Below are 43,462 nucleotides of genomic sequence, written 5' to 3' on the forward strand. Positions count from 1 at the left end.
CACGGTCGATCATCGCTTTGCGCTCAGCAATCCCGCCTTGGTGAGCGCTCCTTCTGAAAACTATGCGCGGCGCTGCGTTCCCCCTGTGGGATAGAAACGCCGACGCTAGATTGCCGACCGGAAGGGAGCGGCCGACACTATTTTTGTGGCACGTGACCCCGTTAAAAGACCTGGTCCAAGGGTTGTTGCGCACTTGAGAGTGGTGACGTCACTCGGCGATCCCGTTTAGGAATCTGACCAATAGCGCAGCCCAGCCCTTCCGCGGCCGTCAGCAGGAGGATTGGAGATGAACCCCAAAAGATCGAAGTTGAGGAACGGTGGTAAGATGCCAATGGTGCACCCGAACGCGGCTGCCATCGACGTTGGAGCGACTATGCACATGGCTGCCGTGAGGCCAGATCGCGCACCGGAGCCAGTCCGCAGCTTCGGTACCTTCACGGCCGATCTGCATCGGCTGGTCGACTGGTTTACTGAATTCGGCGTCGAGACCGTAGTCATGGAATCGTCCAGCGTCTACTGGATTCCGATTTTTGAGCTTCTCGATGCCCGGGGCTTTACCGTGTTTCTTGTCAACGCGCGCGATGCCAAGCACGTGCCGGGGCGCAAGACCGATGTCAGCGATGCGCAATGGCTGCAGCGACCCCATTCATTCGGGCTGCTGCTGCGGGCCAGCTTTCGGCCCAAAGGGCAGATTGCCGAGCTGCGAGCGTACGTGCGTCAGCGCGAGCGCCTGCTGGAGTACGCGGCCTCACACATGCAGCATATGCAGAAGGGCCTTGACGGAGATGATTCTTCAGCTGCACCACGTCGTCACCGACATCACCGGTGCGACCGGCCTGCGTATGATACGCGCGACCCTTGCCGGCGAGCGCGATCCTGAGGCGCTAGCGTGCTTGCCATTACAGCTGCCACTCCAGCGCCGAGACGATCGCGAAGGCACTCACCGGAAGCTACCGCGCCGAGCATCTGTTTGCGCTCGAGCAGGCACTTGCGCTTTACGACGCCTACCACGAGACGGCATCTGCTTGCGACGCCCGGATCGAAGCCGTGTTGAAGGAACTGAGCATCCATCGCGGTCATGGCCGTGGACCGGCGCCGCGGGCCTCGCGGCGTCGGAATCGAACCGATCAGGCGAACGCTCTAGCTTTCGACGTCCGCGAGGCGCTGTTCGCGTTGCTCGGAAAGGACATCACCACGATCGACGGCCTCCGCTCTTACCTCTCGCTGAAGCTCATCGCTGAATGCGGCGACGACCTCTCGCCGTAGCCAAGTGCAAAGCATTTTACCTCCTGGCTCGGATTGCGCCGAGCAACAAGGTCTCCGGCCGCAGAATGCTCTCGTCCCGAACGCGTCGATCCGGCGGCACGGCAGCGGCACTTCAGCGCTTTGCTTCCGTGACCGTGGGTCGTACACACACCTCGCTCGGCGCCTTCTATAGACGGCTCTCAGCGCGCATCGGCAAGGCCAAGGCCGTGACCGCCACGGCCCGCAAGATCGCTGTTCTATTCTACAACGCTGTGCGATACGGAATGGACTATGTCGATCCCGGGGCCTCGTCCTACGAGACGCGTTACCGGACGCGCGTGGTCAACAATTTGCATCGGCGTGCCAAGGCATTCGGCTCTGTTCTCCAGCCCTTGGAGCCGAAAGTAGGTGCTGCCGTTTCTTAGGAATCGTTCTCCCGCGTCAGCTCCCCGATCTTGGCTGCAGCGACTTCACGTCGATGGTGGGCTCGGCGATCCGACTCCCATTGCCCTGGCCGAACACATCGGCAGCTGCGCCTTCCACGATGTGATCTGATTGAGGTGAACGTCGAAGTGCTCTGCCAGTTGCGCCAGCGTGCGGTCACCTTTGACGGCGGCAAGCGCCACCTTCGCCTTGAAAGCCGCAGTGTGGTTCCGCCGCGCTCGTCTGCCCATCGTCTCTCCTGATTCGCGGGTCAATCTTGCCCGCCGTCAGGCAGAAACTCCACTTATCGCGCTGTTCAGATTTGCGGGACCAGCTCAAGGTATCAGATCGACTCGCGGTGGGCGGCCTCGCTTGGCGTCATCTATTTCTCGGATTCGTCCGCCTCGTCCGACGACACCGTGCGGCTGCCTGGCTTCTGGCGGTTTGACGCCGGCCTGTTCGCCAAGATCGACGAGACCTGGAGCGCGCAGCTCAACGTCGAGAACATCTTCAACAAAGGCTACTGGGCAACCGCCGACGGCAACAACAACATCTCGCCGGGACAGGGGCGCAGGATCCGCCTCGCGCTTCTAAAGTGGTTCTTTCGTAAGCGATCCTTCCGTTGGTTCTGGCCGCCTGATCTCGTGCTTCAGCGCGGAAGATTCCCAAACCACCGATCCGTCCTCGGCCACTATGATCGGATCGCTGAATAGGGGATTATTTCCTACCATGCGGGAGACCTGCATCGCGGATTGGTTATTTGGGTGATATTCGCAGCGCAATAACGAAACCTGATAAGCTTCATTCGATCGCTGCAACAGAGGTCCGTCCGAATATACGAGAAATACCGGACCGAACTCTGGTCGCCGTTGCGCGAGGCGAAGAAGCTCTTCGCAAGCGAGCGGTGCACTTGGAACCGTATGCGGCGGGGCGCGACGGAATGACAAGGGGACTGGCTATGAAAATGAGGGCCTTGTTGGCAACGGCGCTGGCAATGGTATCGGGGGCGGCACTGGCGGCGGACTTGCCGGTCAAGGCGGCCAAGGCGCCACCAGCGCCTGCATTCGACCCCTGGGACATCGCGTTCGGCAGCGCGATCATGAACGACTACATCTTCCGCGGCGTCACTCAGTCCAATCACAAGCCTTCGGTCGCGTTACAACGTGACCAAGGATCTGCAGCTTTATGTGGGTCTTTCCGGCGAGAGTATCTCATTCACCAACCGGCCCGCTGCTGAGATTGACATCTACGGTGGCATTCGGCCCACGTTCGGCGCGTTCGCTTTCGACTTTGGCGTTTGGGGTTATTTGTATCCCGGCGGAACCTGTTTTTACGGCGCGGCAGCGGATTTTTCAGGCAAGCCTCTGAGCGCTGAATGCGCAGCCAACGCGGTGCCCAATGGCAACGTCATGAAGAAGGACGTCAGCTTTTTGGAGGTCTACGGCAAGGTCAACTACACCGTTAACGAGAGCTGGCAGTTTGGCCTGAATGAATACTATTCGCCCAGCTTCTTGAACTCCGGCGCCTGGGGCAACTACGCGTCGATTACCGGCAAATATACCGCGCCAAGCACACTGTTCGGCAGCAGCGGCATTGGCATGTACGTATCCGGCGAGTTCGGCAGGCAATGGTTCGGTACGACCGACTCCTTTTACGGCGTGCCCGCTTCCCCATTTGGCATCCACTATGCCGACTACAACACCTGGAACATTGGTGTCGGCTTAACGTACAAGGTCTTCACGCTGGACCTTCGTTATTCCGACACCAACCTCTCGAAGGGCAATTGCAACGCGTTTACCGGCGACTACACCGCCAAGTTTGACGGCAGTTTTACGCTCATCAATCCCACCGGCGTTGGCTCGAACTGGTGCGGTGCCGCCGGTATTGTCAGGCTGTCGGCTGACCTAACGGCAGTCACCAGTCTTAAATAGCGCGACCAAATATCTAAAAGCACGGGCGGCAGACCGAGTCTGCCGCCCTATATTTTGTGGGCATTTCAAGCAAATCTCGGCCGTAGTCGCTCGTAGCCGCGCCTCGTCTAGCTAAATTGGCCGCGCGGCCTGCCAGTTCTGGCGCACCATCGCCGCGATCCGGCTACGCGGATCCGCCGGATAAAGTTGTCCCTTTTTCGCCCAGTGGATTTGGCAACATCTCGTCCCAAGGTTTGCGACGACGGTCTGCGGCATTCTATCTGTTCCGGGCGACGCTACCGGCTTCCACAGCGGCGATTGAGCGGCGCAGTCTCGTGATGAGCTCGGCACTGTTGGGGAGAGATTTTTCCTCGGCATCTAGACTCTTGCGGAAGCCGCGCAGCTTCAGCGCAAGGATCCTATTGCGCTGGTGCTCGATATCCAGTCTCGCCGAGTTGCAGACGATGTCGATCAATCGATCCAACGCGTGTAGGCGCCCAAGCAAATAGTCGTTCTCGCGATAGCCTCGCGAAAAGAATGCGGCGAAATGCCGGAAGCCGATGCCTCTGAGAGCGGTGCTGCCGCTGAATTCCGACAGAGTCGTAGAATCTGCGGGCTGATGCGATCGACCAGAATCTCGTGAAGTTCTCCCGTTTCCCGCCATGGCATCATCGGAAAAGTCAAGACGTCCCAAAACGGAAATCCGAGATAGTCGACCAGAACCTCATGGCGCATCTCCGGCAGCCATTGGCGTGCATCGCAACCGGCCAGCAGCGCGTCGATATCGCCGGTTCGGGAATTCAGATCAATCTCCTCGCTTAAGCGCTCGATCAAATCGTCCACGGCTTTCCCATGCTGCCGTACGAAGTGGAGTGCGTAGGCCTTCAATTTTTCCGGGTCAGCGCCAGCTGGCGCCGAACGAAACAGATCTTCAACAAGGTCTCGGGTCGCGGGCTTGAAGATGGCAATATCGGTGCGGCGGTTCAGATCCTCGAGGCAGTTGTAGAGGTGCCGCTTGAGCTGATCGATCGCCTTCCAGTGATGATCCGTAAAGGGCATTCGATCAGCAAGCTGATAGAGACGGTTAAGGCCCTCGATCAGGAAGTGCAGGCGGCGCTTGCGGTAATCGACGTCGAACTCCAGCAACAGCTTTGCCCACGGTGGCAGGCGCTCGGCCATGGTAGCCGTTTCCCAACTATCCGCTGCGCTATGGTGGGCACTGTAGACGGCCCCCGTCTCCACCGCCCAAACGTCGATGGCTTCCGCGATCACGCGTGCGAATTGAGATTGCGCGGGAACGCCGCGAAGGCCAGCGAACAGGTTGGCGATGAAGGCGCGAAATCCGAGGCCAGCTTCAGGCGAATATAGCCTTCGTAAGCGAAGCCGGCCCCGGTTACGACCTGCGTCTTGATCTGTTCGCGCCATGACCGGATGAGCTCGGATCCGATCGGCTGGTCCGGCCGCGTACCGATAATCCGGTCTACGAGTTGGCTGATGTTCGGTCTCGCATTCCCGATGATCTCGCGCAATGGTCTGATCCGATCGTTGAAATCGGTGATCCAGTTGAGCTCGTCCGCAACCGGGTCGGCGCTCGGCAAGTCGGACAATGCGCCCCTCAGCGTGGAGAAGAAGCCAGAAGATCGCGCCGGACGGATGTCGTGGACCAGGTTGGATCAGGATCAATGTAGACCAGACGCCGGTCCACCGCGCGATAGGCCGGTCGATCTCGGATCGCGGCAATCGCCTGCCGAAACGGCCGGTTGCTGAGCACGCTGCCGTCGATGAAATAGACACCGGTCGGATCGACATTCATGCGGAAGTAAGGCGCGAAATTTTGTGCAAGGAATGCCGCGCGGCGAGGCCAGTCGATCGCATTGCGGGCGACGAAGTCGTCCATTTCCCTGATCTGGGTCGGCGGAAAGGCGCCGGGAAAGGATGATGTGGCGCGAGCGGCGAACGCGAGGGTCGGCGCATTCCCCGGGCCGAAGTCGCTCCGGATTTCTCCGTTTGGTTGCTTGCGGTAGCCAAAGTGCAGAGTATGGCGGTGTTCGCGCTCGTGGATGATGGGCGGGTCGTGAACCTGAATAGACTGCTCGTAGCCGTAATAGTCCGTTACCGGAATGTAGAGGTCGAGGCCGTGACCCGGCGGGAGCAATGACCTGGTCTCATTTTGCCAATCGACCATTCCGGTGACGGCATTATACATGAGCTCGGACACTCGTGAGCCGCTGAAGGGCGGTCTGAACCATCGAGAACGCAGGAAGAGCGATAGGTTGCGCCGCACTTCTCGATCCTTGATGGGCTCCCAGAAGCCTGTTGCTCCCATGAGCCAAATGACGGGCTTGAGGATGAACTTGCTTGCCGCGCTGGCGGGGCATCCGGAGCGAGCAGCGAGTCGAGATCGGCGTGATTGAGCCACAGGTCGCGCAGCGGCCCCATGGGCAGATCGTGGCTCAGTGCACGCGTCAGCATGGCGCCATTGATGCCGCCAGCCGAAGCGCCGGCGATGACATCGACAATGACCCGCAGTTCGAGTATCTGTCCAATATCCTGGAGCAATTCGAAATAGATTTCGTCGCTGTCATATTCCGGATTATCGCGGGAAAACCTGTCAAAACATTTCGCCGCCGATCGCTCAGAGCGGTCCACGATGGAATGGAGGGCGGCCGATGCGCGAACCAGCTTGAGAATCTCCCTGCTGATTCCGTACATGTAGATTGTAAGCGAAACGCCCCCGAAACAGACAAGCGCTATGCGGAGCTCTTTCTCTTTCAAGGTGACCGGTCCTTTCGCGCAAGGTGACTGCGCTGAATTGCGCTCACCAAGACTGCGGCTACATCTTGGCGACGTGCAGCGGAGAGTTGGCAGTATGCATCCTGCAGCCGATCAACTTCAATGGCCTCTCACTCGTGAGAGAGTATGGTGCGAGCTCGGAGGCCTCGCACAATTTGCCCAGCGGGTCGTCGTTCGCGGTGATGTTCACGGCGATGTACCGTTGGGCAGCTGATGGCACCGACACTTCGCGCGAAAGACCTGGAGGCCCAACCCGCAGGACAGGAGGGTGATTCGGATTTCCTCAATTGAACGAAACGGAGAGAAATCCGACTTTTCGACCGTGCCGCTTCCGAGATGCATGAAGGCTAATGGCATTCTGTCTATATTGCTGGTCGAAAGAACGTTTGGGATGGCGAGCTCGTTGCCGGCTTGGGGCAAGGACCGGAGTTCGGAAAGCTCGTCGAATGTCCCAGGTCAGACCGGGAGCGCGCGTTGGCATGCACGGCAAGATGCATCTTGTGCAGCGCGAAGTAATGAGACTGAAACGTCAGCTCCGGCGTTGAGTACGGATCGGCATTCTGCTTCAGCGGTAACCGGATGTTAAATCCAATTGAGAGGACGCCGACTTCCTTCCTGCGCGCCTCGATCAGCCGCCTCCATGATTCCGGACCTCCGCCGGTCGCGATCACATTGTCACGGATCCCGCCATTTGCGGTGAGCGCTCCGCCAGGTTGCGCTGCAAGGTTAGAATCGACGAGCTCGCTCATACCAAAACGCATGCCTTCCCAATCATCATCTCGCACGCGCACAGATCTGAAATCCAAGATTGTGGATCGTATCCCCAAACGCGAGGCGCCTCTTCCGCCTTTGCGTACTCCAGCAACAAGCGAACGCGGCGCATCGAGGCGCCACGAAGAACCTCCTGATTCAAGGCGGGCGGGATATAAGCACTCAAATTCTGCTGGATCGCACCCGATGAGGAGGCGCTATCGGCGGGCCTGAGCTCCCTCACAAACGCTTCTGTAAAATTAATCGCCCTGCTTCAGTCGGACCGAAGCAGGGTCGGGCGGATCTGGATTGATCCCGCTCACTTCTTGTCGGAGGGGCCTTGCCCCATATTTCCATGCTTCTTCATATCGCCGTGGTCTTTCATCATTTTCTGGCCCATTTCCTCCCCCTTGTGACCGTGCTCCATTCCCTTCATCGGCATCGAGTTGTTGCCTGACCGTTGCGATGTGTCCGAACCGGCTCCCGATTGCTGGGGCTGAGCAGGAGGCTGCTGGTTGCTGGGCTGAGATTGGGCCATTGCTCCGCCCGCCGACACGGCGAAAGCCAAGACCACCGTCGCGGAAAGGAGGAGACTCGAAATGCGCTTATTCATGGGAAGCCTCGTCGTTGTGAGTTGGAGGACCGATGCTCGGAAAGTCCGGTTCTAGATCGCTGGCTCGCGGGTTAGATTGGTCCAGCTCAACCACCGATCTAGGATAGGCAGTAGAGTATCTCCATGTCAAAATGGCGACTTTCGCTGGCTGCGGATGGATTCGGGGCCGGCGACCACGCTGTTGCAAGGGAGGGAAAAATGCGCCTGTTCTTGGTGGCGTTCTTCGCATTATCAACTGGCCCAACCCACGCTCATGCACAAGAGAAAACCAAACAGCCTGTGTCGTCTTGTAGCTATATTCTGCGCAACGGGGATTCATATGTCCTGCCCGCAGGTGAAGCTCTTTGCTGGCGGGTGCCAGCGCCTTCTTACAAGGAATACACGCTGCTAACTTGTGAATCGCCGCCGTCGATGCAGGAGATCGCCCGGGTGAAACCAGGCGATCCTCGATGCAAGAAATACGAGGAACGACAATAGATCTCGGCCCGATGACGGCAACGATCTCCACCAGCTCGCGCGTTGGCGAAGGGGCGTTCGGAGGTGAACGTTGTGGACAATACGATCCAGGGCGGCGTCGCCGACAGTAGGCTCTCACCGAACACGCCGGAGTACCCCTATTCTTGAGCGGGTCGTCTCTCACGTCACGACCATTGACCCGCATCATTTTCTGTGTGGGCACTGGCTTGCAGTGCTGAAGGAGCAGTCGGGGCGCGGTTCCGCCTATGTCATTGTCGCGCTGCCGGACGGGCGGCCGCGGGTGTGGTTCGGCAAAATGACGATCGCGAAGGGATCGCAATCTCATGTCTTCGAGGTCCAGGTTCGGCCCGCCACAGATTGCCATCCGTCAGGGTCCGTGCTGATCAGCGATCTAAGTGGACAGATCGACTACCCGAATAGCGACACCCGCCTGATTAGCGCTTTGGCCATCTATGCCAATGGAGCTTCGTGGGACCTCCCAAATGGCGGCTCAATCAGCTACGACGCCGCGCGCATCTCGCTAACGCACCGACCGCATATGGGAGCTGGTCATCATCGATCTCGCTGTTTTCATCCCCGATTGCCTGCGGGATTTTTCAAGCGGCATCCATCCCTCGCGGGATCGCTGCTCGTTCGGTGCCTTCTGCGCGTTTCTGGTTGCGCGTTGGCAGGAGATGTGAGGGCTTCCCGCTGATCCACTTCCTTTCGGGGCTGGCTGCAGTCACTGCCTCCGGGCCGCTCCCCATCGATGCCCGGAGAGTCGTACATCTGTATCGATACCGGCTTGGCCGCATCTTCGAAGACGACAGAGTCGTGAAATCTCGATCAAACCGAGCTTGCTTGCCCATGAGGGAACCTTGACCGGGCGGTCGGCTCTAAACAGAGATCGCCGAAGCAAGGAATAAGCAGCGGGACGAGGCCCGCCAGAATGCCCAGCCCGAAGAGCGAAAAAGCCACGTTGATCCAGAGATGGTGGGCACCTGCCGGAATATGCTCTCCTAGCGCAAGCGTGACGAGCCCAACGGCAATTCCAGCCAGACAGATTACTATGCCCGCTCGATCCATAGGGCGGCTCCGCAAACGTCCATAGTGCAACGGACGGCCTCGCGCCTGGAAGGTCATCAAAAGCACACTAAAGCCAAGCCGAACGAATCGCCTTGATCTGGCGCAAGAGCAAGCATCCGCATTCAGCCTTAAATATCGAGACCTGCTCACAGGAGAAGTCCATTTTCATGAGCGTGCCGAATAGCATTCGCTTGCCTCGTCGAGGCCATGTATTATCTGCAAAGGCGCTTCTAGCGACTGTCACGCTGGCTAATCTGTCGCTCACAACAGGATCTGTTTGGGCGGCATCGTGCCAAGACGAAATCAGCCGCTACGAAAGCGTATTGGACGATTTGTCGCGACGCAACGCGCTCGCTCATCAGTCTCTTCGTGCTCAAATGCATCGGCAGCCAACCATGAGATCCGTAGCGGAAGCAGACTTGCTGGCGAAACTCGACGAACAGCACGGCCGTGCCGCCTTGGAACGTGCTCGATTGGCTGCGGCCGAAGGCGACAGCGAGCGATGCCTCGCCGCTTTGTCGACCGCGCGACGTCACCCTCACGAGGAGCAACTGATGCGTGAACCTTCGACACAACGTTAATCCTTTTCTACAACGGGAAGCGCCATGACAGACCCATTCGTGCCTTCGTTGAGAGTGCGGAAGCCAAAATGATGGAAGTGCTCGCGACGCGCGTCGACGGCGTGGGTTGATTTGGATCAATATTGCGTTCACGGCATAAGCTTTGATATGTGAAGCGTTTTTCTTTTGTGAATGTTCTACTTACAAGCGTCTAATCGACTAAGTGCTTGAATTTGGATGTGACATTCAGATTTGACATTTTTCGAGCCAAGCAGTCATGCAAGCAGAAGGAAGATCGGATGTTTGACCGTCGCCAGCTTCTCGGAGCCTCTACTTTCATCGCGGCAGTCAGCGCCGTCTCAGGGGCAGTGTTTGCCCAAGGACCAGATCACGGAGCGATGCCAGGAATGGCGGCCGGTAACATGACGCGAGAAGGCTGCATAGAGATATGTCTCAAATCCCATCGTATGTGTCTTGAGACTGCACGGTACTGCACTGAAATGGGGGGAGCTCACGTCGGTGCTGCGCATCTCGCTCTCCTGCTCGATTGCGCGGAGATGTGTCAGACCACCGCGAATTCCTTACTCCGCTTTTCGCCGGAGCACGGCGTCATTTGCGGTGCATGCGCCCAATTGTGTGAGGCCTGCGCGAAGGATTGCGATGCGATCGCCGGTGACGATCGAATGGCGCGCTGTGCAGCGACATGTCGCGAGTGCGCGCAGGATTGCCGCGGGATGGTGAACATGAAGCTATGAATTGGAAGACGTTGCGGAAAGCAGGCCGTGCGCAACCAGGCGATCGACCGCGAGTGGCCCTAGCCATCAGATCGGTACTTCGGACTTTGTACAGCCCGCCATCGTGCAATCCGACGCCTCATTTGTGGCAGACGCTTAGGCGTAAATCGACCAGCCGATGGCGTTGCCGATGCGCCATGACGGGCTCATGCGCGTCATCGTTTGAGCGCGGCGGTCGAAAGTGGTAGAAGAGCTCTCGACGGTTCGAGGGAGCATGCCGGCGGAGTGGTTTGCCTATTCACCGCGGGCGCATGTCGCTTGATCCACGTAACCAGACTCACGAACGATCGGCCATGGATAGCAATGCTGGAGCTGAAGATACAAAGCGTTCGAGAAACGCGCTGCGCGACCCTCTGGTGCGGGCGCTGCTCAGTGAGCTGAGCGCCAAATTGGCGAAGCTTGCCAAGACCGGCTCAGGGTCCAGGATCGATCTGGGGCGGCTTCCCTTGCCAGCCGGTGGGTTGTCTGCCGTCCGCGGTGTTCTCGGGAAAGGGCAAATTGAAGCCACCTTCAAGGGCGTCGGATCATGCGTCTTCACTGAGACGGCGCTGGCGGGGGTATGGTGGGTCCAACAGTACAACACTGCCGACGACCTTGTGGGGGAATTTATCGAAATTGCTTACGTGCCCGAGTTGCTCAAATGCGATCGCGCCGAAGTTGATGCGGCAAGCAAGGATCTTGAGCTCAAGATCGCGGAAGGCGGCGTCTAGCAGATTCGCGGAAGTGGATCTGAGTCCAGCTCCTCGACCAGCCGTTCGCCGCCGAGTTCGGTTTCCAGCAGGACGTAGGGATCGTCTTCGCCGACAACGCCGATTTCAGCTGCGTCTCGTCCCGCATCCAACTGCCGCAATGCGTGGACCGCATCTTGGACCGACGCGGGGTCGACGACTGCGACAATTCTGCCCTCGCAAGCAAGGTAAAGCGGATTATAGCCCAGCATTTCGCAAACGGCTTGAACCTCGTTGCGTATGGGAACGTTACTCTCGAACAGCCGCACGCTCAGCCCCGTATGCCGGACGATTTCGTGGCTCACGCTCGCAAGGCCTCCCCGCGTGGGATCCCGCATGAATCTCAGGCCGGGTCTCGCGAGCAGCGCCCTGGCAAGGGGAAGGACGCTGGTGCAGTCCGATTGCAGGTCGCCGGTGAGGCCGAACTGCCGGCGCGCCAGCAGAATTGCCGTCCCGTGGTCGCCGATTGGCCCGCTGGCGATGATCCGGTCCCCCGGCAAGATACGATCGAGTCCCAGGACGATATCGGGGCGGCGGAAGCCGAGCCCGGTAGTTGCGAGGTAAAGCCCGCCTCCTTCACCTTTCCGAAGGACCTTGGTATCGCCGGTCACCACTCGCACGCAGGCCGCACGAGCTGCCGCGGCTATCGAGGCGACCACGCGATCAAGCCGCTCGATCTCGAAACCCTCCTCGATGAAGCTGTTGAGTGCAATATAGAGCGGCTCGGCCCCCGATACGGCGAGATCGTTCACGGTGCCATGAATAGCCAGGCTGCCGATGTCGCCCCCGGGAAATTCCAGCGGGTCGACCGTGAAGCCGTCCGAGGTCAGGGCAGGCAAGCTCCCGGGCGGCAAGGGGGGCAGGATCGCCGCGTCGGCATTCGGATCGAGCAGATCGTTGGTCAAATGCCGGACGAAGATCTGGTCGATCAGTTCGCGCATCCGCTTGCCGCCATTGCCATGCGCAAGCGAGATGTGCGTGCCGCCGTGAAGCGCGGAATGGCGGGTATCGCTTCGAGTTGTCATTTTAGGGTCCGTCGCGCCGCGAATTCGATGACTTGGCCGAAACTCACGCCGCCATCGTTCATCGGTAGGCGTTCGTGCAGGCGAACGTCGAAGCCGTGCTCTTCGAGGGATGAAACCGCATGCTCCGTCAACAGCCGGTTTTGGAAAACGCCGCCGGTAAGCCCGACGATATTGGTACCGATTGTGCCGCGATGATGCAGAGCCTCCGCGAGCAGAGTGGCAGACAACGCGCCGTGAAAGATCGCAAGACGTTCGCCGATGGACAAGGAGGCGTCCAGCAACATCGGAACGAGGGGAGCCCAATCAACCTGTCTTAGGTCTCCAGACTGGCGCACCGGGAGAGCCACGCTGCAGGTGATCGGATCTGACGCGCTCTCGACCATTGCCGGCGCCTGGCCATCATATGAGCAGGATTCGGTGAGTCCGACCAAGGCGGCGGCGGCATCGAAGAGCCGTCCGACGGCGCTGGATTCGGTCCCCGCACCGGCGTTCCAGGCGCGCTGAAAATTCGCAGCGTCCGGACGACGGCTTTGCCAGGGATGCCCGACCTCCCATGACAAGGCGCATGCACTGCGCCAGGGCTCAAGCGCAACGCGGTCTCCGCCAATCAAGCGAAAGGGTCGAAACGTGCCAATCCTTCGCCAACGCCCCGGCGAGCCAAAGAACGTCTCTCCACCCCACAAGGTCGCATCTGGTCCAAGCCCCAGGCCGTCCCACGCGAAGACCACCATCGCTTCCGTGCACCGGTGCTCCGCCGCCAATGCGGCGGCGTGCGCGGTATGATGTTCAATCGCAAAGTGCGGACTTGCCTGCCGCGATGCCCAGCGCGTTGTCGTGAAGTCCGGGTGCGCGTCATGAACGACGAAGGCGGCGGAGACTCCATAGAGCGATTGAAAGTCGTGGGCGACTTGTTCGAATACCGTCTTCGATCGAAGCGTCCCCATGTCTCCGACGTGTGGTGAGACGATCACCCTGTTGTCGATGCCCAAGGCAACTGTTGTCTTGAGCTGGGCTCCGCATGCCAGCACCGGAGCCTCAAGAGGATAAGGATTTGGACATGCGAGCGGCGCCGAGCCGCGGCCCAACCGGATCGGCCTTGCGCGATCCGCGATGATGCGGACAACGGGGTCATCGGCAGGGCGATGGATCGGCCGGTTATGGTGGAGGAATGCGTCGCAACAGCGCTTGAGGCGCAACTCCGCTTCGTCTTCGCCGGTGATCACCGGCTCGCCGCTGATGTTGCCGCTCGTGGCGACCAGCGGTTTGCCAAAATCTGTCGTGATGAGATGGTGCAGGGGACTGTAGGGCAGCATGAGCCCGATCTCGCGCAGGCCCGGCGCGACGGCCTGCGCGATTGGAGCCTGCGAACGCCTCCGCAGCAACACGATTGGCCGCACCGGATCGCGCAAGGCGGTCTCCTCTGGCGCATCCAGGTATGCAATTTCCCTAGCGAAGAACGTCGGGTCGATTTCCTTCGCTGGGAGCATCACCGCGAGCGGCTTGTCGGGTCTCTGTTTCATGCTGCGCAGCCGGAGCACGGCCGCCTCATCAGTGGCATCGCACATCAAATGGTATCCTCCGATACCTCGAACCGCGACAGTCAACCCCTGCCGGAGCGCCGTGATGCATGCGGAGAGCGCTTGCTCATTGCCGAGAATCTCGCCGCTGGATCCACTGTCGAACCTCAGCTGCGGGCCGCAATTCGGACATGCCAGGGGCTGGGCATGAAAGCGGCGATCATCAGGATCATCATATTCCCGCCGGCAGTCTGGGCAGAGCGCAAATTGCGCCATTGTGGTGTTGATCCGGTCGTAAGGGAGAGCGCGGATGATGGTGTATCGCGGGCCGCATTGCGTGCAGTTGGTGAAGGGATAACGATACCGTCGCTCCGAAGGATCGTTGATCTCGCCCAGACAGTCATCGCAGAGGTAGCAGTCTAGCGGTATGTCGGCCTGCCGCGTCGATCCCGATTCGCTTTCAACTATCGAAAATGCCGTGAGTACTGCAGTCGGTCGCTTTATATCGAACTCGACGATCGGCCGCGAAAACGGCGGCGCATCGGAGACAAGTCCCATCGCGAAGAGATCAAGCTGGTCCGGCCGCCCCGTTGCGAGCACGGATACGTAGCTTGCCTCGTTCTTTACCCAGCCCACGATGCGATGGCTCTCCGCGAGGCGCTTGACGAAGGGGCGGAAGCCGACGCCCTGTACGAGGCCGCCGATCCGAAACTCGCGCGTTTCGATGAGAGGCTCTGTCTGATCCCTGGTCATCTCAGCGGGGATGGTTGGAAAGGTCCAGCCATTCATGCGCCAGGCGGAGGGCAAGATCGGCTGCGAACGGCAATGCACTTGCAACCCTTGCGCTGAGCGACTCGCTCCACTCCATGCTAAGCGGTCGGATGCCGATCAGGGCGCGGTAGGAGGGGAGAAGGTCCCGGATTCGGGCCATGTCGAATAATTCCCTCAACCCGACCTCGTGCGCGGTGCGCTTTGCGCTTCCGAGGAATGCGTCCAAGCTCGCACCCACGAGGCAATCGACCGTTCCGGCCTCGTCCCCGATCATCGCTGCATCGACAACGATCAGCCGGTCGGTGGCCTCGATGGTCGGCAGCAGATTAAAGCTCAAGGTCCCGCCATCCACGAGCCCGACCTTTCCGTCCGCTGCCAAGCCCTGCAAGTGCCGCACCACGTGAACGCCAACTCCATCGTCGCCGAGCAAGGTATTTCCAATTCCCAAGATGGTAACCGCAGGAGCGCAATGGGACCGATCGGGCAGGCTCGAGGACAAGGTCATCGTGATCTGCCGGGCAATTTGCCGCCAGCGTAGGCGTTCTTGCCGGTTCGATAACCCGCCGTCCACCAGACATGGCAGGCGCCCTCATCGGACACCATGCAAGGACCGATCGGCGAATCAGGGGTGCAGGCGGCGCCATACAGCCGGCACTCCGTCGGCAGAACCTTGCCGAGGATGACGCGCGCGCAGTCGCAGCCCGGCGGCATTTCGCCCCGGCGGGGCCGATCGATCGTGTCGTCGAAAGCAAATTTCAAGCTGGCGTCATGGGACGCATATTCAGGCCGGAGACGGAAACCGGACTGCGGAATGATCCCGATCCCCCGCCAGTCGGCGTCGATCACTTCCATGGTTTGCGTGAGACACCGGCGGGCCACGGTATTGCCGCCGAGTTTCACGCTGCTCGCATAGCAATTGTCGAGGAATCGGCGTCCTTCGATGAGCTGGCGCAAGGTAGAGTAGGTCGCAGACAAGAGGGTGTCGGCCGTGAAACCGGCCACGGCAGCGGGCATGTCATGTTCGCGTACCACGAACTCCCATTCCTGATACCCCATGATGGTCGCCACGTGACCCGGTGCGATCAAGGCGTCAAACCCAGGCTGCTCGGACTTGAGGAGCATGGCCACCGCGGGCCAGGTCAGCCGGCCAGAAATCAGCAGATAGAGGTTGGGCGGCAGACCCTGCGCGATCTGCGCCGCCACGGGCGCCAGGGTCGTCTCGAACCCTGCCACAAAGAAAATCACGGTCTTCAGCGGATTTTCGCGCGCGATGGCGACCGCCTCGGTCGGACTGGCCACCGGACGTATGTCCGCGCCGGCAGTCTTCGCCTGCTCGAGCGAGCGCGGCTGCGCCTTGGGAGCATTCACGGGCACCCGCAGCATATCGCCAAAGGCAACCATGATCACGGGCTCCGACAAGGCAAGATCGATGGCCCGAAACACATCTTCCTCGGGACACACGCAGACGGGGCATCCCGGCCCCGGGATCAATTGAACGTTCGGCGGCAGTAAGCTCCTCAAGCCCGCGGTTGCGATCGTTCGCTCATGGCCGCCGCAGACGTTGAGGACGCGGACGGGCCGATCAAGCGGCAGATCCCGGATACGATCGAGCCAGACGCGCGCGGAAGAAGCCAACGGTGTCTCTCCCTATCAAAGTGGATTGTTGCGTCTGGATGGCCGGCTATGTCGGCGCTCGGCCAGGCTCTGCCGAAGCCACGACAGCCATTCATCCATTCCGGCCGAGTTCCGCGCCGAGGTTGTCAGAACTGGTCCGCCGTAACCGGAAGCCTTGAGGGCGGCGGTCGCGCGATCGGGCCGAAAATCGTCCAGAAATGGAAGGAGGTCCGTCTTGGTCAGAACGACAAGATCGCTGTTGCGGAACATGACCGGATATTTGGCCGGCTTGTCGTCGCCTTCGGTCGTCGAGAGCAAGACGACATTAAGTTGTTGCCCCAGGTCGAACGAGGCCGGACACACCAAATTGCCGACGTTCTCGATGAACAGCACGTCGATGTCGCCGAGCTCGAGCTCGTGCAGCGCATCATGCACCATGGCGGCATCGAGGTGACACGCGCTTCCCGTGGTGATCTGAACAGCAGGCACGCCCTTGGCGCGGATGCGCGCGGCGTCGTTCTCCGTTTCGAGGTCGCCCTCGATGACGGCGAGCCTGAGTTCGGACCCTAGTCTCTCGATGGTCGCCTCCAAAAGCGCGGTCTTGCCGGCCCCGGGAGATGACATCAGGTTGATGGCGAGAATGCCAAGTTCGTCGAAATGCTCGCGATTGTGGTGCGCCGCACGGTCGTTGGCAGCCAGAAGCCGGCTGATCACCCGGGCCTCGTCCACGGGGCGGTGCCCTTGCGCTGCGCTGGCAACTTCCTTGCCCTGCGAATGTCTGACGATGTGACCGCCGTCATGAGCGGCACAGCCGCAATCTCTGCACATCGCGATTCCGCTCCTTCATCCTACGTTCTGGTGCACACGCCGCTTCCTCGAGAAGACTCTCCGAATCCACCCCATCGAATTCCACGCTCAACAGCGTGAGTTCGTCACCGCGCGTTACGCGAACGCGAAATGAGCCGCAGGATGCGCAGAGCAGGCGATTGGGGAGCGTAACGCTTGACCCACCGCAGTCCGCACAGCGAACGCTGACGTCGCTTTGCTCGAAATCCAGGCAGGCCATCTCGGCCCGGGTCCCAGCCTTGGCGACCTCGAAGGCGCGGCTCAGTAATCCAGGCTCGACGCCTGAAAGTGGCCCAACGCCAACCACGATGCGCCGCACGTACGCGGTCTGAACGGTATCGGCAAGACGCTCCACCTCGGAAAGCAGCGACCAGCAAATCGACAGCTCATGCATCGATCGCTCCGCTCTGAGCGCCAAAGGCGGCGTCGAAGAGAGCCCATGTGGACTCCGCTTCGGCCGCTTCGATGATCTGAATGGCATAGCCGAGGTGAACCAGGACGTGATCGCCCACGGTCACGCTGCGATCCTGCAACAAAAACAGGTTGACCTCGCGCGACACGCCCTTGACGGAGCAGCGGGCCACGTATCCGTCGACGGTGTCGACACGCATTGGAATGGCGAGGCACATGCGAACGCCCTCTACGATTGACCCACGTTCAGAACCGGTGCAAGACCTTCGATGAGCGCGCGTCTCTGCTTTTCATCCAGTTTTGCGTTGAGACGGGCAAGCGCAGTGCCCAACGCGCGCAGCGCTGCAACATGTTTCGACGATTGCAGCTCATGCCTCTTGAGCAAAGCCACCGGGTCCGTGGAAGCCGGTTCAGCCGGGGAGGGACGGCGAACGACCTGCGCGGTCGCGTCGAGCAGCTCCAACCAGGCTGGCTCTTGGGACGGCTCTATGCCGACCGTGTCATGCAAGGCGGCCATCTTCTGCGACAACTCTTCGCTGGAAATCGGTCCCTGGCTTGCGAAATCGGCCGGCGGCGCCATCTCCTTCCCTGAGGGAGCAGCATCGGCTTGCTTGGCTGGCTGTGACGCAGCGGCTGCTTGGTCACCTCCAGGCGGTGTGCCCATCGGGGTCGTCGCACGCTCGGCGTTGTCGGCCGTCGTAGCCTTGGGTCCCGAAGGCATGGTTTCGCCGGGCGCGCGGGCGACCACCGCGTCGTCGACCGCACCCGGGCAGAAAAAGCTGAAATTGCCGGTGTCGCGGCCGCGTATGAACTGCGTCCAGTTCGGCTCAACCCGGTGTTCGGGAGAAGTATCGAACGTGCCGAGGTGATGGCACATGGCGCAATGAGGCTGATGGGCGCGAACGCGCAGCCGGCCGCGATCGATGCAATAAGTGTCGATAAGATCGCCAAAGCCGGAGCCGGGTCGAGCGAGAACAGGAGAGCCCAGCAGCAGCGCCGCAAAGCAGGCGAGCGGGACAACGCCGGCATATCGGCTCGGCGCCTTGCGTTCGGAATCGGATCGCATGTCTTCAGCCTCTCGTCTGGCCTCGCGCCGTTTCGCCCCACCCATCATAACACCTTCACGCGAACGAGCTCGTCGCCATCGGGATCGATGACATGGACCGCGCAAGCCAGGCACGGATCGAAGCTGTGAATGGTACGCAATATTTCCAGCGGGCGCGTGGGGTCCTTCAATTTGTGTCCGCGCAGTGCCGCTTCGTACGGACCCTCCCGGCCCGCTGCGTCGCGCGGCCCCGCGTTCCAGGTGCTTGGAACCACCGCCTGATAGTTGCCTATCCGTCCGTCTTCGATGGTAAGCCAGTGGGCCAGAGCTCCGCGCGGGGCCTCCATCATGCCGACGCCGCGGCTTTTCTTGGGCCATGTGGCAGGATCGAACAGGACGTCGTCGAAGGTGCGGAGATCGCCGCTTGCGATGTTCGCCATCAAGGCGTCGTGCATGCCGGCCATCGAATCCGCGATCAATTTGGTCTCGAGGGTGCGCGCCGCGATGCGCCCCAATGTCGAGAAAAGCGCCGGGATCGGCAGACCCAGTCGGCCAAGCGCGTGGTCGACCAAGCCTCGTGCGCGAAGATCCCCACTGGCGTAAAGGACCAGAACCCGGGCCAACGGTCCAACTTCGACCGGAAGCCCTTTCCAGCGCGGGGACTTGATCCAGGAATATGATTTGTCGACGTCGAGCTGCTCGTAGGGCGGCGCCGGTCCGGTATAATCCAGGGAAGTCTCTCCGTCATAGGGGTGCAGGCCCGCCTGTTTGCCGGTGGAGTATTGATACCAGGAATGGGCGACGAACTCCTGGATCTCGGTCGGATCCTCAAAATCGACCGGCTGAACGCTCGACAAATCCCGGTTGGTGATCACGCCTGCCGGAAATAGCAAGGTTGTCCGTTCGGCCGCGCCGATCCCTTGCGGAAACTCGCCGTACGACAGGAAGTTGCCGACCCCTTCACCGCGGGTTGCCCAGTCCTTGTAGAATCCGGCGATCGCCAGCGTGTCGGGCAAATAGACCTGGTCGACGAAGGTCCTCATCTTTTTGATCACCTCCCCGACCAGCCGTAGGTTCTCCGCGTTCACGGCCGTGGCAGTCGCCGTCTCAGAAATTGCGCAGGGAACGCCGCCGACCACGAAGTTCGGGTGCGGGTTCTTTCCGCCAAAAATGGCATGGATCTTGACCACATCGCGCTGCCAGGCCAGCGCCTCCAGATAGTGCGCCACCGCCAAGAGGTTGACCTCCGGCGGCAGTTTGTATTCGGGATGGCCCCAGTAGCCGTTTGCGAAAATTCCGAGCTGGCCTCCTTCCACAAAGCCTTTCAGCTTTCGCTGGACGCTGCCGAAATAGTCGGGGGAATTGTTGGGCCACGGGCTCAAACTGGTCTGCAGCTTTGCGGTCGCGGCTGGATCCGCCTTGAGCGCGGAAACGACGTCGACCCAGTCGAGCGCATGCAGGTGATAAAAGTGCATGACATGGTCGTGCACATATTGCGCAGCAATCATCAGATTGCGGATGTGCTGGGCATTTTGCGGAATCACGTGGCCAAGCGCATACTCCACCGCCCGGACGGAGGCGATGCTGTGCACGACGGTGCAAACGCCACAAAATCGCTGCGTAAACGCCCACGCATCGCGCGGGTCACGCCCTTTCAGAATGATTTCGATGCCGCGCACCATCGTGCCTGAGCTCGACGCGCGCGTAATCACGCCTTGAGCGTCGGTTTCCGCCTCGATCCTCAGATGTCCTTCGATGCGGGTGACCGGATCGACAACCACCCGGCGCGGTTGCGAGCCCGTTGTCGCGGCTCGAGGCTCGGAAGTGGATTTCCTGCCTGTCTTCCGATCAGAAGGGTTTGCCATAAAACCCTCCCTCGCGGTCCCAGAACTTCGGCTGCGCACAGCCCAGGCAACCGTGCCCCGAGTACATGGGGAAGCTCGTCCTCTGGTTCCATTTCACAGTGGTGCAGGCGTTAAAGGTGGTCGGTCCCTTGCAGCCGAGGTCCTTGAGACAGTAGCCCTTGCGCGCGCCCTCATCGTCGAAGCTCTTTGCAAACAGGCCCTGGTTGAAGAACGGCAACCGGGGACAATCGTCGTGCACGGTTCGGCCAAAGAACGGCACCGGGCGTCGCAACTCATCGAGGGGTGGCGGTTTGCCAAAGGTCAGAAAGTGCACGACCACGCCGGTCATGACCTCGGGCACGGGCGGGCATCCGGGAACGTTGATTAGCGGAGCCATCACTTCGGTCTTTTCGATCAGGTCGCGCAGCGCATCGAACGCTCCTCCCGCGCCGGTCGGGTTGGGCGCCGCCGCCGGGATTCCCCCGTAAGTGGCACACGTGCCGACCGCGATGATGAGTGCCGCCCCCCGCGCGGCAGTTCGCACGAGCTCGCGCCCGCTCTTCCCGCCTGTCGTCGAATAGCGTCCCACCTCATCGAGCGGGATTCCTCCGTCCACGATCAGGACGTACTTGCCGCGTGCGCGTTCGATCGCATTATCACGGGCCTGCTCCGCCGCGAGACCCGCGGCCGCCTGCAACACATGATGGTAGTCAAGGGAAAACTGATCGAAGATCAGGCTCTCGAGGGTCGGCTCAAACGAGCGCAGGATGGACTCGCTGCAACCGGTGCATTCCTGTATCGAGAGCCAAATGACGCTCGGCCGAGGCTTGCTCGAAAGGGCCTGCGCGATCGCTGGCGTTGCGCTGGGCGGCAACGCCAGGATGGATGCCGTATAGGCACACCAGTTCAAGAAATCGCGCCGTGACAGGCCCTGGCGGCGGAGGTGATCCAAGACCGAGGGACGATCGTCCGAAATTTCCATCTTGCACCCTCCCCGGCGCGAAAAGCTACATCAGCCCTACCTCTGTCGCAAGTGAAGCAATCTGAAAGCGCGAACTGACCGCCCTAGCAAGCACAAGCCATCGACCTAGGTTCGCACGTACATACCTATGAAAGACGCCAAAGATCGCCATTCATTACAGCTTTCTTCGGTCGCAAATATCAAACTCTTCAAGCTCATGGTGATGAACTGCAAGCGTCCGTCGCGGCCTTGATGGGTGTGCCGTCGAGCAGGTGATGGTAGCGCGACGCTTCGCACGACAGGCCCGGAACGCCCAGTCCGCACAACAGCAGGCGGCTCCAGATATCCTCGGCATGTTCGGCAAAGCGAAACAGCGAGCAATCGGATCGATCCACTGTACCGCTTGCGATCAGCGCATCGAAATTGACGGTCGCTCGTCAGTAGTTTTCGTCAAAGAGCACGATGGGTTATCGGCGGCGACTTGCCGGTCTGGCGCAGTGTCAGGACTTCGAACAATTCGTCGAACGTTCCAAAGCCCCCCGGAAAGGCGATCAAGGCGTTCGCGCGCATCGCAAGATGCATCTTCCGCAAGGCGAAGTAATGAAACTGGAACGTCAACTCCGGCGTGCTGTAGCGATTGGGGATTTGCTCCCTGCGAAACGTGATGTTGAAGCCAATGGAGGGAGCGCCAGCTTCATGCGCGCCGCGATTGGGAAGCAGGGGCGAGGAGCTGGCGTTTGACTATCCGCGGCAGGAGTTTGAGCCGGTTCTGTAAGTGTCTGACCAACCAAACGCTTTATCTAATGTCCGTGAGGCCAGAGGTTCTAGCCGCGGCCGCGCCGTGGTCGGCGGCCATGATGAAGTGCCTGCATCCGATGCGCACGAGCCGTATTTCTGGTCGGACAAGTTTCCGCTGTGGATGTAGCCGATCGCCAAAGGCCGAGCAGGTGCGTAGGTGTCGCGTGTTCGTGTCCGAAGACGGTTTGCCGCGGAAAGTAGAGGAGACGTTCGGGGCCGATCTGACGATAACGAAAGAGATCTGCGGACGCTGGCGCCGCATGAGCCGCGAGTCCGCCATCCTAATTGAAGAAGCTGAGTTTTCTGTCCAGCAAAAGGTGAGTGACCGGGGCCGAAACTGGCGCCTGTGAGCCACGAAGCCCTCTTCGGTCGCTCGCCTAAATATCGGCAAGCCCACGAACCGGTTTTCGGGCCGCCCTGGTAAGGTGCAAGTCTTGGCAACATATTGGGCTCGGAGCTTTTGTTGTCTGCGCTGCTGCGGGTACTGAGGCGATCAGCACCCGAAGCACAACAGCGCCAAAAAAAGCCCTCGGATCATGCCTCTCCAGCTCCAGCCGATGCCGAGGGAAACTCCCCGGAGCTTAAAGGCGGCCCGGAGTTGATTTGAATCATCCGGTTCTGCAATCGAGCGGTCATACTTGATTTTCCGACCAATGCCATTGCATGATCGTCGGATTGATCGGCTGCAGATGGGAGTCTGGTGGCGGACCATCTCGCCGAAAAAGGGGAGGCCGCATGCAAGTTTTGTTCGGGAGTCGGGGGGCGCGCATTGTTTTGGCCACGTTGAGCCTGATGTTCCTTGACCAAACAGGTGCCAACGCCGGCACTTACGATCTCGTGCTAGAAAGGCACGCCATGAACATTACAGGCCGCGACAATGTCGCGTTGCTGATCAATGGTCAGCTTCCCGGTCCCGTTCTTCGCTTCAAGGAAGGGGAGAACGTCGTCGTAAATGTCACAAACCGCCTAGATGAAAATGCCTCGATCCACTGGCATGGGCTGATTGTTCCACCCGAAATGGACGGCGTGCCCGGCATTTCCCCTGGCTATGGCGACGGCATACCGCCGGGGCAAACCTTCACTTACCGCTTCCAGCTCAGACAGTCGGGAACCTATTGGTATCACAGCCACTCGTCCGGCGAACAGGAGCAACTCGGCATCTATGGCCCGATGATCGTCGAACCTCGCGGGCAGGATCCGTTTCGGTACGACCGCGATTACATCATCATGCTCTCCGACTGGAGTGATGACGCCAGGAGCATCATCAAGAACCTGAAGGCCGAGAGCGGCTGGTACAATTTTAACCGGCGGACTCTGGTCGGCTTGTTGCAGGACTTGAACAAGGCGCCCTCCGACGAGGCGCGCCGCGCGATCATCAATGACCGCGTCGCCTGGTCGTTGATGCGAATGGATCCGACCGATATTTCGGACGTCTCGGCCTATACATTCCTGGCGAACGGCCGGACGCCGGAGCAGAATTTTACCGCATTGTTCAAACCCGGCGAGCGCATCCGCCTGCGCTTCATCAACGGCTCGGCCATGACGTATTTCGACGTGCGCATTCCGGGATTGAAGATGACCGTCGTCCAGGCCGACGGCAACAACGTTCAGCCCGTGGTCGTCGACGAATTTCGGTTCGGCAATGCCGAAACCTACGACGTGATCGTACAGCCGACCGAAGACCGAGCCTATACGATTGTTGGAGAGTCGTTGGACCGCACAGGCTTTGCCCGTGCGACCCTGGCGCCCCGGCCGGGAATGATCGGCGAACTGCCCCCGCACCGGTTGCGACCGCTCGTCTCGATGGCCGAAATGGGCATGAATCTCGGCCCGAAGGGTGGCGACCGTGGCACGCTGCGCCCGGAGCAAGACATGCCGGGCCATGTCGCGCCCGAAGATCCGGTGGCAATGGCGATCGGAATGGGCGACATGGGTGCAATGTCGGGCAAGGGCGGCGCTGGCACGATGCCTGGCATGCAGCATGGGACTTCGGGAGCCAAGCCGCAGATGTCCGGTATGTCCGGTTCAAAAGACTCAAGGCGCGCCCCAAAGCCGGCGAAGCGGGACAAGGCTCCGGGCATGCCCGGGATGAACCACGGGAATATGCCGGGAATGAGCAGCGCCTCTCCCGATCGATCGGACGCCCTGGCGCAGATGCGGGCCGCGCCAGATCATTCCAGCATGCCGGGAATGGGTAGTGGAGCTCGTGGTGCTCCGGAAGTAGAAACTGGAATCCAGCAGGGACCACAAGCCTATGTTCTCCGTGGCGGCGAAGACATGGAGAGCGTCCCTGTGACGGGCGGGCACGCAGTGCCGGATCCGCTCCTCAACGACACGGGAGCTCCTCCAGGGACCAAGGTCCTTTCCTACCGGGATCTCAAAGCGCTCAATCCGTACCCGTACAAACCCTACGATCGCATCATTGAGATGCGGCTGACTGGCAACATGCAGCGATACTTCTGGTCGATCAATGGCCGAAAGTTCAGCGAAGCCGAACCGATCGTGCTGCGGTATGGCGAGCGCGTCAGATTCCGCTTTATCAATGAGACCATGATGAATCATCCGATGCACATCCACGGCACGTGGTTCTTGCCGGAGGTTGGCAACGGTGCTCGCAATCCCAAGAAGCACACCGTCAATATCAAGCCAGGCGCCACGCTCGACGTCGATGTTCCCGCTGACGCCGAAGGTCCCTGGGCATTCCATTGCCATCAGCTCTATCACATGGAGACAGGCATGATGCGAAAGATTGAGGTGGTCCGTCAGAGCATAGCGGCCGGTAGGAGGCTTCGATGAATCGCGCTCGACCGATTGCGTTGATTGCCCTTGTACTTGGATCTATCTCGCTGAGCGCGCCCGCTCAAGCCCAGAGCCCGGTACCTTACGTCGAACAAACCTCATGGTGGGGATCTCGCACCCCGAATGGAATAAGCTTCCCGGATCAGCAGCTTTTCAGCGCCTCGCGTTTCGAGAAGCTCGAATGGAGCGGCCCGAATTCTGCGCGCTGGGACATGGAAGGATACATTGGAGGCGACTACGACAGGCTGGTTTTCAAGTCGGAGGGCCTCTACAGCGGTAGAACCAAGAACCTCGAGGAAGGTCAACTGCAAGTTCTCTATTCTCGTCTGATTGACTATTATTTCAACGCCCAAGTGGGCGTTCGACAGGACTTTTCAAATAGGTCGAACCGCACCTATGCTGTCATCGGCCTGCAAGGTCTCGCACCCGGCTTCATCGAAACCGACACTGATCTATACATAAGCCAGGAGGGCGAGGTCTCCGCCTCGTTCACCGCGTTTTACGATCTCCTGATCACGAACCGCCTGATACTGCAGCCCCGTATCGACCTGAGACTTCAGGCGCAGCCGGTGCCTGACCTGGAGCTGGGCAGCGGGCTCACAGATTTCGAGCTGGGGGCACGCTTGCGTTATGAATTTACCCGCAATTTCGCGCCCTATATCGGCGTCAATTGGGACCGCAAGGTCGGTCAGACAGCGACCATTGCGAGAAATAGCGGCGAACCAGTGTCCGCGGTGTCCTTTGTCGCGGGTGTGCGGCTATTCTGGTGAGTCTTAGAATCGACTTTTCGCGCGGGTCTGGCCTGGGCGATTGGCGATGTATCATTTGCGGCGCACTTCATTGCAGCGACATACAAAATAGTTTTCATCCTCGCAGGCCTCACAGATTTCTTCGAGGCGGCCTTTCAAGGCTTGACGCGCTCGATGAAGGCGAACCGTGATGTTATTCACGGTCACTCCGAGTTCAAGCGCGACTAATTCCCTGGGCTCGTCTGCGAGGTCTATTCTTCTGATTATCTCGGCTTGCTCCGCCCTCAACAAGGCAAGATATTGATGCAGACATTCGCAAATTTCCTGATCTGCTTCCTGGCTCCGATCGATGGCGAGGCGCTCGTTCAGTTCGGCCGTGAATGATGCCTCCTTGATTGCCCTGGACCTTTGACGATGGAAATCAGCAATGGTCGTCGACAGAATCCGGCTGAGCCAGCCGCGGACAGCGTTGGCGTCCCGGAGATCGGAGGAACGTTCGAGAGCCCGCAACATGAATGTTTGCAGTACTTCTTCAGCGTCTTCCTGCACCCTAAGGCGCTTCCGTAGATGGCTCCGGAAGCGGCCGTAGCTTTCGACGAGAGCTATTCGAACTGCTCGATCTGAGGCCATAGACGACAATGGCGCGCTCGTTGCAGCCGGGCCTGGACGGTTGGTCCACGATGATGACATAGCAATTGCTCTGTTCAATGTTCGGCAGATTGCTTCGGTAAGGGCTGTGGCTTGCTTCGGTAAGGGCTGTGGCCCAAAGTGCGCGAAAAACACAGCAGATGAAGCAATGGCATATGAGCGCACGCGCCCCAAAGCGGAGCGCAGCAGCCCAACACACACATGAAATTTCAGACGATAGGTGGCCGATAGCGCCGAGCGAACGTGCCTTCGTCGATCTTCAGGTCAGGCTCCGACTCGCAGCGGAAGCGCGGCATGGGAAGCGGCAGGATCGACGCAGGTTGAGGAAAAACCGCACTGAAGCACAGCGAGCCACAGCAGCCCGAATGCGCCTGTCCGACGCTTCTCTTGTCGATGTCGGCGCCCGCCGCCACATCATCCAAATGCTGCGCCGGTTCGGCGCTCGTGCGGTGGTGCTCATGACATCCCCCGAGCGCACGGGATTGGTTGGTGTGTTGAGCAGCGACGTCATGTTGGCCGGTGGCAAAGGGCAGGGCCAACGAAGGCGATATCGACCCAAGCAGATATGCGACGGCGAAAAGCCATCCCCACCATCTTCGCTTTGGTCGCGTCAAGCTACCCATCTGATACCAACTTGCTTCAGAATATAGCTTCGGTTAAGCGACCGCCAATAGCAAGCAACCTAAGAAAATAGGCAAATTGCGCCTGGAAGACGCCTTCTTCCTTCGGCCGGGCCCGGTTCCTATCGATTTTTCCCAGCCTTCCTCCGCGGCCCGATGCGCGGCTGACCGGGGTCCAGCGGGAGCACGGGGTATGTGTATGGCGGAGATATTTCGACGGCTTGGGCCGGCGAGCCACGCGCTTCGTTCGGCCAGTAACGCCGGTCCGAAATGGTGGCGCCGGCCATGACCTCGACCGAGGGCACGATAGCGAGCAGGGGCACGATGAGGCAGAGAGTGACGCTCTTGTTCATGTTTACCTCGGCGTTTGCCGTTGCTCGCACGCCTCGGAAATATTGGCTTTCGCCTGTTTCGTTTCGCAGCGCAGCGCTTCCTGAACATCTCAATTTTACAAGCTGCTAGCCCGCAACTCTTGATTCAGATCAACTCTTGCCGCCGCATCAACTACCTACGGGCCCCTACCGTGTTGAGTTACGGGTGCAAACTCCTGGCCCGTAAACAGATAATAGCCGTCCCGGCTGAGGGCATTAGCGACGGACTTTCTCCGCAGGCAAGCTTGACGCGCATCGCTTCCTTTCAAAATGCGAACGAACCGCCAACCTGGGCCCAACAGCAAATTTGGAATTTCTGTGTGCGTAGGTACGACGGCGTAGAAGTCGCGCGCAAATGTGCTGGCAAAGAGCGCGTCGGAAGATGCGGCCCGCAGCGGAACAGGCGCTACAGACGGCAACAACAGAGGCGGCATCGGGTTTGCTCCTCAATGGTGCTTAAACCATCCGATATCCTTAATGTCATTGAAGGAATCGGTGCGGTGGCAAAGGAAGCACTGGCTTACGGTGGCATGCTCCTGACCGGTGATCATTCGGTCCATCATAATGAAATGCATCATATAGTGACTTGGCGGTGCCTGGTGACATTGCGCGCATTCCTTGGACGTCGGTGAAGGATGTAGGAACTGAGCAATCCGCCAGGAATCCAAGGTATGACAGCTGGCGCAATCACGCCCGAATAGGCCGCGATGCGGCTCACGGTTGCTGTGGCAGTTGGCGCAATCGAGACCTGCCTTCTCCGGTTGGTTGGAAGTCGGCAATCGCAGAAATCCTTTTAAATCGGTCACCATCTGTTCACTGATCGCGCGCGCCGAGGTGTTTTGGCCTTGCGGAAATGATCCTATGCGCAGCAGCGTAGCATGGTCCATCTTGGTGGCACGAACGGCGCCCGTATGCTCGATGTGACATCCGCGACATTCTTTACTGGTCGCATGAAAAGCGGTCGACTGCATGCTCAGATCGGCGGCGGACGTCGTGTGACAGGCGATGCAGGCTGACGCCTGGACGCCCTTTGTCGGCGTATGGCACGTCTCGCATTTATTGGAGAGAAATGCATGCTTTTGCGACAGAGGCCCTGGCACGACGGCATCTGTCCAACCGGAAACTGCGCCGGAACCGTCGCGGTACAAGCCGATTGATATCGCCGCTACGCCTGCGATGGCGAACGTGACCAGGACCGTATAGACGAAAGAGCGCAGGCTCATGTCAGCCACCGCAGCCCGTAATAGATTTCGCCGGCGACGTGCAGCGCCAACAGCGCATACATTGCGATTGCCGCAACCACGTGGAGGCCGATCCACTGCATGAATACTTTCTTGACCGTGTCTTGAGACCCGATCGCGTATTCAAGGTCCGCAATGCCGTCGACGAGCTGCAACAGTGTGACGTCCTGCAGCGCAGCCGGTCTTACAGATGGACCGTCGGGATTGGCTATTTCCCGAGTGGACAGGGTGAGCGCCGTCCGGTCATAGGCGGACCGCAATGTTGATAAATGAGCTTGTTGCTCTCGAATTTCGGACGCGGTCTGCGGCAGATAGTATCGACCCACAAATCCGGTCACCACAACGACCAGCATGCTAGCGATGAGGCCAATTCCTATCGGACTTTCGTACTTGTGGCCGCTATGAAGAATGGCCAAGAAAGATGCGGCAATGCCGGCATAAACGTGAAAGCTGAGGAGGGCCTTCATCGATACCAGCCGCGTGACAAGCGCCCTGAAGCTTCGGCTGTACTTCGTGAGTGGATAGACGATGAGAAGAACCATCAAGGTCGCGGCGGACGTGCCTAAGGCAAAGCCGGCCAGGCTGCCAGCAAATCTCGAATCGGAATGAAGCAAAAAGGCGGGAACGAGCAGCAAGAGGCTAGCGAGGACGATATCAACGATGAAGCGTCCTCGTTCGCCCATATCAAGCCTCGACGACCAGATTTCCAATCGACTTGGCTTGGCAAGCCAGGATCATGCCCTGCGCCTTGTCCTCGTCCGTCAACGCCTCCTGGACCTCCATCGTGACGGTCCCTTCCAGGAGATGAGTTTTACAGACCCCGCAGGTGCCTGCACGGCAGGAAAAATCGATCGGAACGCCGACCGACTCGGCGACTTCGAGGACGCTCTTGTCAGGAGGCAACGGAGCAACTTTGTCCGACTTGGCGAAGCGAATTGACGCCGTAGCTGGCCCGAGCGCCGGCGCCGCAGTTTCGGACTTGCGCTTTTCGACGATCGTCATTCCCGGGGGAGGGACAGCTCCGAGCGCGGGACCGAATGCCTCGGTCTTGATTTGTTCGGGCGGAACACCAATCTCGCCGAGCACCTTCCTGAGCGTATCCATCATTTTCGGAGGGCCGCACAAGTGGACGCGTTGCTTTGCCAAATCGGGTACGGACCGCGTCAAGAAATCACTGGTGATCTGACCCTCGGCACCCATCCATGAAGTACCTGCCGCCCGCACCATCGTTGCAGCTACGTGCAAGTTGTCCATCTTGCGCTGCAGGTACTCCAGTTCATCCCGGAAGATGAAGTGCTCCGTGGTTTGAGCGCCGTAAACCAGATAGATCTGACCCGGCCATGCAATATCGGACAGATATCTCACCGCAGCCATTAACGGTGTGATTCCTACGCCGCCACCGATGAGCACCACGCTGTCGGATTCCTTCCCTGTGAAGGTGAAAGCACCCGAAGGAGCCAGTACCTCAAGGAGGTCTCCCACCTTGATCTGGCCATGCATGTACTCGGAGAAAACTCCTCCATCCTCTCTCTTGATCGTGGTCTCTACATAGGCCGTCTGGGCGGCAGATGATGCGATCGTATACGACCGTCGGACGGTCTTTCCATCGATCTCGGCGGAGTAGGTCAAAAACTGACCGGGCAGGAATGTGAATGGAATAGCGCCTCCAGCGGGATCCTGGAGGCGGAACGTCTTCACACTTGGCGTTTCCTTGTAGATCGCACAGACTCTGAGTCTGCCCTTCCAGAGGCCGCCCGGCTTCGCCGTAGTGCTGCGGCTGCCAGGCTCGGGTGGGTTGGGCCCGCTTTCAGCGTAACTTGGCTGGCCACTCATGCTCGCTCGTGGCGAGGCTATCGTCGCCTTGGTGTCCGTCGCCGCGCTCGCAGGAGACACCGGAGCGGCAGCAGGCGATGCCAGCCCGGGCGCCGGTGCGCGAGTCAGGCGATCGACGAGCGCGTTGGCCCGGCGCATGCGCTCCACATAGACGATAAGCATTCCGGCAGAGAAGATGCCGAGGAGTGCCATTGTAATGAGGTGAAACCAGGAGATGCCGAACAGGCCATTCGCATTCCCATGACGCTGTTCAGGCGTCGCGAGGTTCATCTGAGATTTGAACCAACTCTGCGCGATCTGCTGCGGGGGCTTTCCCTCATTCAGCGCCCGAAGCGCGGTAACGCCGCTGTGGACCTGATTGAGAGAATCGCGGATTTGCTTCGCCGCCTGATCTGCCGCGGCAATGTCACCCCCAGCAATCGCATGCCGTAAATTCTTTTCAGCGGCCGAGATGCCGTCGATGTCTGAATTGATCCGGCCGCGAGCCTGAGATTCCAGGTTGAGGCGCTGCTCCGCCGAAAGCGGCGGCATTTCCATCAAGGATGGATAGAACTCCTTGCGCGGGCGGCCCATCATTTCGCCCATCATGTTCATCATGCCGGAGTTCGGAGCGCTTGATGAAGGTGCCGGTGAGCCTCCACCTGGTTTACTTGGTGGAGTGGCGGGGCTATTCGACTGAGGTGCGGCATCAGCTCCAGAATTCGATCCACCGGGATGATGCGCCGAATGTTCATCCGCCGATTGAGCGAATTGCCGCCTTCCGTTTGACCATTCAAGCCCGCGCCGATCGTCGGCGGCATAAATTGCGAACCCTGGCCTGATAGCCCTGGCGCTCTCCCGCTGAGATATGGCACTGTCCGGCGAAACACTGGCGAGCACTGTGCTCGCAGCAAACCAGCTCCAAAGGGCCAAGGCACCGAGGACACGTCGACATCCGAAAGACAATACGACTCTCGACATGGCCCCAGCTTTCAAGGCGTCGTCAGAACGTTGCGATCAAGGGCAGCAGGATGGCGTCTGCCGTCTTCTTCTGCTCGTCGCTCAGGTTCGTATATAGACGATTGAAGGCGGTGCGAGCTGCCTTGATCGCTTCCAGGCGTTCCGCCAGGTGGCGCTCGTAATGCTCAATCCGCTCGGAACCCGAAATTTTCTCATCCACGACGAGGAGTTTGCGTGCATCCAGCAAATGCTGGCGACTGGAGCGTAGCGCGTCAGCCAAAAGGTTCCAATCAGCCGATTGCTTGTCAGTGATCTGCAACTCGGCCTTCAGGAAGGCGATCCGCCCTTCCAGCCGCTCAGTCACGTCCGCCGGCCCGCTTGCGGTAACTCCGGCCTCGGGCGCCATACCGGCTTTGGGTGCGGGCATCTGACCGTGCATCATCCGCATCATCCGCATCATGTCATCCATGCCACCGCCCATGTTCTGGGATTGGCCGCCGGATTGTCCCATTCCTCCCATCGAACCCATTCCGCCCATAGGCCTTTCCATAGGCCTCTGCATGGGCATCTTCATCTTGTCGTCCATGCCGCCCATGTTCTGGGATTGGCTGCTGGATTGGCCGCCCATGCCGCCCGAGCTGTTGGATGAGTCGGACTTCATTTTCATTTCGTCCATCATCGCAAGCTGCAAGGGATTTGCAGCCGTTGCTCTCGCCGATGACGGCGCGGCTGGCGCCAGACCCAAGACGACGAGCGCGGCTGCGGTTCCGATGAACTTCTTCATATTCTCCATGGACAGCTCCATCCCTGCTGATGATCCCATCATTCGACTACCATTTCGAAGTCAGGGCAGCTTGACGCAGATCAATTAAGAAAGACGGACAACCTATTAAAATATTACACAAAGTTGATTGCGAGCGCATAGGGCGGCCTCGCGGAAAATCCGGGTGAATGCCTGGCTAGAACAATAAGAAACTGAAGGCCGAGCAAAATAGCCCGGCCGATATTGGCGCGATAGGAACGAAACGCATCGGTAAATTCTCTCCGCCGCATCTCACGGAACGACCACACGGTGGAGGCGGCGACACCGCAAACGATCACAAGCACCCGGAGCAGCTCGATTGCAGAAGCCGTCCAATGAAGTCCATGTAGAATGGTCGCCCGGGTCTGCCCGGTAAAGATGAGCTCCGAGGTAATCAACGTTGCCTCCCGGTGCGTTCGAACTAAGAACCCGATCTCATGGCACACGCCGCCGTTCTGCCCTTATGGAAATTTTCCTTCGGAAGCCAAAGCCTATCAACATCCTTCGACCAAGTTCGGTAATACCCAATGATAGTCATCATCCACAAACCCGTGGCTCCGACACAACGAGCTGGACCGGCACTCCATCCAAACCAAAACCCAGCACGAAATGGGCGATGAAGGACAAGAACAGGCCGACGCAAAAGACAGGCGGGGATTGTTGACTGCACCGGATGAGAGGTTGAATATTGGCCATTTCAGTCCCCGCCAGTCGATCGGAATGAGCGATACGACGAGATATACCAGGCTCACCAAATGGATCACGTGGTAGGGAGCGAGATTAGATTTACTCTTTGGGAATAAACGGCTCGGCAATGACATCGGGAGCGAACTGCCGCAATTCGGGATTCGGTCTGCCAGAGTAAAGAGCAAAGAGAAGGAAGCCGATGCACAGGACGTAGAGAATGCGCGAGTGCAGGAGTCCTTGATTTGCAGCACCTCCGAGCGCGAACTAGGCTTCAAGAATGAAGAGTAGCTGACACGTAAACGGATTGAAATACCATACCCCGGCCGGATAGGACGCAGGTTCCAGCCATAATGGCGAGCAGCAAAATACGGACCAATGGCCGATCATCACCGCGTTGCGCCATCGCAACATGAACCAGAGGACGGGAAGGCGGCCGTCAACACGATGTTGAGAGGCAAGGCGTCGAGATTGAGTGGTTTAAACCTGAGCACCAGGCCCTTAGACAATGTCTCAACAGGAAAAAATCATCAGAGGGGCGACGTTGAATGGATCCATGAAATGCAGATCGTCGAATGTGTGCGCAAGGTAACGCACCGCAGTGAGGTAGACGACGAACAGCAGCAGATGGGCGACATAGACCTGCCACACATGGCGCAATAGCCTGGTCGCTCCGACGACAAAGCCGTGTTGCTTAATTAGCGTTCCGAAAACAAGCGTCGTGGTGTAGCCGGAGATCATAAGGAACAGATCGGCTCCATCGCTAAAGCCGTAATTCCGCGTCATGAACCAAGCGAGCGCGGTGTTTGGTATGTGCCCAGAAAGATCAGCCAGTTTGCCAGTCCGCGAAACGGATCCAGGCGGATATCGCGCTGCGGCTTCGGCAACACGGACCTAACGGTTATTGTTTTCCCCACTCGTTCCCGTACAAAGACTGCAACCTGCACGGCCCGGCCAGGCTCTCGGTCAACCTGTTCGCCAGCCGATATCGCTCGTCCCGTTCTTACAAGCTTGTTTGCGCCACCAATGGAGACAATCAGATTTGTACATTACCTCTCATGGCCATGTCGGCAATAATCGGTGGTGTGTGGATGGCGAGAACGGGCGCGCCCTGATGGCGCCGTAGCGAGCGCAACTTGGGATCTCGGCCTTGAGCGGAGAATGCGGGGCCTCCGACTCCGAAGGCCGATTGAACCGCCCCGGGATTGCCGGAGGCACTACTCTTGAGAAGATGGAGCCATGACAAGCAAGACAACGAACAAGTTCTCACCTTAAGTGCGGACCCGTGCAATTCGGATGGTTCTGGACCGCGAGAGCGAGCATGCCTCGTGCCGGGCGGCGGTCGTTTCGATCTCAGCCAAGATCGCTGTACGCCGCAGACATTGCATGAATCGGTCAAGAAGGCCGAGATCGACAGCGGCCGGCGATCCGGCGTGCCATCCGACGTCTCGGACCGGCTCAAGGCCCTTGAGCGGGAGAAGGGCGAGCTTCGCCAGGCCAATGAGACCCTGTGCAAGATGTCGGCATATTTTGCGATGGCGGAGTTGACCGCCGGTACAAGCCATGATCGCGTTCATCGACGATCACCGCGAGGTTTATGGAGTCGAGCCGATCTGCAAGGGTTGCCGATCGCCCCCTCGACCTACCACGCCCAGCCGCCAAGCGGCGCGATTCAGCCAGGCTGTCGGCGCGCGCCAGGCCGGATGCCAAGCTGAAGATCGAGGTTCGGAGAGTCTTCGGTGAGGGCTTCCGGGTCTATGGCGTGCGCAAGATCTGGCGACAGCTCAAGCGTGAAGGCTTCGATGTTGCTCGTTGCACAGTGTCGCGACTGATGCGGCACATGGGCTTGCGAGGGATAATCCGCGGCGAAACCGTCAAAACCACGATCAGCAACAAGGCCGCGCCATGCCCGCTGGATCACGTCAACCGCCAGTTCAAGGCGCCAAGGCCGAACGTTCCTTTGGCTCTCGGTAGTCGCAACACCAATTCGTTTTTACTCATGACAGCAATTCGTCAAGCGCTTCTGCCGGCGTTTTCCAGCCCAGGGTCATTCTGGGTCGCTCATTGAGAGCCGCTGCTACAGCGGATATCTCGTCGACGCTGTGGATGCTCAGGTCTGTGCCTTTCGGAAAGTACTGCCGCAGCTAACCCGTTGGTGTTCTCGTTGGTGCCGCGCTGCCCAGGGCTTTTCGCATCGCTGAAGGCCCTGCACCTTTAGAGGGCCGCCCTGCACCTTTAGCGGGGCAATTCCTCGCGTTCAGCCGATGAAAGACAGCGCCCGGAGAGAGGCTTGGCCGAAGATCTGAACATCGCTGGTGGCACGCCGCCTGCCTTTCGGAATAATCTGCTTCAGACCGGTTGCGAAAAATCCGGCCTCAAACGCAGCATCTTCGCTGCTCTGGCCTGTGGCAATCGCCTTCCAACATCGATGCTATTCATCGCGTCCGGCCGCAGACGGCCGGCCTGGCAATGGCAATGGCGCTCGTTCTGACCGCGCCGAACGTCTATCTTTCATCGCAACTTCCACTTCAGGGTGTTGCGACGACCGTTTGAATCCGCCCAATACGTCTCGATCAAATATACCGAGCGCCTGGCGGAAGCAGCGTCGAGCCTACTGTCTGCAGCGTCGGAACCTATGACAATGCTCTCGCCGAAAACCATCAACGGCCTCTACAAGGCCGAAGTGATCCACCGTCGAGGTCCATGGCAAAACTTCGAGGCCGTCGAGTTCGCCACCCTCGAACGGTCTATTGGTTCACAACCGCAGGTCGCTGGAGCCCATTGACAACATACCGCCGGCCGAAGCCCCGCAACGCTACTACGCCATGCTGAACAACAGGCCATGGCAGTATAACCTAAACGGCCTCGGGCAATCCCGGGGCGGTTCAGATCGCCGACAGCCCGGAGAGGTCGATCGAGCTGGCTGGCAATCTTGAAGGACGATTACTTAGAGCCAGAGTGCGGTGCGGTGCTCGAATTAGTCGACGGGCTAGCACCGGTGGTCGAGGGTGCATCCTGCTTCGAATCCGATCCCCCTCGGTGCATCCGGCCGCCCATCCTGTCGTGGTCGCTTTCCATCCCCTTCCGGCCCATCCTGCTATGGCCCATGCCGTCCCGCATCATTCCGTGTCCCATGCCTGGCGCTGGCTGGGCAGGCGCAGTCTGCTGAGAGGGCGCATCCTTTGGGGTATCCGGGGTCTGCTGCTGGGCCGAAGCCACTGCCGACGAGTTAAGGGCAATAGCCAAGCCGAGAGCCGCCGCGAGGCTCCTTTGACCGATTGTCTTCATCATTCCTCTCCCACAACGTTCTGCTGCCGGTCTCGATAACCGGCAGTCACCACCGTATGGCGCTCCGCGGACCGCGGTTTGACCAAGGTCAACTTGGCGAACGCATGTTGTGGGAGATTTTTCGGATCCCACTGTAATAAAACGATCTTCCAATGACGTTATTATAATGCTGCCGCAGCAGGTGCTTTTGCTCGCGGTCGGCGGCCGCTGGTGCAGGGCTGCACGGGTGCACTCTTGTCGAACTCATTGAGCCGACGTTTTGGAACAATCGTCGAATGGATGTTGAAGCTTCGGAGGACATAGGCGCAGCCAGCGCTGGTCATCGCGAAGGCAAGCCATAAGATAGTGGCTTTGAATTTCGGGCCAGCATGCTGATTCTTTCAGCATTCCTCCAAACGTATTTGCCCCCAGTCCTTGATCTGGCTCAACCCACATTCGCGACGCATCGGGTTGATTGCTGGTCAATCAGACGCCCGTTTTGATTGTTCCCATTCGGTCAATAGGAGGGAGAAACATGAATATCCTCAAACTGTTATTTGCCGCGAGCGTCTTGTCCTTTGTTGCGCTTCCCGCGATGGCGCAGTCGAGCCCCGAAGAAGGGAAGGGCGGCAGCCACCACTACTTTGGTGGAGCCAAGTCCGAGGTCCCGCATCACATAGGTCCCAAGAAGCAGAGGACTGGCTCGAAGAAATCCGGTCCGAAGGGAAGCCATCATTACAGCGGCGGCCCGCGTGAGCCCCACCACATCGGACCAAAGTAACAGCAATTGGACTGAGATCATTCTGCATGATCGCGGCGCGATCGCTTCGTCTCAGCGTGGCAATTCCTTAATGTACTTTGCGACGTCAGTTCAGCGTCGCCTCTTGGCCCGTCTCCGGTACGACGCTGCTCCACCGCAATTCGTTCGCGATGCGGACACCGCCTTCAGCTCTCCACAGGTGAAAGGGGAAGAGCCGGCTTGTGAACTTGCGTTCGTTGGCATATCGGGCGTCTTGGATAGGTGACCTTGCCCTATAATCCGGTTTGAAGCGGCTGCTGGCCGACGCCATGCTGGACAACGCGGCGCTTTAAGGCTCTGTTGGGAAGAGATGGTGACGCCCGCGGCCAAGCGGATATGTACGGTCGCGGGAAAATCGATCTGCGTCAAGCTAGGTTGATCGGCGCAGAATAGTCGGCGCTGCACCAGACTTGCGTCAGAGCCAATTTTGCACACGATGACGTAATTGCGGTCGGCGCCCGCGGCACGAAAGGTCCGCTATTTTCAAGCCTTCCGCAATCTTACGAATCGGAGGGGCTATGAAGCAATATGTTGGGCTGGGTGTCTCGCAGAAAGAAACGTGAGTATGTGTGGTCGACGAGGTCGGTCAGGTCTTGTTCGAGGGAAAGGCCAAGTCCGCCCCCACGGCGCTCACGGCACTGCTTCGCAAGCGAGCTCCACACGCCGAGCGCATTGGTTTCGAGACGGGGCGATGGCGAGTTGGCTGTGGCACGAGCTAATGACAAAAGACCCTCGTCTCTCACGTTGACTTGCGGTTTCAGTTGCAATCCGTCCGAGCTGATCTGGGGAGAGGCCTTGCGAACTTCAAATTGGGTTCTCGCCTTCGCTATGTTGCTCCATACATCGGGGTGAGTTGGGATCGCAAGGTAGGATAAACGGGCCGCGATCGCATTAAGAAATCAGAAGCAGCCGTCCAGCGTAAATTTCGCGGCCGGAGTCTGGCTGTTCTGGTGATCGGAGCACGAACCGGCAGGAAGATACGGTTTGCGATTTCGCTTATGTTGCCGCTCCTTGCCGCATCCACCAACGCTGTCGCCGGCTCCACGATCTCCGATAGGAGGTGTTGGCCGAGCGGAGTGGGCTCGGCGCCTAAACCCGGCCAATCCCGCCGGCTTTCGCCCCTCAGCCCCCATATTGGGGAGATAGACGCAAGAAGCCGCGTCGCCGGTGAGTGAACCCAGGAAAGCAGGGGCCCCGGCCGCCGCACCTTGGATGATCTCAGGACCGCCTCGGACTCAGGTCGCATGAAACATGCGACGGACCGCTCTCGCGAAGCGGGTCACCACGTAGGCGTCGAAAGTGTAGTTGATGATTTTCCGGACCAGATGGCGACGACGACCTCCTGAATCGGCAATCGGTAAAGGCCCGCGGCCGCCAACATGGGTAGCTTTGGAATGGGGAGCGGCAGCGCCATCAGGCCCAACAGTGCGAGCGGACCATATCGCGAGATCCTGCCAGAAGCCTGGGCCCAGGCGCGCGTACTCGCCAAATCCGGATATCGTTCCGCCAACAAACTCCAGCCTAGATGATGGAAGGCGAAATAGAATCCAATCGCCGCGAGCGAACTTCCTGTCGCGGCCCACGCCGCTACGCTGATCCAACGTCGCCTGTTGGTCAGCGTGCCAACGACGACGAGCCATTCGACGGGCACGTCAGCGTGATCGTAGCCAGGAACGACAGAGCGCCCAGAAGAGGCGCAAACTCCGGCCGGTCCCCTGGCGGACGATCGATGCCAGTGCTCGCCTGGTCATCGCGTGCACAATCATTCGAAATCCTATGATCGCCTGGGTGGCGCGAGAGCCAGCGACCGCCGGTCCCGCAGAGGCATGGGCGGACCATCGCGTTCGGTTCCGGGGGCACCATCCCTCAAGGAAGCTGTTGCGCCCAGCGCAAGGTGGAGGAAATCGAAGGTCTGATTTTTGATGCACATCAAGGAAGCGAGCGAAAGTCGGCGTACGGCTTGTACGACAACGGGCTGCGCGTCTTTCCTCAGGGCAGGTCACGCCGACTAACCGTATCGGGAGGCCAAGCGTGACTTTACGATTGTCATTCCTCGGCGGAGCCGGGACAGTTACAGGATCCAAATATCTACTCGAGAATGCGGATCACCGGCTGCTGATCGATTGCGGGCTCTTTCAAGGCTTCAAGGAGTTGCGGCTTCGGAATTGGGTGCGTTTCCCGGTGGATCCGCGCCGGATCGACGCGGTTCTCCTCACGCATGCTCATCTCGATCACACCGGTTATCTGCCGCTCTTGATCAAGCAGGGCTTCGAGGGGCCGGTGTTCTGTTCCTCGGCAACAGCGGATCTATGCAAGGTCCTGCTGCCGGATTCCGGCTACCTGCAGGAGAAGGATGCGGAATTTGCGGACCGGCATCAATTCTCCCGGCACAAGCCCGCGCTGCCGCTCTACACCTTGAAAGACGCCTTGAGTTCTCTGGAACAGTTGAGGCCCGTGGAATTCGGGCAGCCGCTGGATCTGCCCGGAGGCGGATCTGCCGTGCTTCGACGATCAGGTCATATATTGGGCGCGGCTTCGATCCAGCTTGCCTGGAACGGTAGAACACTCGTCTTCTCCGGCGACCTCGGCCGATACGGCGACGCGACCATGGTCGATCCTGTTCCGATCGCGCACGCCGACTACCTCGTCGTGGAGTCCACCTACGGAAATCGCCGGCACGACGTGACGGATCCCGAGGATGCTCTCGCCGAAGTCATCGGTCGTACGGTCGGAAGGGGCGGGACCGTCATCATCCCGGCATTCGCCGTGGGGCGGGCACAAAGTCTCCTGTATCACTTGCATCGCCTGAAGGCTTCCCGACGCTTGCCGGACATACCGATATTCCTCGACAGCCCGATGGCCGTCGACGCGAGCAGGATCTTCTGCAGGCATGCCGCCGATCATAGACTTACGGAGCGCGAATGTCGCGATGCCTGCGCCGTCGCGCACTACGTCCAGAGCATCGACGAATCGAAAGCCCTGATGGCAAAGTCGATGCCGAAGGTGATCATCTCGGCCAGCGGAATGGCCACCGGCGGCCGGGTCCTGCACCATCTGAAAAGCTACGCGCCAGACGGCAGGAATACGATTCTGTTCGCGGGCTTCCAGGCCGGAGGAACGAGGGGCGCGTCCATGGTGGCCGGCGCCGACAGCATCAAGATCCACGGACAATACGTGCCGGTTCGTGCGGAGGTAACGAACCTGGAGATGCTCTCGGCCCACGCAGACGCGGACGAGATCTTGAGGTGGCTGAAGGGCTTCAAAATCCCGCCACGCCAGACATTCATCACGCATGGGGAGGCCAGCGCATCCGACGCCTTGCGCAAGCGAATCGAAAAGGAACTGGGTTGGACCTGCGCGATGCCCGATCACGGCCAACAGGTAGATCTCGCATGAGCGGAGCTCGGCAGGTTGACCGGCCGCAAGATGGGCATCGGGTCCGCGTCCGTCGCCTGGGCGTCGACACGCAGTTCGAACCCGTCGTCTTCATGCACAAGGAGTGCGCGGTCTGCCGGTCGGAGGGATTCGTCGCGCACAATCGGCTGTTGCTGCGAGCCGGAGAGCGCCATGTCATCGCCACCCTGTATCAGGTCACCAACGACCTGATCGCACACGACGAGGCCGCATTGTCGGAATCGGCCTGGAGCCGGCTTGAGCTGAACGACGGAGACACCATCGCGATCAGCCATCCGGATCCGCTCATATCTCTGAGCCACGTCCGAGGTCGGATCTACGGTAACGAACTGAGCGACCGGGCGCTGCTTTCGGTGACCTCGGACATCGTCGAGGGGAAGTATTCCGACATTCATCTTTCGTCGTTCATCACGGCATGCGCGGCGCGTCCGCTCGACCATGACGAGGTTCTCGGACTGACCAAGGCGATGGTGGAGGTGGGCGATCGGCTGTCCTGGAACGCGGAGGTCGTGCTCGACAAGCATTCCGTGGGCGGTCTGCCCGGAAACCGGACCACGCCGATCATCGTTCCCATTATCGCGGCCCTCGGCCTGACGATGCCCAAGACGTCCTCCCGCGCCATCACTTCGCCCGCCGGCACCGCCGATACCATGGAAACGATGGCGCCGGTGGACCTGGCCATTGCCGACATTCATCGCGTCGTCGAAGGAGAGGGAGGGTGCGTCGTTTGGGGCGGCGCGATAAGGCTCAGTCCGGCCGACGACATCCTGATCCGCATCGAACGTGCCCTCGATCTGGACTCCGAAGGTCAAATGATCGCATCAGTTCTGTCCAAAAAGATCGCGGCGGGTTCGACCCACCTCATCCTCGACATGCCGGTCGGGCGGACCGCCAAGGTCAGGAGTCGTGAAGCGGCGGACGCTCTGTCGGCGGGACTGATCGCCGTTGCGGACGCGTTCGGGATCAAAGCAAAGGTGATTCCTGGAGACGGCACCGAACCCATCGGCCGCGGGATAGGGCCGGCGCTGGAGGCCCATGATGTCCTGGCCATTCTCCAGTGCTGGCCATCGGCGCCGCGCGACCTCCGTGACCGGGCCGTAGCCCTCGCCGGCGCGCTGATCGAACTGGGCGGACTGGCAGAGCACGGACGGGGAGCGGCCATGGCAGCCCGAACGCTCGACGATGGTCGCGCATGGGCTAAATTCCAAAGGATCTGCGAGGCCCAGGGCGGCATGCGTACGCCGCCGGTTTCGAGCCATCGCCAGCCACTTGCCTCGGTCAGAACAGGACGCGTGGTCTCGATCGACAACCGCAAGATCGCGAAGCTCGCAAAATTGGCAGGTGCGCCCGAAGCCAAGGCAGCAGGCCTCGAACTGCACGTGAAGCCGGGTGCTGCCGTATCGATCGGACAGCCTCTTTGCACGGTGCATGCGGAGGCGAGAGGCGAACTTGCCTACGCCATGGACTATGCCGCTGTGAATCCCGACATCATCACGGTCCAGGAGCGATGAGCCAGACTCTGCTTATTCCGATGCCCGACAACGAACGATTGGCGGGGCGGCTTGCCGACCAGCTCGATTGCGGAACGGGCGAATTGATCACGCGGCGATTTCCGGACGGGGAGACCTATCTTCGTTTCAACACCGAGCTCGGCAAGCGATCGGTTGCCATCGTCTGCACGCTGGCGCATCCGGACGAGAAGTTCCTGCCCCTCATCTTTGCCGCCGCGACCGCGCGCGAGCTCGGCGCCTCGAAGGTCGGACTCGTCGCTCCGTACCTCGCCTATATGCGACAGGACCGCCGCTTCAATCCCGGCGAGGCGGTGACGTCCCGGCAGGTGGCGCATCTCATCTCCCAGGCCTTCGACTGGATGGTGACCGTCGACCCTCATCTGCACCGGTACGGCGACCTGAGCGAGATCTACTCGATACCTACGCGCGTCGTTCATGCGGCTCCGCTGGTTTCGCGGTGGATCAAGGAGAACGTCGAGAAGCCGCTCATCATTGGTCCGGATAGCGAGAGCGAACAGTGGGTGACGGCGGTGGCAAGCGACGCCGAAGCGCCTTATTGCGTCCTGCAGAAGGTCCGTCACGGGGACCGGGACGTCCGGATCACGCTTGGGAATCTCGACGCCTGGAGGGGACGCACGGCCGTGCTGGTCGACGACATCATTTCGAGCGGGCGCACGATGATCGAGGCCGTCCGGCTGCTCGCCGCGCAGGGCTGGCCGCCGCCGGTCTGCATCGCCGTCCACGGATTGTTCGCGGATCGATCCGACGAACTGCTCGTCGGCGCCGGCGCGCGGGTCGTGATCACGAATAGCGTCGGTAGCGGGAGGAGCCAGATCGATATCGCGCCTCTGCTCGGGGAGGCGATGGGGGCTCTCGCAGACCTCGGCCCGCCCGATAGCGCGGGGCGCCGGCCGCGCCCTCACGGATCATGAAAACGCGTCGCTCTACGCCCGGGCCGGTCCAGCCTCACATCCTCTTCATGGGGGCGCTGCCCGGCATCAGCACCACGCCGGAGACCGTCTTGCGCTGTTCGGCGGTGAGGAGGTTGGCAGCTTCGCCGACCGCGCGTACGAATGCGAGCCTCGCGTCCGATTTGATCTTCTTGATTTCGCGCACTTTGCTTCGATGACGGCCGCGTCCAGTTGCTCGGCAGCGATGAGCATCCAGAGCGCCTGTTCGGCTTCTTCGGCCTTCCGCTGGGCGGCATATTAATCGAGAAGCGTGCGCTGCTTTATCGAGTTCAACGCGCTCGATTGCTCGAGGCGAGCCGAGGGACGGCGTCGAGGTCGAGACGCCGCATTGGTATCGGCAGCACCGGGGACGCCGGGTGAGGGAGAGCCCGTCGCCGGGGCGGGGTGCTCGTCAACCGATCGATCAGAGCGGCCGCCCGGCGCATCCCGGAAAGGTAAATCGTCAGCATGGCCACCGCGAACACCGTAACCAGTGCCATCGAGACGACATGAAGACATAGACCGATAAGTTCGACGGGCTCTGCCGGCGCCAGATTCATCTCTCCCTTGAACTAGTCCAGTGCGATCTGCCGCGGTGGCTTTCCGCCAGCGAGAGATCGAAAAATCGTGTTACCGCTCTTAACC

Annotated in this window: 42 protein-coding genes, 8 pseudogenes and 1 other annotated feature; of the genes and pseudogenes, 20 read left to right on the forward strand and 30 right to left on the reverse strand. The window is 59.9% G+C overall.

Going from position 1 to position 43,462, the window contains the following annotated elements; all coding sequences use genetic code 11:
- The first annotated feature begins 379 nt into the window (after positions 1-379).
- The 3 genes from JHD07_RS39670 (at position 380) to JHD07_RS39680 (ending at position 1,670) form a co-directional block, all read left to right on the forward strand.
- Positions 380-880, forward strand: coding sequence for a transposase (locus JHD07_RS39670; protein ID WP_366863934.1), 501 nt, complete (start codon positions 380-382; stop codon positions 878-880).
- Between the two features lie 167 nt (positions 881-1,047).
- Positions 1,048-1,266 (forward strand): hypothetical protein, encoded by a 219-nt coding sequence (locus JHD07_RS39675; RefSeq protein WP_366863935.1) that lies wholly within the window; start codon positions 1,048-1,050, stop codon positions 1,264-1,266.
- A 128-nt stretch (positions 1,267-1,394) separates the two neighbouring features.
- Complete coding sequence (locus JHD07_RS39680) at positions 1,395-1,670, forward strand: hypothetical protein (RefSeq protein ID WP_366863936.1); 276 nt, start codon at positions 1,395-1,397, stop codon at positions 1,668-1,670.
- Positions 1,671-1,672: 2 nt separating this feature from the next.
- On the opposite strand, the pseudogene JHD07_RS02060 reads toward JHD07_RS39680, so the two are convergent.
- Positions 1,673-1,919 (reverse strand): annotated as a pseudogene (locus tag JHD07_RS02060) (transposase); the annotation flags it as partial.
- A 168-nt stretch (positions 1,920-2,087) separates the two neighbouring features.
- On the opposite strand from JHD07_RS02060, the gene JHD07_RS02065 reads away from it, so the two are divergent.
- Together JHD07_RS02065 and JHD07_RS02070 are read left to right on the forward strand one after the other, a co-directional pair.
- A complete protein-coding gene (locus JHD07_RS02065; protein WP_366863937.1) occupies positions 2,088-2,381 on the forward strand; it encodes a hypothetical protein in 294 nt (97 codons plus the stop codon).
- A 245-nt stretch (positions 2,382-2,626) separates the two neighbouring features.
- Positions 2,627-3,599, forward strand: a pseudogene (locus JHD07_RS02070) (TorF family putative porin).
- Positions 3,600-3,855: 256 nt separating this feature from the next.
- Here JHD07_RS02070 and JHD07_RS02075 read toward each other — a convergent pair.
- From JHD07_RS02075 to JHD07_RS02090, 4 genes are all read right to left on the reverse strand, one after another.
- Positions 3,856-4,140, reverse strand: coding sequence for a DUF3376 domain-containing protein (locus JHD07_RS02075; protein WP_291618525.1), 285 nt, complete (start codon positions 4,138-4,140; stop codon positions 3,856-3,858).
- Positions 4,050-4,757 (reverse strand): hypothetical protein, encoded by a 708-nt coding sequence (locus JHD07_RS02080; RefSeq protein ID WP_291618531.1) that lies wholly within the window; start codon positions 4,755-4,757, stop codon positions 4,050-4,052. Before JHD07_RS02080 ends, JHD07_RS02075 begins: the two co-directional genes overlap by 91 nt.
- A gap of 89 nt (positions 4,758-4,846) precedes the next feature.
- Positions 4,847-5,107 carry a hypothetical protein gene (locus JHD07_RS02085; protein WP_291618533.1) on the reverse strand — a complete coding sequence of 87 codons (261 nt, stop codon included), beginning with the start codon at positions 5,105-5,107 and terminating at the stop codon, positions 4,847-4,849.
- An 86-nt stretch (positions 5,108-5,193) separates the two neighbouring features.
- Entirely contained in the window at positions 5,194-5,784 is a 591-nt protein-coding gene (locus tag JHD07_RS02090) for a patatin-like phospholipase family protein (protein WP_291618454.1), read from the reverse strand.
- Positions 5,785-5,936: 152 nt separating this feature from the next.
- Between JHD07_RS02090 and JHD07_RS02095 the strand changes: the two genes are divergently transcribed.
- On the forward strand, positions 5,937-6,380 hold the full coding sequence (locus JHD07_RS02095; RefSeq protein ID WP_291618456.1) for a hypothetical protein: 444 nt from the start codon (positions 5,937-5,939) through the stop codon (positions 6,378-6,380).
- A gap of 353 nt (positions 6,381-6,733) precedes the next feature.
- Here JHD07_RS02095 and JHD07_RS02100 read toward each other — a convergent pair whose 3' ends face one another.
- Together JHD07_RS02100 and JHD07_RS02105 are read right to left on the reverse strand one after the other, a co-directional pair.
- Positions 6,734-7,177, reverse strand: a complete 444-nt coding sequence (locus tag JHD07_RS02100) for a hypothetical protein (protein ID WP_291618458.1) — start codon at positions 7,175-7,177, stop codon at positions 6,734-6,736.
- Positions 7,178-7,440: 263 nt separating this feature from the next.
- Positions 7,441-7,734 carry a hypothetical protein gene (locus JHD07_RS02105; protein ID WP_291618460.1) on the reverse strand — a complete coding sequence of 98 codons (294 nt, stop codon included), beginning with the start codon at positions 7,732-7,734 and terminating at the stop codon, positions 7,441-7,443.
- A gap of 123 nt (positions 7,735-7,857) precedes the next feature.
- On the opposite strand from JHD07_RS02105, the gene JHD07_RS02110 reads away from it, so the two are divergent.
- From JHD07_RS02110 to JHD07_RS02120, 3 genes are all read left to right on the forward strand, one after another.
- A complete protein-coding gene (locus tag JHD07_RS02110; RefSeq protein WP_291618462.1) occupies positions 7,858-8,211 on the forward strand; it encodes a hypothetical protein in 354 nt (117 codons plus the stop codon).
- A 1,157-nt stretch (positions 8,212-9,368) separates the two neighbouring features.
- The gene (locus JHD07_RS02115) at positions 9,369-9,857 is read left to right on the forward strand and encodes a hypothetical protein (RefSeq protein WP_291618464.1); all 489 of its coding nucleotides are present in this window, start codon (positions 9,369-9,371) and stop codon (positions 9,855-9,857) included.
- 1,066 nt (positions 9,858-10,923) lie between these two features.
- Positions 10,924-11,340, forward strand: a complete 417-nt coding sequence (locus JHD07_RS02120; RefSeq protein ID WP_291618466.1) for a hydrogenase expression/formation C-terminal domain-containing protein — start codon at positions 10,924-10,926, stop codon at positions 11,338-11,340.
- Here the strand turns inward: JHD07_RS02120 and hypE are convergent.
- The 11 genes and pseudogenes from hypE to JHD07_RS02175 form a co-directional block, all read right to left on the reverse strand.
- Entirely contained in the window at positions 11,337-12,383 is a 1,047-nt protein-coding gene (hypE, locus tag JHD07_RS02125; RefSeq protein ID WP_291618469.1) for a hydrogenase expression/formation protein HypE, read from the reverse strand. The genes JHD07_RS02120 and hypE overlap by 4 nt on opposite strands.
- Positions 12,380-14,689, reverse strand: coding sequence for a carbamoyltransferase HypF (hypF, locus tag JHD07_RS02130; protein ID WP_291618471.1), 2,310 nt, complete (start codon positions 14,687-14,689; stop codon positions 12,380-12,382). Before hypF ends, hypE begins: the two co-directional genes overlap by 4 nt.
- Positions 14,655-15,176 carry a HyaD/HybD family hydrogenase maturation endopeptidase gene (locus JHD07_RS02135; protein WP_291618473.1) on the reverse strand — a complete coding sequence of 174 codons (522 nt, stop codon included), beginning with the start codon at positions 15,174-15,176 and terminating at the stop codon, positions 14,655-14,657. Before JHD07_RS02135 ends, hypF begins: the two co-directional genes overlap by 35 nt.
- Positions 15,173-16,306: a hydrogenase formation protein HypD gene (gene hypD, locus JHD07_RS02140; RefSeq protein WP_291618474.1), complete on the reverse strand. Its 1,134-nt coding sequence runs from the start codon at positions 16,304-16,306 to the stop codon at positions 15,173-15,175. The genes JHD07_RS02135 and hypD overlap by 4 nt, the downstream gene beginning before the upstream one ends.
- A 15-nt stretch (positions 16,307-16,321) precedes the next feature.
- Positions 16,322-16,999, reverse strand: coding sequence for a hydrogenase nickel incorporation protein HypB (gene hypB / locus JHD07_RS02145; protein ID WP_291618477.1), 678 nt, complete (start codon positions 16,997-16,999; stop codon positions 16,322-16,324).
- Between the two features lie 82 nt (positions 17,000-17,081).
- Complete coding sequence (locus tag JHD07_RS02150; RefSeq protein ID WP_291618479.1) at positions 17,082-17,525, reverse strand: hydrogenase maturation nickel metallochaperone HypA; 444 nt, start codon at positions 17,523-17,525, stop codon at positions 17,082-17,084.
- The gene (locus JHD07_RS02155) at positions 17,518-17,760 is read right to left on the reverse strand and encodes a HypC/HybG/HupF family hydrogenase formation chaperone (protein ID WP_291618482.1); all 243 of its coding nucleotides are present in this window, start codon (positions 17,758-17,760) and stop codon (positions 17,518-17,520) included. Before JHD07_RS02155 ends, JHD07_RS02150 begins: the two co-directional genes overlap by 8 nt.
- A gap of 11 nt (positions 17,761-17,771) precedes the next feature.
- Positions 17,772-18,608: a hypothetical protein gene (locus JHD07_RS02160; RefSeq protein WP_291618484.1), complete on the reverse strand. Its 837-nt coding sequence runs from the start codon at positions 18,606-18,608 to the stop codon at positions 17,772-17,774.
- A gap of 44 nt (positions 18,609-18,652) precedes the next feature.
- Entirely contained in the window at positions 18,653-20,452 is a 1,800-nt protein-coding gene (locus JHD07_RS02165; RefSeq protein ID WP_291618486.1) for a nickel-dependent hydrogenase large subunit, read from the reverse strand.
- On the reverse strand, positions 20,436-21,413 hold the full coding sequence (locus JHD07_RS02170; RefSeq protein ID WP_291618488.1) for a hydrogenase small subunit: 978 nt from the start codon (positions 21,411-21,413) through the stop codon (positions 20,436-20,438). Before JHD07_RS02170 ends, JHD07_RS02165 begins: the two co-directional genes overlap by 17 nt.
- A gap of 194 nt (positions 21,414-21,607) precedes the next feature.
- Positions 21,608-22,103 (reverse strand): annotated as a pseudogene (locus tag JHD07_RS02175) (LOG family protein); the annotation flags it as partial.
- 822 nt (positions 22,104-22,925) lie between these two features.
- Here JHD07_RS02175 and JHD07_RS02180 point away from each other — a divergent pair.
- Positions 22,926-24,986: a copper resistance system multicopper oxidase gene (locus JHD07_RS02180; RefSeq protein ID WP_291618490.1), complete on the forward strand. Its 2,061-nt coding sequence runs from the start codon at positions 22,926-22,928 to the stop codon at positions 24,984-24,986.
- Positions 24,983-25,759: a copper resistance protein B gene (locus tag JHD07_RS02185; protein ID WP_291618492.1), complete on the forward strand. Its 777-nt coding sequence runs from the start codon at positions 24,983-24,985 to the stop codon at positions 25,757-25,759. The genes JHD07_RS02180 and JHD07_RS02185 overlap by 4 nt, the downstream gene beginning before the upstream one ends.
- Positions 25,760-25,810: 51 nt before the next feature.
- On the opposite strand, the gene JHD07_RS02190 is transcribed toward JHD07_RS02185, so the two are convergent.
- The 5 genes from JHD07_RS02190 to JHD07_RS02210 all read right to left on the reverse strand — a co-directional run bounded on the left by JHD07_RS02190 (position 25,811) and on the right by JHD07_RS02210 (position 31,048).
- Positions 25,811-26,428 carry a sigma-70 family RNA polymerase sigma factor gene (locus JHD07_RS02190; RefSeq protein ID WP_291618494.1) on the reverse strand — a complete coding sequence of 206 codons (618 nt, stop codon included), beginning with the start codon at positions 26,426-26,428 and terminating at the stop codon, positions 25,811-25,813.
- Between the two features lie 167 nt (positions 26,429-26,595).
- A complete protein-coding gene (locus tag JHD07_RS02195; RefSeq protein WP_291618496.1) occupies positions 26,596-26,925 on the reverse strand; it encodes a hypothetical protein in 330 nt (109 codons plus the stop codon).
- Between the two features lie 898 nt (positions 26,926-27,823).
- Entirely contained in the window at positions 27,824-28,600 is a 777-nt protein-coding gene (locus tag JHD07_RS02200; protein ID WP_291618498.1) for a cytochrome c3 family protein, read from the reverse strand.
- On the reverse strand, positions 28,597-29,301 hold the full coding sequence (locus JHD07_RS02205) for an iron reductase (protein ID WP_291618500.1): 705 nt from the start codon (positions 29,299-29,301) through the stop codon (positions 28,597-28,599). The genes JHD07_RS02200 and JHD07_RS02205 overlap by 4 nt, the downstream gene beginning before the upstream one ends.
- A gap of 1 nt (position 29,302) precedes the next feature.
- Entirely contained in the window at positions 29,303-31,048 is a 1,746-nt protein-coding gene (locus JHD07_RS02210; RefSeq protein WP_291618501.1) for a 2Fe-2S iron-sulfur cluster-binding protein, read from the reverse strand.
- 20 nt (positions 31,049-31,068) lie between these two features.
- On the opposite strand from JHD07_RS02210, the gene JHD07_RS02215 reads away from it, so the two are divergent.
- Positions 31,069-31,272 (forward strand): hypothetical protein, encoded by a 204-nt coding sequence (locus JHD07_RS02215; protein ID WP_291618502.1) that lies wholly within the window; start codon positions 31,069-31,071, stop codon positions 31,270-31,272.
- Between the two features lie 161 nt (positions 31,273-31,433).
- On the opposite strand, the gene JHD07_RS02220 is transcribed toward JHD07_RS02215, so the two are convergent.
- The 5 genes and pseudogenes from JHD07_RS02220 to opgC (JHD07_RS02245) form a co-directional block, all read right to left on the reverse strand.
- Positions 31,434-32,183, reverse strand: coding sequence for a Spy/CpxP family protein refolding chaperone (locus JHD07_RS02220; protein ID WP_291618503.1), 750 nt, complete (start codon positions 32,181-32,183; stop codon positions 31,434-31,436).
- 104 nt (positions 32,184-32,287) lie between these two features.
- A complete protein-coding gene (locus tag JHD07_RS02225; protein WP_291618504.1) occupies positions 32,288-32,590 on the reverse strand; it encodes a DUF1622 domain-containing protein in 303 nt (100 codons plus the stop codon).
- Between the two features lie 139 nt (positions 32,591-32,729).
- Positions 32,730-33,130: pseudogene (gene opgC / locus JHD07_RS39685) on the reverse strand (OpgC domain-containing protein).
- 13 nt (positions 33,131-33,143) lie between these two features.
- A pseudogene (gene opgC, locus JHD07_RS39690) lies at positions 33,144-33,370 on the reverse strand (OpgC domain-containing protein).
- Between the two features lie 19 nt (positions 33,371-33,389).
- Positions 33,390-33,662, reverse strand: a complete 273-nt coding sequence (opgC, locus tag JHD07_RS02245; RefSeq protein WP_291618508.1) for an OpgC domain-containing protein — start codon at positions 33,660-33,662, stop codon at positions 33,390-33,392.
- 510 nt (positions 33,663-34,172) lie between these two features.
- Here opgC (JHD07_RS02245) and JHD07_RS02250 point away from each other — a divergent pair.
- A pseudogene (locus JHD07_RS02250) lies at positions 34,173-34,846 on the forward strand (IS3 family transposase); the annotation flags it as partial.
- Positions 34,399-34,513, forward strand: a sequence feature (AL1L pseudoknot). (Overlaps the previous pseudogene by 115 nt.)
- Positions 34,847-34,873: 27 nt before the next feature.
- Here the strand turns inward: JHD07_RS02250 and JHD07_RS02255 are convergent.
- A pseudogene (locus JHD07_RS02255) lies at positions 34,874-35,078 on the reverse strand (IS30 family transposase); the annotation flags it as partial.
- Positions 35,079-35,166: 88 nt separating this feature from the next.
- On the opposite strand from JHD07_RS02255, the gene JHD07_RS02260 reads away from it, so the two are divergent.
- From JHD07_RS02260 to JHD07_RS02290, 7 genes and pseudogenes are all read left to right on the forward strand, one after another.
- Positions 35,167-35,367, forward strand: coding sequence for a hypothetical protein (locus JHD07_RS02260; protein WP_291618510.1), 201 nt, complete (start codon positions 35,167-35,169; stop codon positions 35,365-35,367).
- A 66-nt stretch (positions 35,368-35,433) separates the two neighbouring features.
- Positions 35,434-35,812: pseudogene (locus tag JHD07_RS02265) on the forward strand (hypothetical protein); the annotation flags it as partial.
- A gap of 866 nt (positions 35,813-36,678) precedes the next feature.
- Positions 36,679-36,924, forward strand: coding sequence for a hypothetical protein (locus JHD07_RS02270; protein ID WP_291618512.1), 246 nt, complete (start codon positions 36,679-36,681; stop codon positions 36,922-36,924).
- 779 nt (positions 36,925-37,703) lie between these two features.
- Positions 37,704-37,817, forward strand: coding sequence for a copper resistance protein B (locus tag JHD07_RS02275; protein WP_291618529.1), 114 nt, complete (start codon positions 37,704-37,706; stop codon positions 37,815-37,817).
- A gap of 1,156 nt (positions 37,818-38,973) precedes the next feature.
- The gene (locus JHD07_RS02280; RefSeq protein WP_291618514.1) at positions 38,974-40,338 is read left to right on the forward strand and encodes an MBL fold metallo-hydrolase; all 1,365 of its coding nucleotides are present in this window, start codon (positions 38,974-38,976) and stop codon (positions 40,336-40,338) included.
- Positions 40,335-41,867, forward strand: coding sequence for a thymidine phosphorylase family protein (locus JHD07_RS02285; protein ID WP_291618516.1), 1,533 nt, complete (start codon positions 40,335-40,337; stop codon positions 41,865-41,867). The genes JHD07_RS02280 and JHD07_RS02285 overlap by 4 nt, the downstream gene beginning before the upstream one ends.
- Complete coding sequence (locus JHD07_RS02290; RefSeq protein ID WP_291618519.1) at positions 41,864-42,799, forward strand: ribose-phosphate pyrophosphokinase; 936 nt, start codon at positions 41,864-41,866, stop codon at positions 42,797-42,799. The genes JHD07_RS02285 and JHD07_RS02290 overlap by 4 nt, the downstream gene beginning before the upstream one ends.
- Positions 42,800-42,833: 34 nt before the next feature.
- Here the strand turns inward: JHD07_RS02290 and JHD07_RS02295 are convergent, their stop codons facing one another.
- Complete coding sequence (locus tag JHD07_RS02295; protein ID WP_291618521.1) at positions 42,834-42,983, reverse strand: hypothetical protein; 150 nt, start codon at positions 42,981-42,983, stop codon at positions 42,834-42,836.
- Positions 42,984-43,462: the final 479 nt, after the last annotated feature.

Source organism: Bradyrhizobium sp. (genome assembly GCF_016462955.1).
In the GTDB taxonomy this organism is placed as follows: domain Bacteria; phylum Pseudomonadota; class Alphaproteobacteria; order Rhizobiales; family Xanthobacteraceae; genus Bradyrhizobium.

Bases quoted from the DNA above. Each gene is read 5' to 3' on its own strand.
- JHD07_RS02285 (WP_291618516.1), top strand. From the start codon at position 40,335: ATGAGCGGAGCTCGGCAGGTTGACCGGCCGCAAGATGGGCATCGGGTC.
- JHD07_RS02120 (WP_291618466.1), top strand. From the start codon at position 10,924: ATGGATAGCAATGCTGGAGCTGAAGATACAAAGCGTTCGAGAAACGCG.
- JHD07_RS02190 (WP_291618494.1), bottom strand. From the start codon at position 26,428: ATGTCATCATCGTGGACCAACCGTCCAGGCCCGGCTGCAACGAGCGCG.
- JHD07_RS02150 (WP_291618479.1), bottom strand. From the start codon at position 17,525: ATGCATGAGCTGTCGATTTGCTGGTCGCTGCTTTCCGAGGTGGAGCGT.
- JHD07_RS02220 (WP_291618503.1), bottom strand. From the start codon at position 32,183: ATGGAGAATATGAAGAAGTTCATCGGAACCGCAGCCGCGCTCGTCGTC.
- JHD07_RS02155 (WP_291618482.1), bottom strand. From the start codon at position 17,760: ATGTGCCTCGCCATTCCAATGCGTGTCGACACCGTCGACGGATACGTG.
- JHD07_RS02215 (WP_291618502.1), top strand. From the start codon at position 31,069: ATGAAGGTGCCGGTGAGCCTCCACCTGGTTTACTTGGTGGAGTGGCGG.
- JHD07_RS02205 (WP_291618500.1), bottom strand. From the start codon at position 29,301: ATGGGCGAACGAGGACGCTTCATCGTTGATATCGTCCTCGCTAGCCTC.
- hypE (WP_291618469.1), bottom strand. From the start codon at position 12,383: ATGACAACTCGAAGCGATACCCGCCATTCCGCGCTTCACGGCGGCACG.
- JHD07_RS02170 (WP_291618488.1), bottom strand. From the start codon at position 21,413: ATGGAAATTTCGGACGATCGTCCCTCGGTCTTGGATCACCTCCGCCGC.
- JHD07_RS02165 (WP_291618486.1), bottom strand. From the start codon at position 20,452: ATGGCAAACCCTTCTGATCGGAAGACAGGCAGGAAATCCACTTCCGAG.
- JHD07_RS02180 (WP_291618490.1), top strand. From the start codon at position 22,926: ATGCAAGTTTTGTTCGGGAGTCGGGGGGCGCGCATTGTTTTGGCCACG.
- JHD07_RS02290 (WP_291618519.1), top strand. From the start codon at position 41,864: ATGAGCCAGACTCTGCTTATTCCGATGCCCGACAACGAACGATTGGCG.
- JHD07_RS02270 (WP_291618512.1), top strand. From the start codon at position 36,679: ATGAATATCCTCAAACTGTTATTTGCCGCGAGCGTCTTGTCCTTTGTT.
- JHD07_RS02200 (WP_291618498.1), bottom strand. From the start codon at position 28,600: ATGAGCCTGCGCTCTTTCGTCTATACGGTCCTGGTCACGTTCGCCATC.
- JHD07_RS02105 (WP_291618460.1), bottom strand. From the start codon at position 7,734: ATGAATAAGCGCATTTCGAGTCTCCTCCTTTCCGCGACGGTGGTCTTG.
- JHD07_RS02160 (WP_291618484.1), bottom strand. From the start codon at position 18,608: ATGCGATCCGATTCCGAACGCAAGGCGCCGAGCCGATATGCCGGCGTT.
- opgC (WP_291618508.1), bottom strand. From the start codon at position 33,662: ATGACGCGGAATTACGGCTTTAGCGATGGAGCCGATCTGTTCCTTATG.
- JHD07_RS02090 (WP_291618454.1), bottom strand. From the start codon at position 5,784: ATGTATAATGCCGTCACCGGAATGGTCGATTGGCAAAATGAGACCAGG.
- JHD07_RS39670 (WP_366863934.1), top strand. From the start codon at position 380: ATGGCTGCCGTGAGGCCAGATCGCGCACCGGAGCCAGTCCGCAGCTTC.
- JHD07_RS02210 (WP_291618501.1), bottom strand. From the start codon at position 31,048: ATGATGAACATGATGGGCGAAATGATGGGCCGCCCGCGCAAGGAGTTC.
- JHD07_RS02135 (WP_291618473.1), bottom strand. From the start codon at position 15,176: ATGACCTTGTCCTCGAGCCTGCCCGATCGGTCCCATTGCGCTCCTGCG.
- hypF (WP_291618471.1), bottom strand. From the start codon at position 14,689: ATGAATGGCTGGACCTTTCCAACCATCCCCGCTGAGATGACCAGGGAT.
- JHD07_RS02080 (WP_291618531.1), bottom strand. From the start codon at position 4,757: ATGGCCGAGCGCCTGCCACCGTGGGCAAAGCTGTTGCTGGAGTTCGAC.
- JHD07_RS02110 (WP_291618462.1), top strand. From the start codon at position 7,858: ATGTCAAAATGGCGACTTTCGCTGGCTGCGGATGGATTCGGGGCCGGC.
- JHD07_RS02185 (WP_291618492.1), top strand. From the start codon at position 24,983: ATGAATCGCGCTCGACCGATTGCGTTGATTGCCCTTGTACTTGGATCT.